Raw genomic sequence first — 45,680 nt, 5'->3', positions numbered from 1 at the left:
CCCTCCCTGCGGCCTAGATGACGGTCTTGCCTACACTGGCACCGACATTTCTATCGAACGCAGAAGCCGCCATTTCTAACGCACTCTGACAACGCTGTCGGTGAGCCAATGGCGGTGGCACTCGCGCTACATCGCGCGCCAAGCTCTGCTCAGAGCGCCAGGTCGCTGGTGCGCGTGAGTTCGACGCCCGTCACGAACGGTTCGTAGCAACCGCTAGCGCCTCCATCCACGCGCAAGCGGAACTCGTAGTTCGCGCAACCGGCGTCGCGCGGGTGGACGAAGGTCAAGCGCTCGGACCAGGCGCCACACGTGGTCACCGCCCGCGAGGCCCGGACCGCGCCGTTGGTGGTGTCGGCGATTTCGATCGTCATGTCGTCGCCCCGTCCACCGAACATCCTCAGTTCGTAGGTGGCTGGTGCCAGCGTCACCCCGCCTCCGGTGAGGCAGTAGGCGTCGGGTTGGCCCCCGGGGTGATCACAACAACGCGAGCCCCCCGGCACGGAGCTGCAATAGCCAAACACATTGCTTTGGAAGCGGGGGTCGTTCGCGGCCCAAGATACTGTCGACCCCACGCCCCCCACATTGCACACCCGCGACCACGAGCAGCCCGCTACGCACGTCTCGGTGCCGTTCATGCCACAGACGCTGCAGCCGCGTGGCTCGCCGGTGAGGCACGCAAAGCCGTTGGGCTGGCCGCGGTTGATGGGATCCCCATCGCAGTCCTCGTCAACGGGCGAGCACGCCTCCACCGACGGCGTGCCGGCAGAGCAAGTGGTCCCTGCGGCTCCCATGCAGCGCAGCGTTCCCATCGCGCAAGCGCCCATCGTGCCGGGCGCGGTGCAGGGAGCCCCGACGCCGGGGACCCCCTCGTCCACATTCGTGTCGCAGTCGTCGTCCTGACCGTTGCACTCCTCGGCGGTGGCCGAGGTACGCGCCACGCAGCGGACGCCGGTGCCCGCTGCGTCGCAGACCAGCACGCCGACGGAGCACGTTCCGCTCGCGCCCGCCACCGTGCAGTTCGCCCCGGTGCCCGCCTGATCTTCGTCGATCTCCTCGTCGCAGTCATCGTCCTGGCCGTTGCACGTCTCCACGTTGGTGGGGGCGCGGCCCATGTTCATGTCGTCGCAGTCGCTGTTGCCCAGCACGTAACCGCTCGGCGGCGTGCACGCCTCGAGCCTCGCATTGGGGTCACCAGCTCCGTCGCGGTCGAGATCGCGATAGTACACCCCAGGGGGCACCCCGTCGTCGATCACCCCGTCGCAGTCGTTGTCGCGCGTGTCGCACGCCTCGCCGTCGCCAGGGCTGACGCCTGCGCTCGTGTCGTCGCAGTCGTCTCCGCAGACGAGACCACTCGGCCCCACGTTGCAGCACGCGTCGTCCACGTAACCATCGCTGTCGCCATCGCGCCCACCAAACGTCGTGGGGTCACAATCCTCGTCGTGAGAGCCCGCATCGCACACTTCCGGGTTGCCGGGGAAGCGCTCGGGGTCGTCGTCATCGCAGTCGCTGCCACCGCAGAGGATGGACGCATGACCATCGGAGTCGAGGTCGGCTGCTGCGCCGCACAACGGGCAGCTGTCGGCCGCCTCGTCGCAAACGCCTTCACATGGGGAGAGGCCGGCCACGCAGCCACGGGCATCGGCCCGCTCATCACTCGGCAAGCAGCGCTCCTCACCGCTGCAGTAGAGCATGTCATCGCAGTCGCTGTTGGTCTCGCACGCGACTCCGCCGGCATCTCCCGTGGACGGCGATCCGCCGCAGGCCACGAGCACCAGCGCACACCCGCCCCAAGCGAGCCGCCTCATGGTCCCGTCCGCTGGTACTCGATCCACTCCACCTGGAACGAGTAGTCGTACGTATCGTGGTAGGGGACACGAAACTCGTATGTGCCGCAGTCGGTGCCGGGATGCGTGAAGTTCAGTTCGGCCTCGTTCCAGCTTGAAAAACTAGTAAAGTAGCTCGCGCTCGCGCGCACCAGGCCGGGACCGACGGTCACGTCCCAGGCCTCCAGAACCGGTCGGAAGCTGGTGGCGGATTGGCCCTGGTCGTTGAATCGGACACGGGCGCGATAGGTGCCAGGGGCCAACACCACCGCGCCGCCCGCGATGCAGTAGTCGCTCCCATTGGGGTGTCGATAGGGGACGCCGCCCAGTCCGATTCCGTCGCAGATGCGACGGGGCGGGGAGGTGTAGGCGTCCTGCCAGGGGCCCTCTCCGAAATAGCACCCGAAGGTCGGCGAACACGAGCCCGGGAAGTTGAAAACCGGGTCGGTCCCCGAGCGACGGACAGCGGTGGTCGCTGCTAGCGCGCAGCTTCCGAACGAGCAGCCAGCCGAGCAGGTCTGTGTGCCCGCCACGCCGCACTGCGAGCACGGCGCCGTGGCGCCCGGAACACACGCGAACCCGTCATAGGCACTGCCGTTGCAGTTCTCGTCCGCCGCGGAGCACAGCTCCATGCTGGCCGGAGGCCCCTGGCACCGCAGCCCGGCAGCCCCGTCGCAGATTCGAGTCCCGGCTGCGCAGACACCCTGCGCAGCCGGCACCGCGCACCCTGCGCCCACGCCAGTGACCGCCTCGTCCACCCGCGTGTCGCAGTCGTCGTCGAGAGCGTTGCAGGACTCGGAAGTGGCCGGCGGCATGCGTCGTGTGCACGTGGGCCCAGCGAGGCCCGAACAGACCACCACGCCGCGGTTGCACTCGCCCGACTCGCCGGTCGCGCAGTCCGCTCCAATCCCCGCGATGGTGCCGTCGTCCACTGTGGTGTTGCAGTCGTTGTCGACGCCGTCGCAGATCTCCGGGCGACCGGGGCGCCGCGCAGAAGAGCCGTCGTCGCAGTCCCCTCCGATCAGCACGTATCCACCGGGGGGAGTGCACGCCGTCGTCGTCATCGCGTCGTTGCCGGCGCCGTCTCCGTCGGCGTCGCGGTACCATGTGGCCGGTGCCGCGTCCTCGTCGGTGTCACCGTCACAGTCGTTGTCCACCAGGTCGCACACCTCGGGCGCGCTGGGGTTCACGAAAGCGCTCGCGTCATCACAGTCAGTGCCGCACGTCTCTTGTCCACCCCCGTCCACATTGCAGCAGCGCCGGTCGGCGAAGCCGTCCAAATCGGCGTCCAGCACGCCGAACGTCGCCGGGTCGCAGTCCTCGTCCCGGTCGATGGCGTCGCAGATCTCGAGCGCACCAGGGAACCGGATCGGATTGGCGTCGTCGCAGTCACTTCCTCCACACGCCGCATCTCGCGCGCCGTCTCCATCGAGGTCTTCGCAGCCTTGGCATCGGTCGTTGGCCTCGTCGCACCCTTCCTGGCAAGGGGGTGACCCGGCGCTGCACGAGCCAGCGACGCAGCTCTCGACCCCGTCACAGAAGAGTTCGTTGTCGCACGACTCTGAGGTGCAGGCTGCGTCGACCTGCGTCTCGGCATCAGTTGCGGACGTTGGACTGGCGCACGCGGGCACGAGGACGAGCAACGGGAGAACGAGCAAACGGAGACCTAGGGACCTCACGTGGGTTGTAGCGACACTCCCCGAGCTGCCCGCACCTGGTCGCCCCAACTGATGCACTTCCATCGTCACAGAGCCGAGGCTCCCATGAATTGATAGGGATGCGCAATGCGACCTCGGTGACGGTTGGAAACGTCGCAGCCTGGAACCGAACCGCGAGGACCATGTTGGGACGGGGCTTACGCAGTTCGGTCGCGCGATGACCGACCTCAACATCGACGTCATCTGCGCCAACAGCGCAGCCGCCAAAGGACGCGTGGAGCGCAACAACAAGACCCTGCAGGACCGGCTCGTGAAGGAGCTCCGGCTGCGTGGCATCTCGACCATGGAGGACGCCAACGCGTTCCTCCCCGAGTTCATGGTCGACTACAACGCGCGCTTCGCGACCCCGCCCTTCAGCGAGCACAACGCACACCGCCCTCTCCTACCCGGCGAGCGCCTCGACGACATCTTCCAGCTCCGCAACCGGCGCAAGGTCAGCAAGAGCCTCACGCTGAACTACAAAGGGCAGCTGTACGTGCTCGAGCCGACCACCGAGGCGAACGCTCCTCGTGGCAGCCGGGTCGACGTATTCGAGGCCGATGACGGAACGGTCCGTCTCCGCGCCCACGGCGTCGAGTTCCCCGCGAACGTCTTTCAGAAACACGGGCTCGTCTCGGTGCCGCGGCAGCAAGGCGCCGTGGTCCCCAACAAGCACCTCTCCGCAGTGCTCACCCTCATCCGCGAGCACCAGCTCATCGAGACCCAAGAGAAGCTCGACAAGGCCCGCTCCTACCGTGAGCGCACGCTCTTGAGAGGCCGCGTAGAGCACGCCGCGTCGTCCTGACCTTTGCGCTCGGGACTGGCGAGCGGACGGCCTCCACCCTCACGCACCTTCCATGGACCCGACATTTGTTCCCATGCCGGCCATTTTGTTGGTCTCATCTCGCCCCATGGGTCTCGAATGCGCTCTCGCCCACCTCGTGGGGCTTTGTCCGCCTCCCGAGCGGCCCGTCGCCGCAGACGGAAATTTTGCCGCGGTGTTCAGCGAGCTTGGGGCCACGCTTCCTTCCGATTGGGTCGCGCTCGTCTCCCGCTATGGGTATGGCACGTTCGGAGATCACGTTCACTTGTGGTCGCCGTTCTTCCTTCCGTGCACGATGATGGACCAGGCACGAGTCGCACTCGAGGCCGACCGGGCTCTTGCTCGAATGCACCCGAAGGCGGTGCCCTTTGCGCTGTTTCCAGACGCCCGGGGCGCACTTCCGTGGGCCAATACGGACAACGGAGACGTAGCCTACTGGCTCACCGAACGCGGTACTCCGGACAGGTGGCTCGTTGCGGTTTGGAATCCACGTTCGGGGCAGGAGCCCTCGCTCCACGAGGGCGCGCTGGACTGGATTTCGACGTGGCTCGAGGCATCGGACTCACGCTGGTTCGATCCATGGCGCGAGCGAACGCACCTTACGATTGCCATTGCAGACGCAGCCCATACTCCGTTCGTGCAAAGACTGGCACGCCTCCAAGATGTGTTTGGCCCCGTGGTTGCGCGGGGCGGGTATGGCGACGAGGATGGAGAGAAGCGCCAAGTGCATTTTCTTGCGTCCGCGGGGGCGTGGAGGCTGACGTACGACACGGTGTATGGGCACTCGATTCGAGTTGCCGCGCCGAAGGACGAACTCGCCAGCGCGGAGGCCGCCGTCGACCGCGCCCTTCGTTCCATGGGATGCACGCGCGCTCAGGGGGCCCGATAGGCCAGCCCATAGGAAACATGAACCCGCTCAATCTGTTGTACGGATAGTGGGCGGACCGAGGTCCCGCTCGCCGCTGCGATGCGGAGGACGAAGGGTGCGGCGCGCTGCATGCCCCGATGTCGCCAACGCCCCGGGCTTCTTTCCGGGCGATCGAGGCCGCGCCAACGCGTCACGCGGGATCTACCGATGAGGCTTCACTGTCCCGCGAGCACGTCCCGCCCATCCACGTCGTACAGCCCCGTCACGTTGTATGCGGGCATGGCGCTCATCGGCCGCAGCTGAGCGGTGATGGTGGTGTCCGCCACCTGGCAGTCGGGCCGGCTCAAGATGGATTCCGGCCGAGTCGTGCGTTGCGAATCGGGCGCAGCGCAGACCACCGCGAACATGTGGTTGGCGGTTATGGCCGCGTAGGCTTCAAGGCCGTGGGCTCGGTACAGCGAGAGCAAGAGGATGGCCTGGTCCTCGCAATCGCCCCCGGGTCGGTCCCACGTGGTCATCGCCGGCTGCACGTGGTCGCCGCCACTGCCTGATGGGTCCGAACGATAGGGCACCCGTGCTGCAACGCCTTGGGTGATGCGCTGCACTTCGCAACCGAAGTCAGCGTTCCCGCAGTCACCGACGAGGTCGTCGGCGAGCGCGAACACGGGGTCTGCGCGGGTGGCTTCCTGCACTACGTGGACGGCGTCGAGGTACACGCGGACACGCTGGCGCAGCACGTGGCCCCGCACACCCGCGCCAGCTCTTCCGAGAAAGAGGCGGGCTCCCGACATGGCGACCGCAGCCACACCCTGCTGTCGCACTTCATCCCGGTGGATCCCGACGTAGATGGCAACAACCAGCACAAACACGCCACCGAGGACACGGAGCAGTGCGATGCGCAGCGCCGGGACCACGATGGCGACCACGAGGATGACGGCCTCGACCTTCAGCGTCAGTTCAGCGTCGTGGATGAGCGCTGAGGCGCCACGCATGGCGAAGTAGATGCACGCCGCGAGGGTGAACGACGTTCCCCACTTCTGTTGAGGGGCGGGCGCCTTGGAGACGGGAGCCGCCTGCGGGCGCGAGCGGGGCGCGGAAGTGTTCACGGGGTGTACCTCTCCTCTTGCAGTCAGATGCGGCAATGGTCGCGGGGTTGATGGGCAGACGCAACCGCCCAGCGCTGTCCTCTACGACCATCCTTCGACGACCGCTCGAACGGCCTGCGGAGCTGCCCGGATGTACGCCAGCGTTCGGAGGGTTCCGTCCTGGGCCCATAGGAAACATGAACCCTCTCAATCTGTTGTGCGGATAGTTTACATGACATTCTAACGGCGCAATATGCTGTCGGTCAGTGAGGTGCTGCGGTGACCCCCCGCCACGTCCCTGCCAGTCAGCCCACGGTCAACACTGTGCCGGTCAAACGCGTACGATGAACGCTAGTCTGAGCGCAGCGGCGGGCACCGGCGGGGGTGATGCACCCGACCGTTCGTCGGGCGACGCGTGAATTCAATCGAGTGTTGCGCCGCTCTCGGAGGCGCCCGCCGGCGCCCGCCGGCGCCCGCGTGGCTCGTCGGCTGTGTCCGAGTACTCTTGGTAGAACGGCCCCCAACTTCACCACGAACCAGTCCGCCCGCAGGGGGACTTTCAGGTCGCCCAGGCCTAGTCTGCTGCCCACGACTCAAGCCGTGGGTGCCCATTGTGCCTTGCAGCAACCCGGATCGGCTTCCTAGATCTGCCTCTTCAATACCGAGCAGCTAGCAGCTCGGCGAGCGCGATCCGCCCGCTGTCCGCGTCGTACCCCCGGGCCACCAGCTTCGCCCAGGCGCTCTCCGCTGCCTGCGCATCCGCTGCCTCGAGCCGCGCTCCCTCGCCGTCCAGGACAGCCACGATGGAGCGCCCCACCCGCGCGATCTGCGCCCGATGCTGCTCGAAGTACGCGGACTCCAGCTTCGCCAGCTGGCGCGGAAACAGCGCGCGGAAGTCCACCGTGAGCGGCAGGTCGGCGCTGCGGTCCGGCTGGTCGATGGCCCACGCAGCCAGGCCGCCCAGCACCGAGGCGCGGAACTCCGCCGGGTCCGTGACCTCGAGGGTGGCTTCCACGGACTCGAGCAGCTCGGCGTCCGGCGCTTCGTAGTTCTGCGTGACGGGGTTGAGCCAGCGCTCGCCCTTCACGGCGTGCGAGACCTGCGCCACGTAGCGCGCGAAGAGGTCCATGTAGCGCTCCTCGCCCACCAGCCCCGTGGCCGCGCGCAGCTCCATGTCCACGCGGTCGAGCCAGCGCGAGCGCACCACGTCCACGAAGTGGCGCGCGTCGTGGTAGCCCTCGTCCACGTCCAGGCGCAAGAAGTCGTAGTCACCCTCGGCGCACAGCGCCTCGAGCCGCGCCAGCACCGCGGGTGGCGCCAGGCAGCGGGCGCGCTGGTCGGCCGCCACCTCCAGCAGCACGCTGCGGATCTCGCGCGCGGAGGCGCCCATCAGGCCCTCGAAGCTGCCCACCAGCGACTCGGCGTAGACCTCGCCGAGCCCTGCGCGGAGGGCCAGCTGCTCGTCGTGCTCGAGGCGCTCGGGCACCGTTCCGTCGGCGTAGAGCTCGGCCTTCTCGAGCGGGCTCAGTCCCGCGGCGATGACGCCCAGCGCGCGGTTCTCGTAGGCGCTGGCCACCGGGCGGCGCAGGCGCGTGAGCACGGCCCAGAGCGCGGCCACGTAGGTGGTGTGCGGCGCCACCTTCACGCTCACGTGCGGGGCGATTTGCGTGTCGTAGATGGCCTGCTCCTGACGATAGTCGCGCAGGTAGGGCACCACGATGGGCAGCATGCGGCCACGGAACGACGCGTAGTCGTGGTGCTCGCGGAACGCCGCCAGGTGGAACTCGTTGCTGCTCGCCACCAGCAGCGCGTTGAGCGTCATGGTGGAGAACGTGAGCGGCACCGTGCCCTCCTCGATGGCCAGCAGCAGGTAGCGCCAGGCGTCGAGCGGGCGCTTGAGCAGGTCGCTGAACTCCACGATGCCGCCGGCCGCCTCCACCAAGGGGCCGTAGCTCTCGAAGAGGGTGACCGCAGACAGCGACGCGGGCAGCGACGAGAGCGAGCGGTCGGCGGTGATCTGCCGCTCGCTGGCGTCCACGGACATGGCCGGGCCGATGGTGACCGCGCCCGAGCGGTAGCGCCGGCTGATGTCGAAGCGCTCCACCTGCACGTGCGACAGCACGCGGCCGAGGTCGCCGCGGTAGTCGGTGAGCAGCGCCTCGTAGATCTGGCGGTTCTTGTGGCTGAGCTCGCCCGAAGCGAGAAACGCGGGCAGCGCGGCGCCCGGAGGCAGCACGCGCTCCATCAGCGCCCGGCGGTCGGCGCGCGGCAGCAGGAGCAGCGGGTGGTCCTTGAGCTCGCTCGTGAGCTTCACGGCGATGCGCGCCTCCGGCAGCAGCGCGAAGGAGTCCGCGTCGCCACGGCTGCCGCCCCCGCCCGCCGAGAAGCCGATGCCGGGCTGGTCACCGGTCTTCGGGAACACCCACGAGAAGCGGTAGAGCGCGCCCTCGGCCACGCGCGAGTAGGCCTCGAGGCCGCGCATCAGGCACGCCACGAACGTGGACTTGGCGCTGCCGTTGGGGCCGTGCAGCATGATCATGCGGTTGACGCGGCCCTCGCGGATGAAGCCCTCGAGGGCGCGCCGGAAGCTCTCTTGGAGCTCCTCGTGGCCAATCAGCCGCTCGCGGTCGTCGGCGTGGCGTGCCGCTCCGGCGTCTCCCCCGAAGTCCAGGTCGAACAGCCGGTAGCGCCGTGACACCCCGGTGGGGCGCACCAGCTCGTAGCTGCCGAAGTAGTCGAGCGCGTCACGCGCATAGGAAGCCGCGTCACGCAGAGAACGCTGGGGCTCCCGCGCGCAGAGGTCGAGGTAGCCGTTGAAGCTGAGGACGCGGCGCTCTTGCTCGAAGCGCGCGCGTGTGCGCCCGTAGGTCTCGGTGAGCAGCGCGTCGATGGCCGCTGCCCGCTCGTCTGCGCGCGCGTCGTCGCTCACTGCACCGCCAGGGCGAGCGTGAGCATGCGCTCCTCGGGCACGCAGTTGCTGGGATTGCACATGGCGAACTGCACGCGCGCGGTGACGTTGCGCTCGCCTGCGGCGGCCGGCGTGAAGGGCACGTCGAAGCGCACGCGCTCTTCCGCGAACTGGGCCGCCTGCGCGCGCTCGAGGCGCGGGCTGGGGAACGAGAGCCCCTCGCCTTCCAGCTGCACCACGGTGGGGTACTCCATGTTCACGTGCCATCCGTCGCGCCCCGTGAGCTCGATGGCGAACTGCCCCACCTCGCCGGCCCGGTAGGACTCCGCGCCCGACGACACCAGCGAGAAGCTGGCGCCGGTGGCGGTGGGTCCCGCCGGCTGCGGCGGCTCGGGGGGCGCCTCGGGGGGAGTGACCGCCGTGGTGGGGGCCGTGGGGATGGGTCCGGCTCCCGTGCTGGGGCTCGGAGCGTCTTCTCCGCAGCCCAGCAGGGCGGCAGCACAGAGTCCGAGGGTTAGCCAGCTGCGCGAGCGGCGTTGGGGGGCGTGTGATCGGCTAGACATCGCCGCCACTATAGCGCGAGCGAGGGGGTGAAAGCGGTTATGCTGCGCGCGTGCCGGAGCTCGACCTCTTCGCCGTCCAGGCGCACATCAGCCCGAAGACGTATCGCAGCGCGCAGGCCTTCCGCGACGCCACGCGCGCCTCCGTGGCCAGCTGTGATGCGCTGCGCCGCCCCGGCGTCCCGGCCCTGTTGGTGTTCCCCGAGAACTACGGCGCGTTCTTGGCCCTCACGGTGTTGGGTGGGCTGTCCACGCGCATGCCATCGGTCAACGCGGCGTTCGCGCTGGGCATCGCGCGCCGGCCGCTGCCCTTCCTGCGCGCGCTGCGCCGGGTGGGGCGCGAGCACCCGCAGCGAGCCGCCCTGCTCACGCTCACGGACGAGATCTCGGGGCTCTACCATGACACCTTCGCCGAGCTGGCGCGCGCGTCGGGGGCCACCATCGTGGCGGGCAGCGCCATCCTCGAGGGCGACGACGACGAGGTCTACAACACCAGCGTCACCTTCGCCGAAGACGGGTCGGTGGCCGCTCGAACCCGCAAAGTGAACCTGGTCCCCGAGATCGAGGACAGCATTGGTCTGTCGCCCAACCACACGGGGACCGGAGAGATCTCCGACTCGGCCGTGGGGCGCGTGGGCACCTTGATTTGCTACGATGGGTTCCTGGTGCCGCACACCTCACACGAGCCCGAGTGGCAGCCGGTTGGCGGCGCGTTCGCCAACGCTTCGGTGCACATCGTGGCGCAGCCCGCGGCCAACCCCTGGCCGTGGCGCGAGGCGTGGGTGCACCGCCGCCCGGGGGAGACCACGCTGCGCTGCGATCAGTGGCGCCTCGAGGGCTTCGAGACACGCCTGAGCCAGCTCGCCGGCGTGCGCTACGGAGTGACTGCCCACCTCGTGGGCCGCGTGCTGGACCAACGCTTCGAGGGCCGCTCCGCCATCTACGAGCGCAGCGCCGATGGCCGCGTCCGGGTGCTGCGTGAGGCCGCCCGCGAAGACGCCGGCGAGGTGGTGCATGCACGCGTGGAGGCCCCGTGGCTGGCCGCGTGAGCTCTTGGTCCGGCGGGGTCCTGCTCGTGTTGGCGGCCTGCTCTCTGTGGGCCGGCTGCGGCGCCACGCGCTCGCCCTGCGCTTCCGAGAGTTGCCCCACGGCCACGGTCTGCGACCTGGACGGCACCTGCCGGCCGCTCCCCGAGCCTGCGCGGGCGGCCACGTTCAGTGAGTCGCTGGGCCTCTACGCCACGGGCTGGAGTAACCCCGACGACGGCGCGGGCGCGAGCCACGGGTCGTCCGACAGGCTGTCGCTCGGAGGCGACGCCGACGCCGTCATCGACCTGACCTTCAGCATCCCCGCGCGCCAGCGAAACGTGGTGGAGGCCGTGCTGGTGCTCTTCCCCTACCAGCACGCGCGCGCGGCCACCGAGCCGGCCACCATCGCGGTGTCACGCATGCGCCCCAGCGAGACGGACGGCGCTCGCCGGCGCACCCCGCCGTTGCCGATTGGCCGCACGCTCTCGGCCCGCGTGGAGCGCCCCACAGCACGGCAAGCCGTGCGCCTGGATGTGCTCGAGGCCGCACGCGACGTGGCCGGTGCCCCGCTTTCGCTGCGTGTTCGCATGGCGCGCGGTGGAGACGACGACCCCTGGCTGTTCGCCTCGCCCGACACGCTGGACGTCGATCGCCGCCCGCGCCTCGAGCTGCTGCTGCGGTAGGGGCAGCGCCGCTAGTACCTCGCGTCACGGATCTTGACCGATTGGCGAGGGGCCGTTGATGGGCACCCGCGGCTGAGGCCTGAGGACTCTGCAGATCTTGCTAGGGGCCCTATTCGCCTTGCAGCAAGGCACAATGGGCACCCCCGGCTGGAAGCCGGGGGCAGCAAACCTGGCTTGGATGGGCATAAAGTCCCCTAGCGGGGACTAGATGGCTGACAGCAGGGTATGCCCTACCAAGGGTACCGACACGGCGTCCGGCCATCCGTGGTCGAACGCACCCATTGTCGACCACCCAGCCTGCCCGAAGGGCGGACTGAATGTGGCCGAGTACCCTTGGTAGAACGGCCTCCAACTTCACCATCATCTAGTCCGACCCGCAGGGGCGGACTTTCAGGTCGCCGAGGCCTGGTCTGCTGCCCCCGGCTTCCAGCCGGGGGTGCCCATTGTGCCTTGCAGCAAGCCGAGTCGGCCCCTGTACCAGATGTGTTGAATCATCAGGCTTGAGCCGGGGGTGCCCATAGAGCCTTGCAGCAAGGCGAATCGGCGAGCTGCCGAGGTACTAGTTGTAGTGCACCGTGGTGCGCGGCCCGTTGGCCACGCCGTGCATGCGCTCCACCAGCTCGCGCACGCGGGCCTGCACCGTCTCGCTGGCGGGCTCGAGATGGAAGGCCGCCTCCACGGCGCCCGTCTCCTCGTTGAGCTGCCACTTCACGAACACCACGAACTGGCGCTGCAAGATGCGCGACTCCTGCCCATTGACGGACTCGAAGCCCTCGTCGCCGGGACGCGAGATGAGCTCGAGCTCGTCGGGCAGCTCGCCGTAGAGGCGCGTGTCCAGCGTGAGCGACACCCGGTAGGTGCGCTGCTGACGCGGGTTGGTGTCCTCACGGAACGTGTGCCCGGTGGCGATGGCGACGGCGTCCGAGTGCTGGACGCGCAGCTCGAGGGCCTCGGCCCACTCCGCCTCCCAGCCCCCTCCGAGCGCCGCCGGGTCCGCGATGTAGCTGACACCACGGTCGAACAGCGTTGCGTCCTGCTCGGTGAACGGGGTGGTCTCTTGGACCACGGGGGCCGCCCCGCCGCAGCCGAGCACGGCGGCCGTGGCCAGCAGGAGCAGGGAGCAGCGCGAAGCAGGGACGAAAGCAGAGCGACGAGTCATGGTTCGGACTGTAGCCGCTCTGCCGGAGAGGTCCAACGTGAGCCCACGGAACTACGCCGTCACGAGGGCGGCGAGCTCGGCGGGCAGCGGCGAACGGATGTGCAGCGGCTCTCCGCTGAACGGGTGCTCGATGGTCAGGGCGTGGGCGTGCAGCGCGTGACGCGGCAGCACCAAGCGGCGCGCGAGGGCGTCGGTCATGCCGGACTCGATGTACTCCATGAAGGGGGCCGGCCCCTCCACGCCATAGAGCTTGTCGCCCACGATGGGGAAGCCCAGGTTCGACAGGTGCACGCGCAGCTGATGCTGGCGGCCCGTCTCCGGCGTGAGCTCCAGCAGCGAGTAGTGCGGCCCGCTCGAGAGGGTGCGGAACGTGGTCACCGCCGAGAGCCCCTCCCCCTGCGGCAGGGCCTGCATCATGACGTGGAGCCCATCCGTGACGGGCGCCAGATCGAGGTCCATGCGCCCCTCGGATGGAGGCGTGCCGTGCACCACGGCCAGGTAGGTCTTCTCGGTGTGGCGGTACTGGAAGCAGTTCTTGAGCGCGCGCTCGGCGTCCCGTGACTTTCCGCAGATGACCACGCCGCTGGTCTCGCGGTCCAGGCGGTGCGCGAACTGCGGCGCGTCCACGCCATAGCGCTCCTTGAGCAGCCAGGTGAGCGTGTGCTTGTGGTAGGTGGCGGTGGGGTGCATGGGCAGCCCGGCCGGCTTGTCCAGCGCCAGCACGTGCTCGTCCTCGAAGAGCACCACGAAGTCCTGCGGCGTGCTGGGCTCGTTCATGGGGGGCCGCACCAGCAGCACCACCTCCCCCGCCCGCACGCGCTCGCTGGCCCGCCGCCGCGTGCCGTCCTGCCGGTAGGCGCAGGCCTTCACGATCTCGTTGGCGCGGGTGCGCGAGAGCCGCGGGATGCGGTTTTGGATGAAGCGGTCGAGGCGCAGCCCCGCAAACTCGCGGGGGACCGGGAAAGTCAGCAAGATGGACTCGGGATCGCAGCCCACCGGGATGAACGGAACGTCGGACACCGGGCCCGAGTATGGTGCGCCCGGGACGAATCCGCGACCCCCGCCAGTTAGACTCCTCGACACCCCACGGCAACTTGCAAGACCCACTGAAAGCACCCGCAGAACGCGTGCGCAGCAAGGCTCCCCGCGTGGGCACGTGGGTGGGCCTGCTGGCGTTGGTGCTGGTCGTGGTGCCGGGCTCGAGCGCGCTCGAGGGCACCCTTCAGCAGGGGCCCACCGAGGGCAGCGACCAGGGCGGCGAGGGCGGCGAGGGTCACGCCGGCAGCGAGGCCGCCGCGCTGGGGGACGCCGAGCTGGTGGTGCGCCTCGACGCCACGCGCTTCGCCGAGCTCCCCGAGGGCGCGTTCATGACGCTGCACGGCCCCGACGTGAACCTGCGGAGAGCGCTGCGGGGGGCGCCTCCCGTGCACCTCGCCAACCTGCCCGCCGGCACGTTCACGCTCACGCTGCACGTGCCTGGCTTCGTGGCCACGGCGCAAGAGATCACGCTCGAGTCGGGCAGCTCGGTGGACGCCAGCACCGAGCTCCAGCCCGCTGCGCGCGCGCGGATCCACGTGGGGGCGCGCGACCCCGGAGAGCGCACGGACAGCACGCTGCCGCTCGCGGACATCTCCGTGTTCGCGGTGCCGCCAGGACGCCAGCACCCGCGCTACGTGGCCCGCGTGGACGGCGACTCCCTGATCTTCGACACGCTCCCGCCCGACACCGACTTGGTGCTCTATGCCACCGCGCCCAACCACGAGCGCACCCAGCAGGAGCTGCGCACCCCCGCCGTGGGCGACGAGGTCAACGTGTCGATCACGCTGTCGCCCGCGGCGCAGCTGGCCGGCGTCGTGGTGGACCCGCAGGGCGCCCCGGTGGACCGCGCCCGCGTGGTGCTGGCCGGCAGCGGTGTGTGGCCTCCGCGCGAGGTGGAGACCGACGCTTCGGGACGCTTCTCCTGGCCCAACGTGCCGGCGGGCATCTACGAGCTGCGTGCCTCGCACGGGCAGTGGGTGGGGGCCCCGCGCGGCGGCATCGTGGTGGGCCGGCACGCGCCCACACCGTTCGTGCGCCTGCAGCTCTCGCAGGGCGCGGTGCTCACGGGCACCGTGGTGGACGAGGCGGGCGCGCCCGTGGCCGACGCCGAGATCCTGGTGCTGGAAGAGGCCATCTCCCTGCTCCCGCGGGCTGCGGGCAGCGGCGCGACGGGGACCTTCACGGTCGCCGGCCTGCTCCCGCAGGAGCACGTGGTGCGCGTCTCCGCCGAGGGCTTCGTCCCTTTCCAGGTGGAGCACGACCCGCGCGAGGGCCCGCTGAACGTGCAGCTGCAGCGCGCCGCCTCTCTGGCCGGACGCGTCATCGACCACCTCGGGCACCCGGTCGCCGGGGCCACTGTCGAGGTGGTGGACGACGCCACGCACGCCTCGCTGCGCTTCGCCGACCTCTTCGCCGTGCAGCGCGCGGGGCCGGTGCCGCTCACTTCGGACGGCGCGCTGGGCGTCACGCTGGGTGAGATCCCGCCCATCCCGCTGGACCCCAGCGGCGCGTCACGTCAGCTCACGGGCCAGGCCGTGACCGAAGCCGACGGATCGTTCCTGGTGACGGGCATCGCGCCGGGCCGCGTGCGCCTGCGGGTGAGCGCGCCGTCGTATGCGCCGCTGTCCACCGAGACGTTCACGCTTCGGCCCGGCGAAGAGCGCGCTGGCGTGGAGCTGGTGTTGCAGCCCGGCACGCTCATCGAAGGACGGGTGATCGACGCGGCCGACTTCCCGGTGGCGCACGTGCTGGTGGAGCTGCGCATCCCTGGGCAGCCGCCGGAGACCACGCTGTCCGCCACCGACGGGACGTTCGAGTTCCAGGCCGGACGGGGCAGCGTGACGCTCACCGCCACCGCACCGGCGCTGCCGGCTGTGCGCGCGCGCGTGGAGCTACAGGACGTGGAGCGGCAGGCCGTGACCCTGCGCCTGAGCGCTACGCTGCACACGTTGCGCGGTCGCATCTTCGACATGGACGAGCTGCCCGTGGCCGGGGCCACGCTGCGCCTCGAGTCCATGTCCGCGCGCTTCCCGCACCACCGCGTGGTGGTGGCTGCAGACGACGGCGCGTTCGAGATCACCGGGCTGCCCCCGCCCCCGTATCGCATCGTGGTGTCGCACGAAGAGCTAGCGGACGAGGAGCTGGACGTCACCTCCACCGAGGACGAGCTGGCCGTGGTGCTGCTGCCCGCGGGCACGCTGCGCGGCAGCGTGGTGGACGACCTGGGACCCGCCGCCGACGTGGAGGTGGTGCTGTTCCGTGACGGGCGCCCGCGCCAGCAGGCCTACTCCGACGCCGAGGGGCGCTTCGTGTTCGAGCGCATCGGGGTGGGCGACTACACCCTGCAGCTGCGCTCGGTGGCCCACCTCCTGACCGAGACCAGCGCGTCGCTCGAGCTGCGGCGCGGCGAGGTGATCGCGTACCTGGACGAGGTGACGCTGGTGCGCGGCGCCCACGTCACGGGCCTGGTGGTGGACATGGTGGGCGAGGCGGCCATCGGCGCCGAGGTGGCCGTGGGTCCCACGCCCGACTGGGCCACGGCGGCGCGCGTGGATGACCAGGGTGCGTTCGTGCTCGGGCCCGTCCCGGCTGGCGACCTGATGCTGATGGCGCGCCACCCCGCCGCAGGCACGGGCAGCACCAGCCGTCCCATCCGCGTGGACGCGGGCGAGCTGGTCCAAGACGCATACATTCGCCTGAGCGGCCGCATCCCGTTCGCGGACGGCGAAGCCGAGAGCGAGGTGCGCTCCGAAGACCCCGAGGGCGAAGCCGGTGAGGGGCAGCGCGTGACGGGCGTGGCCATCGCCGTGGCCATGGGTGACCAGGAGACCGAGATCAGCGCCGTGGTGGAGGGGTCGCGCGCCGCCCGCGCCGGCCTGCGCGTGGGCGACCAGCTCATCGAGATCGACGACATGCCCGTGAACTCACCGGGCGAGGCGCGCTCCATGCTGCGCGGCGCCGAGGGCGTGCCCGCCATCCTGCGCGTTCGCCGGGGCCGCCAAGAGCGCGTGGTGCACGTGCAGCGCGAGCGCTACACGCAGCCTTGATGCCCGGCGCGTGCAGCGTGCCCGCGGCTCAGCGCAGGCGCAGGCAGAGCGCGTCGCCGCCGTTGGTCAGCACCACCGCGAGGTCGTGCGAGACGCCGGCCGGCGCGGAGAAACCGTTGCCCCCATCGAGGCGGCCGAGCTCTTGGCCGCTCTGCATGGCCAGCGCTACGAACGAGCCCTGGCTGTCGCCCACCAGCACCAACCCCTGAGGGGTGAGCACGGGGGCGGTGACCGCGCCGCGCTCGGACGCACGCGACCAGATGACCGCGCGCGAGTCGGGCTCCATGAGCTCGAGGCCACGGTCCGCGCTGGCCACCAGCAGCCGCCCCGCGCTCGCGACCATGGACGTGATGGTGAGCTGCTCGGGCTCACGCCAGAGCACGCTGCCGTTGCTGAGAGCGAGCGCGTAGAGCCCGGCGTGGAAGGACGCGATGTAGATGGTCTCGCCGATGACGACCGGCGTGGTGTCCACGTCCGTGAAGACGGGCGCCCCACCCTCGGTGGCCTCGATGTCCACATCGGTGGCGCGCTCCCAGAGCACGCTGCCGTCGGTCATGTCCAGGGCAGCCACGGTGCCGTCGCTGAAGCCCGCCAGCAGCCGCCGCCCCACGATGGTGAGCCCCGCGTGCCCCGCGATGTGGAACTCGCCCGCCGGCTCGCGGCGATACGTCCAGAGAGACTCGCCGTCCTCGCGGGAGAGCGCCACCACCACGTCGTCCTCGGTGACGATGTAGACGGCGTCACGAGTCAGCAAGGGCTGCGTGCGCACGATGCCGGGAGCACGACCGCGCCAGATGGGCTCTGCGTCCGCGCCGCGCAGCGCGTGCACGCGGCCATCGGCGCCCGCCACGAAGACCTGATCGCGTTCGAGATCCACGGCGGGGGCGCTCTCGATGGGGGCGCCCAGGTTGTAGCGGAACAGCACGCGACCGTTGGCGTCGAACGCGCGGAAGCGGCCATCCGAGGCGCCGAGATAGATGCGGCCGCGACCCGGGTCGAAGCCCGGCGAGGCCAGCTCCACCGGGATGTAGCGGCTGTTGCTCTGGTCGATGAGCGACACCTGCCACTGCACGCGCATGGCGCCCGTGCCCTCTTCGCCGCGGTCCGGGATGGCGGAGCCCGCGCCAAGCCACGAGTAGGAGGTGGGCGTGGCGCCGACGCTCCCGCAGGCCATCAGGCCCACGGCCAACGGCCAGAGTGTGACGAGGAAGAGCCACGTGCACGCCTCGGGACGCTGCACGGGGCGTGGTTCAGTGGCGCGGGGCACGCTCAGCGCGCTCCCTGCTGCCTCAAGAGTTGCTCCAGAAGCTCGGGAGGCAGCGAGTCGAGGCCGGCCGGCGCGGCGGTGCGCTGCACCAGGGAGGCGTCCAGCGACATGAGGGTGAGCTCAGCCTGGTCCCGCACGTAGGTGAGGTCCGGGGCGTCTTCGGCGCGCAGCGCCTCGATCAGGGCCTGGAGGCGCTCGATGGCGGTCTCGCGCTCACCCTTGGCGAGCAGGATGCGCGCCTGGTGGAAGGCGGCCGACTGCTCGTAGACACCGCCGAGACCGTCCAGACGCTCGTACTGCGTGGCTGCGTCGTCCCAGTGCTCCTCGCCTTCGTGGCTGAACGCCACGCCCTCGATGGCCGCCGCACGCAGCGTCAGGTCGCCTCCCTCGGCGCCCTCGATCGCGGCCTCGAACAGCGCGCGAGCGTCGGCGAACTCGCCGGCATCCAGCTTGACGCGACCGAGCGACAGGCGCGCCCAAGCGGCTGCCGAGCTGTCCGGCTGCTCGCTGACCACTCGCTCGTACGCCGTCACCAGGGCAGCATCGCGCGCGGCTTCGTCGGCGTAGCGCTGTTCACCGGGGCGGAGGACTTCGCCCTCTTCGGCCTCACCGGTGGGCGACGCGGCCACCACGAGCGCCGAGCTCATGAGCTCACCCGATGCCCGCGCCGAGGTGCCGCTGAAGTACTGGACCCCCAGCACCACGGCCGCGACGAGCGCTGCGCCGCCGAGGACCTTGACGATGGTGGCCTGGTGGTCGTGGACCCAGGAGGTAGCCGCGACTGCGCGCGCCTGGACCTCGTCCTCCACCACTTCTTCGGGCTCGGCCGCTTCCTCGACCGGCTTGCGCGCCGCCGCCTTGGCCGACTTCTGCGTGGCCTTCGCCGCCTTGGCCGCCGCCAAGCGTTCGCCTGCGGTCAGCGCCTTGCGCGCCTCGGGGGCCAGCTTGGCTGGGGTGGCGGGGGACGCGGTGGCCTCACTGGGCGAAGGGCCGCTGTCGGTCGGCTCTGCTGCGTCGAGGTCGTTGTCTTGGTCGTTCTCGCTGGCCACGTCTGCGCTCCGGTACGGGCGGGCATGAGTCCAGAGGGACCCCCGCGCCCGAGAATGGTCGCGGCACTATACACAAGGGGGGGTGGGGGGCAAGGAGCACCTCTCGCGTAGGCGCCGCACCGCTACGCTCGCAAACGTCGACGCCGTCGCTCGCGGCGTGGGCCCATGAGCTCAGGGGCGGCGGAGCAGCGTGACCTCGATGGGCGAAAAATACGAAGTCGACGCGGGCGAGACGACCCAGGTCCCGGAGGGGGAGACGGCACCACCGAGATGTCCCAGCCGTTCCCGGGCAGCGCGGCCAGCGTCGCGCTCGCGTCCCCTACATTGAGTGGAGTCGGGCCGACCGCGGCGATCACGCGAGCATCCGTCTCGTCGGTCCACGCGACCAGCAGGCTGTCGCCATAGGGGACAACGGATTGCTGCCGCGTGTTCGGGGTGGTGTGACCGACCACTATCGGAGTCTGGGCCAGCGGCGAATCAAGAGGAATGCGGCGGACGAGCACGGCGCGCGGTGCGGTTGACTCTCGGTAAGTCAGCGCGAACTCGGTGTCGCTGATGGCGGTGACGGCAGGCGAGCTGCCCGTACCAAAGTCGGCCGTTGGGCCACGCGGGCTCGTGGACCGGAACGTTCGCCCAAACACGTGGCCCTCGTTTCCATCGAGGCTCCCCCACCACGCCACGAACCAATTTTCTCCTGAGGACGCGACCACCCCGGGGGGGCTGTACTGCCCGGCCTCCCCCGCAATGAAGCTTCCCGACGCGGGTGCCCCCGTCGCGCTGAACCGTTGCGCCCAGAGGGTGGAGCTGTAGGTCCAGACGAGGACGAACCCGGACCCGAGCGCTGCGACAGCGGGATACCCGCCGTACGTGATTATGGATCGCTCGGGACCCACGGCTCCGTTTGGAGCGACGATATGAAACCCGATGCGCCGGTTGAACGCGTCGTCGATCGCGAACGCGACCACCCAGCCCCCTCCGCGGAGCCCCGCGACCGAGGGAGACAAGCCGCGCGGACCCGCAGCGCGGATGGGAAAAGGCAGCCCGTCGGGAGCGCCGAACGCGTCGAACGCCTGCGCGTACACCGGGTCGTTCTGCGAACCCGGGTCGTCGCGCAGCCAGACGATGAGCGCTCGGCCCGCTCCATCGACTCCGACCGAGGGCGCATACGCAGCGAGTCGACCTGCCTCCGGGATGACGAAGGCCTGATCGCGGCAGCTCGTGTCGCAGAGGTCGCCGGCGTCCGCGTTCCGGTCGTCGCAGAGCTCCCGCGCGGGGGTCGGGCCGTCTTCGAGAAAACCATCCTGACAACGCCGCGTGACGCACGCGGCGTCGACGCAGATCTCCGTTCCCGCGCTCAGGCACGTCGTGCCATCGGGGAAGGGTCGCTCCATGCAGGTGTCGGAGGGCAGGTCACAATAGCCCTCGAAGCAAGGCCCCGAAGCAGGACATGTCACCCCGAGGCAGATGCAGTCGTTACTCCGGTCCGCGTCGCAAGTACCGCAACGGTCGACGGTTGCGGCGCCGCCCCACGTGCCGGAGCAGTCCTGCACGCAGTCGTTGAAGACGTTGGAATCGCAGGTGCCGCACATGTCCGCCTGGGCGGTCCCTCCCCAGGTGCTCGCGCAATCCTGGCTGCAGTCGTTGCCCGCGTCCGCGTCACACACACCGCACATGTCCAGGCGGTCGGGCCCGCCCCACACGCCCGAGCAATCGATGGCGCAGTCGTTGGACGGGTCGGCGTCGCACACCCCGCACTCATCCATATCGGCGGCACCACCAGGCACCAGGAAGCAGTCGCAGTCGTTCGCGGGGTTGTCGTCGCACACCTCGCACAGGTCCACGGTGGCCGCGCCTCCCCACGCGCCGGCGCAGTCTTCTACGCAGTCGTTGCCTGGAGCAGCGTCGCAGGTTCCACACATGTCGACTGTCGCGAGACCTCCGGGGGTTCCGGCGCAATCGCAGTCGTTGCTCGGGTTCGCGTCGCACGTCCCGCAGGCGTCACGCGTGGCGTCTCCGCCCGGGGTTCCCGCACAATCGAGGACACAGTCGTTGGTGGGGACCGCGTCGCACACGCCACACGGGTCACGCATGTGGCCCGGCGTGTCGCACTCGCAGCCGCCGTCAACGCACGACGCGCCGGCGCCGCAAGCGTTGTCGCAACCGCCACAGTGGTTGTCGTCGCGCGTCAGATCCACGCAGGTGCTCCCGCATTGCAGACGAGAGTCGGGGCAGCCGACCTCGCAACCCGTCTGGGTTTCGCACGTCGCGACGGTCAGCGCCGAACATGGAGTCGCCGTCCCGAGGCAGGAGTTGTAGTCGAAGATGCTCGTGTTGGTGGACGACCAGCGGCACGCTTCGAGCGCCTGGCAACTGGATGGGCTGGTCCGACTGCATCCGCCGCTGATTTGAGTGCAGCGCTCTCGGTAGGAATCCCACGAGCATCCGCTCTCGCACTGGTACGACTCGAACCCGATGCACGCCAGCTCCCGAAACTCGCAGCGTCCGTAGTTGCACCCGAGCACACCGTTGCACGCTGTGCGGTTGTCGTCGTACGTCGAACACGCGCTCGTCGTACCTTGGCAGACGAGCGGCGTGGGCTGATAGGGCGGGGGAGCGGGGGGGCCCGAGTCCACGCCTCGGCCAAGGTCGGAGGTGGTCATGACGCCTGCGTCCGCGTCGGGCGCTGTGTTGACCTCCCCGCTGCCGCTGCAGCCGGCGACTGCCGACACTATCCACAGCACCATCCCGCGCTGCGCCATCAACCGTCCCTCTCTCGCGCTCATCGCGGAGCAATAACAGACCGCCCCTCCCATGTCAGGTCCCCAATGCAGGACATGCGTGGGGCGGACCGCCAAGGAGCCGCCGGGCGGTCGCGTGGTCCGCCGCCCACACCACCCGAAACGCGAGGAGGCGCCCGGGAATCCCGGACGCCTCCTCCGCTCGTCAGCGGTGGGCTGACGCGTGGGACTACCAGTCGCCGCCGCGGCCGCCGCCGCCATCGCGACCACCACGGCCACCGCCGCCGCCGCCGCCGCCCGGACGACCACCGCGACCGCCACCACGGCCCGCCCGGTCGTCGCGATAGCCGCCACCACCGCCGCCGCCCTCGCGACCGCCGCCACCACCGTAGCCGCCGCCACCGCCGCCGCCGCCACCACCGCCGCCGCCGCCACCACCACCACCGTAGCCGCCGCCGCCACCACCACCGCTACGACGGGGGCCGCCAGCACCGCCACCGCCGCCGCCACCACCACCCTGACGCTCCTGGGCGATGTCCACGCGGATCTTGCGACCGTCGAGCGACGCACCGTCCATCTGATCGCGGGCGCTGCTGGCCAGCTCGGGGGTCGCGAAGGTCACGAATCCAAAGCCGCGTGAGCGACCGGTCTCTCGGTCCTGCACAACCTTAGCGTCCGTCACTTCACCAAAGGGCTCGAATGCAGACCGCAGGGTCTCATCCGTGGTGCCCCATGCGAGGCCGCCGCAGAACAACTTGCTACTCATCTCACGTATCTCACATTCCGTGGGCGAACCCACCACTCTCACGAATGACATGCGCACTTGGGTGTGCTACGGACCCGCGCTCAATTCGGGCCCGCAGCGAAGACGCTAGCAGCGGTCGAGTTTCGTTTCCAGCACCCTTTAAAGAATTTGCGGGGGGGTCCCAGGCCTCCCCCACGCACCAGGCAAGCACGATTGGCGCGTTGTGCCGGGCTCTCCACGGACCTACCCTCACCGCCAGATGCCGCCCACGCGTGCCCCGCAATTGCCGCCCCGCTCCGGCGCCGTCCACTACTGGCGGCTCCCTCGTCGGGACTGGGAGCCCGCCCTGCGGGGTCTGGTGAACCTTGGATTCGCGGCGGTGGAGACGTACGTCCCGTGGTCGGTGCACGAGGTCGAGGCCGGGCGGTACGACTTCGGCGAGCTGGACCGCCGCAAGGACGTGGGGGCCTTCCTGGACCTCGCGCACACGCTGGGACTGCGCGCCATCGTGCGGCCCGGCCCGCACATCAACGCCGAGCTCACGCACTTCGGCATTCCGGAGCGGGTGCTGCTGGACCCGCAGTGCCAGGCGCGCTCGCCGCGCGGCAACCCGGTCATGCTGTACTTCCCGCCGCGCATGTTCCCGGTGCCCTCGTACGCCAGCGAGGCCTATCTCGCCGAAGTGGGGCGCTGGTTCGACGCGGTCACCGCTCAGCTGGCACCACGGATCCGCCCGCACGGCCCGGTGGAGTGGGTGCAGATCGACAACGAGGCGGGCTACTACTTCCGCAACGGGCCCTATGGCCAAGACTTCCATCCGGACGCGCGCGCGGGGTTCCGCGCCTTCGTGCAGGCCCGCCACGGCACGCTTCCGGCCGCCGCACAGGCACACGGTCGCGCCTACGGCGGCATCATGGACATCCACCCGCCCGAGCGCTTCGAGCCGAGTGAAGCGCTGGGCCTGCACCTGGACTGGGCGGCCTTCCAGGAGCATTTGCTCACGCGCAGCCTGGTGACCATGCGGGACCGTCTGTGCACGCCCGACCTCGGCCGCGTGAAGACCTTCCACAACATCTCGCTGGGTGAGGCGGGCCTGCCCATGAGCCTGCCCGCGTTGGCGCAAGAGCTGGATGTGGTGGGGCTCGATTACTACCACCGCGCCGAGGAGTTCGAGACCATCCGGAGGCGCACGCTGTATCTGGCGGGGACCACGCCGGGAGCCTACGCGCCGGAGCTGGGCGCGGGCGGTCCGCCCTGGTTCCCACCCATGCGCGCAGACGAGTCGCTGTTCTGTGCGCTGGTGGCCTGTGCGCATGGGCTGCGCTCGTTCAACGCGTACATGGCGGTGGACCGCGACCGCTGGTACGGCGCGCCGCTGGACGAGCGCGGGCAACGCCGGCCTGGCGCGGACGAGTGGGAGCGCCTCCTGCGTGCGCTCGACGAGGTGGAGTTCGAGGCCATGCAGCGGCCCGCACGTGTGGGCATCGTGTGGCCGCGCAGCTACCTGCGGCTGTCGCGCGCCACGCACGTCTATGGGCCCTTCTCGCCTTCCATCATGGAGGTGGTCTCGGGCAGCCCGGTGCACGGGTGTCGGCAAGACGCGCTGGGTCACGCCGACGTGGTGCAGGTGGCCTGGTGGGAGCGCTGTGAGGCCGTGGCCGCGGCGCTCACGCGGCTGCGCGTGCCGTTCGTGTACGTGGACGGCGACGCTCCCGACGCCGCGTGGGAGTCGCTCGGCCTGGTGATCGCGCCCACGTACGACTTCTTCGACCGGCCGCTCGCGGTGCGGCTCGCGGCGTGTGCGGTGGGCGGCGCGCGGGTGGTGTGTGGGCCACGGCGTCCCCGGCGCGACGAGCACGGTCGGGAGCACGCGTTCGACGAGCTGGCGCAGGCGCGCCTCGAGCTGCTGCGTGACCCCGACGAGACGCTGGCCACGCACGCCACCGAGCTGCAGCTCGCGCGCGAGCCGGATCTCGGCGAGGGGCTGTGCGTCACCGCGCACGTGCACCCGCGCGGGCACCGCGTGCTGTTCATCGTGAACCCCGGCAGCGAGCCACGGCGCGCCACGCTCCCGGCCGAGATTCGGGCCTCCGCGCGGGACCTCTTGCTGCCCCCGAGTCAACGGGGGCCGCTGGGCGACTCGCTGCTGGTGGCGCGCCAATCGGTGCGCATGCTGCTCGTTCCCGCGGATCCCGCCAACGGGGCCACGCCATGATCTTCCGCGACGACATCCGCTTCGAGGGCTTCGACGCCGCTCAGTGGGCCTCGCTCCTCGACCTGCTGCGGCCCGACACGCGCGGGCGGCAGGGCACGCTGCTCATCGCCGTGGACGAAGCGCGGCGCGTGCTGAACGCAGTGGTGCTTGGCCGAGGGCCCGTCACGCTCGAGTCCCCGTTGTCCGCCGGCGTGGACCTGCGTGGGCTGTGCCGAGAGCACGGTGTGGCCCGCGCCATCCTCACCGTGGAAGGGGCCTTCGAAGAGATTGCCGAGCGGCTGGCGCTGGGCTGGCTGGCCGCGTCGCGCGAAGCCCACGCGCTGCACGCAGACCCCGGCGCGAGCCACGCGTGGAACCACGACCTGATGCAGTTCCTGGCGCTGCTGCGCGCCGTACGCGAGGTGGAGGCCGCTGGCTGGCTGTCCACGTGGCCCCCGCTGCCCGGAGCCCCGCTGCCCACCAGCAGCACGGTGCGCCGCGCGTTCGATCTGCTGCTCCCGGTGGGGCACTCGTTCGCGCTGGTGCTCTACGACGACAACGAGGTGGCAACGGGTGTGGCGCTCAGCCGGCGGCGCGACGGCATCGACCAAGTGGTGGGCCCCGAGCGGTTGCTGGCGTGGGCGGGTCCGCTCAGCGGCGACTACCACCGCGACCACCGCGCGCTCGCGCACGGCATCGGCACGCACCTCGCCCCGCTGCACCTGGGTGTCTACGGGCAACGTCGAACGCTCGAGCGTCTGCTGCGGGTGCCGGACCCGGGGGCCTGGGTGACCGCCGTGGCAGCGCGGGAGATCCTGGTGCACCCCACCCCCACCTACGTGGCGGTCGCGCTGGGCGCCGACGCGCTGCGCTCGTTCACGCGCGCCACCAGCGAGCTGCTGGGCGGGACCGAGCTGCTCACGCTCTTCCGCCCGCTCGGCCAAGCGCTGCGCGAGCGCATTCCAGAGGCGACCAGCCTGAGTGAGACGCTAGGCTGGAACCCATTGGCCACGCTGGCCCGCGCGCTGCGCCCGAGCTCGGCGGGACAGCGCGAAGAACCGAAGGGTGGCTCCTCGAGAGGCACGCCGCAGGGCAGCGAGAGTCCGTAGAAGCCCTCGCGGCGCGCCTACCTCGGAAGAAGGCGACACCGCGCGCAGTTGTGGGCGAGGTGCCGGCGCGCGTACTCTCGGGCATGCGCGCGCTCTGGCTCAGCTTCGTCCTCGGCACCTTCCTCCTCGTCGCGAGCTGCGCAGACGACGGGTCCTCATCGCAGCCAACCGTGCTGTTCGCGCTGCCGAGCGAGGACGAGCCGACCTACGGCGAGCTGCCGTTCCCCGGTGATCCGTGGCTCGATGCGAGCGGTCACATCGGCGCGCTGCCGGGCATCGAGGCGGTGACTCCCACGGGCGCTGCCGGCGTGCGTCCGCTGCTGGCCACGCTCGACGGCTTCTCCACCCGCCCGGCCGTGGAGGTCTTCGTGTCGGCGCCCATCGACCCCGCGTCGCTGCCCGCCGAGACGAGCGCGACTGGCACCGCCGTGTACGTGGTGGACGACAGCGGTGCGGCGTGGCCTTTCGACTGGCGCTGGGACGAGAGCCGCCTGCGCGTGGTCGGGTCGCCGCGGCCGGGCCACCCGCTCCCGCCTGGAGGTCGCTTTGCTGTGGTGGTGACCGATGCGCTCCGCGCGCTGGATGGCCCCTTCCGACGAGCGGCTGGCTTCGAGCGGCTGCTGGACGTGCGGCTCACAGGCGTCCCCGATCGCTTCCGCACCACGCGTGAGGCGGCCGACGCCGTGGTGAGTGCGGGGCTTCCGCGCCGCGAGCTGCTGGCCGTCATGGCGTTCCGCGTGGCTCACCACCGCGACGCGTTGCTGAGCGCGCGCACGCAGCTGGAGGCGTTGCCTGCCCCCAGCCTCACGTTCGACGACCCTTCCGTGGTGTTCGTGGGAGCCGCCGCGCTCGACGACGTGCTGGGGACGCCCACGCTGGATGCTGGTGGCGTGGACGAGGTCGCGGGCTGGGACAACCCCACGGGCATGGCGCACGCGAGCATCGCCGTGATGGCGACGGGAACGCTGACCACCACGCTCTTCCGGCGCGCAGACCTGCCCGGGCCAGCAGCGAATGGCCCCGAGAGCGGCACCTTCGAGCTGGACGACGCCGGAGAGCCCGTGGTGCAAGCTACGGCGCACACCATCCCCGTCACCATCGCGCTGCCGTCCGCGCCTGCGCCAGCCAGCGGATACCCCGTGATGCTCTACGGCCACGGCCTCGGCGCGTCACGCATGCAGATGACCATGATGATGGAGACGGCCGCCCGCGCGGGCTACGCCACCATCGCCATCGACGCGTCGAGCCACGGCAGCCGCTACGACCCGGTGGATGAGGAGCGCGACCTCGCCGAGGTGGTGAGCGGCTTCTCGGGCACGGTGGCCGGGGCCGACGGCTTCGGCGACGTGGAGGGCCTGCAGACCACCTTCCGGCTCTTCCACACCTTCACCAACATCCTGGCGATGCGACGAGATCGCGCAGACGGTGATCGACTGGGGCGAGGTGGTGCGCATGATCCGCGACCCCGCGCTGGACCTGACCCCGCTGCTGGGGGGCGGCATGGGGCCCGCGCCCGCGCTCGACCCGGACCGCATCGTCTACTTCGGCGAGTCCTTCGGCGGCGTCATCGGCGGGGTGCTGGCCGGCGTGGAACCCCACCTGCGCGCCATCGTGCTGTGCGGGCCGGGAGGCGGCATCCTCGACTTGGCGGGCGCTCACGGGCCAACGCTCGCCGGGTTCCTGTCGTTCGCGCTGACCACCATCTACCGCGCGCGCGGGACGTTCGACCGGTTCCACCCGGTGGTGGCGCTGGGGAACGCCATGCTGGACGGCGGCGACCCGATCAACTTCGCACCGCTCGCCTTCGACCGCGCTGGTCTCGGAGCGCTCGAGGGCACGCCGCGCGACGTGGTCATCCTCGAGTCCGTGGGGGACGAGGTGCTCGCCAACGCCGGGACCGAGGGGCTGGCCGTGTCGTTCGGACTCGGGCAGCTGGGCCCACGCTACGCGCCCATCATGGACCTGCCGCTGGTGGCAGGGCCTGCTTTTCGGCCAACGTGCGCGGGCGCACCGGCTGTTGCTCGCGTTCGCCCCGGCGACCCACGGTGAGGTCTGAGCAAGACCAACGTAACCCGCATCGTTGGAGCCCGCGGGCACGTATGGACCACCTTCGTCCGTCTGCCCGAGCCCATCGCCATCACCAACCCCGTCCCGGAGGTGCGCGTGTTCCTGGAAGACCTGCTGCGGCAGGCCCTGGACGATGATCCGCTGCTGCTCGAGCACCCTGCCCCGCCCGTTCAGGACTTCGACGACGACGGGGTGCTGGACGACGTGGACCCGACGCCGCTCGGGGGCTGACCCGCTCAGCCCGAGCCTAGCGGGCCGTCGCAGCTGCCTCGCACGACCACGTGCGCAGGCTGAGCTGGCTGCCGAGGAGCTCGGCCACGACGAAGACGTCCCCGGTCCAGAGCACGCGCGCACCGGCTGGCGCTACGTCGCTGGGCAAGAAGCCCTCGAGGCGGTCACGCGGCGCGGGGATCGGGACACGGAGGCCCCCCACGTGCAGCACGGGGCCTGCTGCGCTGCAGGTGGGGGCCTGCACGGGCCCCACAGGGCTGACGCTGACACCCGGCGCGGCCAGGCTCACGGCCACGCGGCCCTCCGGGCAATCCGCGGCGAACAGCGCAGCCTCCGCGCCCGTGGCATCTGCTGCGGCCAGCACGCCCAAGGGGCGGCACTCGGCCAACGCACGCTCGGCCTGCGCGTACTGCGGCTCGGGCTGCAACAGGTAGAGCGTGGAGAGCGGCGCTCCGTCCACCAGCACGCAGAGCCCGTAGTACATCCTGCCGCCGGCCATGACGAGCCCTGGCAGCGCCCACGGACAGACCACCGGAGCGGCCAGCGAGGCGCTCGAGCGACTCTCCCCCACCGGGTCAGACAGCCGACTGTGGCGGTAGGTGGCGCAGGCGGCGCTCGCCTCGCACGCCATGGGCGCGGCGCGATGCAAGAGGCGAAAGTCCCCGAGGGGAGTCGACCACAGCGCGAGATCCTGGGCCCCCACGTTGCTCGACGCCTCCTGCTCGCTGGTGGCCCAGCGCTCGAGCTCCGTGGCGGGCCCGAACACGGGGAGCCGGCCCCCTCCGAGCACCCGCTCCACGTGCGCATGCCCGTCTGCGGTTCGCAGCCAAGCCACCGCGCTGCGTCCGATCGCGACACCGGCCACCAGCGCGCGAACACGACCGGCGACGGTGGCGACGTGCTGCGGGAGAGCCAGGCGTCCCGCCTGCCGATCGAAGCGCGTGCCGGTCACCGCGCCAGCGCTCGCCGCGACCAACAGTGGCCCCTCGCGGTCGAGGCGCAGGTCGAAGGCCTCGACGGCTTCCGCGGTGAAGGCCACGCCGCCAGCGCTCGGGGAGCTGGCGAGCGCTGCCTGGCCGGGCGCCGGCTGCGCTGCGCTCTCGTGCGTGTCTCCACCGCAGCCCAAGAGCGCGACCACGCACGCGAGGCGCACACAGCATGCGAGGCGACACAGAAGAGGGCGACCTGATATATGGGGCTTCATGACTCAGCTCGACGCCGCCGACGACCTGCTCGGCTTCATCGACCGCGCGCCTTCTCCATACCATGCCGTCCGTGAGGTCGTCGCTCGCCTCGAAGGGGCGGGCTATCGCGAGCGCGACGAGCGTGACGCGCTCGAGCTCGAGCCCAACGAGAAGTTCTACGTGGTGCGCAGCGGGACCACGCTGGCCGCATTCCACACCGGCACCGCCCAGCCGGCCGACGCCGGCTTCTCGCTGATCGGCGCGCACACGGACTCGCCCAACCTGCGCGTGAAGCCCTCACCCGACCTGCACGCGGGCGGCTGCCGACAGCTGGCCGTGGAGCCCTACGGCGGCGTGCTGTACCACACGTGGCTCGACCGCGACCTCTCGCTGGCGGGGCGCGTGGCGGTGCAGACCAACGCGGGCCTGGCGCTGCACCTGGTGGACTTCGCGCGGCCGCTGCTGCGCGTGCCCTCGCTGGCCATCCACCTCAACCGCGGCGTGAACACCGACGGGCTGGTGCTCAACGCGCAGAAGCACCTGCCGCCACTGTGGGCGCTCACCAGCACCGCCACGTCGCTGCGCGAGGCGCTGGTCACCGAGCTGAACGCGCACGGCGACTTCACCCCCGAGCAGATCGTGAGCTGGGACCTCGGCTGCTACGAGGTCACGCCGGCCACCCGCTCGGGCATCAAGCGCGAGTTCCTGAACGCCGGGCGCCTGGACAACCTGGCGTGCTGCCACGCGGCCATCGAGGCCCTGGTGCGCGGCGCGACCGACAAAGCGGCGGCCACGCGGGGCGTGATCCTGTTCGACCACGAGGAGGTCGGGAGCCGCAGCGCACAAGGCGCCGCCGGCAGCTTCTTGGGCACCCTGCTGGACCGCGTCACGGTGGCGCTGTCGGCCAAGGGCGGCTCGCGTGACAACACGGCCCGCGCGCTGCGACGGTCGTTCTTGGTGTCGGCCGACATGGCCCACGCCGCGCACCCCAACCATCTGGACAAGCACGAGCCTGCGCACCGGCCCGAGCTGGGCGGTGGCGTGGTGATCAAGACCAACGTCAACCAGAGCTACACCACCGACGCCGAGAGCGCCGCGCGCTTCATGGCCTTCTGCCGCGAAGTGGGCACGCCCGTGCAGCAGTTCGTGACGCGCTCGGACCTCGGCTGCGGGAGCACCATTGGCCCCATCACCGCGGCGCAGCTGGGCATCCCGGCCATCGACGTGGGCAACCCCATGCTCTCCATGCACAGCGCGCGCGAGATGGCCGCTGCGGACGATGTGGCCCCCCTCATTCGCGCGCTAGGGCGCTTCCTGGTGCGCTGACGCACTCGGCCCGCGCACAGGCCCGCGTCAGCCCAGGTCGAACTCTTTGCAGATCAGGATGGGCGCGCTCGGGTCCAGGTAGCGCGACCGGCGGTGGCGGTGCGTGGGGAAGCCGTGCACGCAGCGCTCCTTGTCGTCGAAGAGCGCGCAGTCTTCGCAGTTCCAGCGCAGCGCGAAGCGCTCGCGCTCCTCACGGAACGTCTCGTCCTGCGGGACCTCCACTCAGCCCATCCCGAACTTCTTGAGCTTCTTGTGCAGGCCTTCGCGGGTGATCCCCAGCGTCTTGGCCGTGGCGCTCTTGTTGTTGTCGTGCTCGTCCAGTGAGGCCCGCAGGATGGCGCGCTCCACCTCGTCCATCATGTCCTTGAGCTCACCGCCGGCGGGCAGCACGCGCAGCGTGGCGCCCTCCACCTTGCCGATGCGCGAGCTCAGGTGGCGCGGCGCCACGATGCTCTCGCCCTCGTCCATCTGGATGACCAGGCGCTGCACCTCGTTCTCCAGCTCGCGCACGTTGCCAGGCCAGTTGTAGGCGCGCAGCAGCTCCGAAGCCTCTTGCGAGAACGTGGCGGAGGACCGCCCGAATTCGCGCGCGTAGCGCTCGAGGAAGTGCGCCGCCAGCAGCAGCACGTCGTCGCCGCGCTCGCGCAGCGGGGGCAGCCGCAGCGGGAACACCTGCAGGCGGTAGTAGAGGTCTTCGCGGAAGCGCCCCTCGCGCACCTCGTTCTCGAGCGTGCGGTTGGTGGCCGCCACGATGCGCACATCCACCTTGCGGGTAGTGTTGCTGCCCACGGGCCGCACCTCGCCCTCTTGCAGCACGCGCAGCAACTTGGCCTGCAGCGAGAGTGGCATCTCGCCCACCTCGTCCAGGAAGAGCGTGCCCAGGTCGGCCAGCTCGAAGAGGCCCTTCTTGTCTTCGGTGGCCCCCGTGAACGCGCCCTTCTTGTGCCCGAAGAGCTCGCTCTCCAGCAGGTTCTCGGGCATGGCCGCGCAGTTCTGCGCCACGAACAGGCGGTCTGCGCGGTTGGACCAGTAGTGCACGGCGCTGGCCACCAGCTCCTTGCCCGTGCCGGTCTCGCCCTCGATGAGCACCGTGACGCGCGTGTCCACCACCTTGCGGAGCTGGCTGGTCAGCCTCTGAATGGCCGCGCTCTCGCCGATCATGCCCTCGAAGCGGCGCGTCTTCTCACGCGACTTCAGGTACGTGTTCTCCGTGCGCTGACGCTCCTCCGCGCGCTTCAGCTTGGCCAGCATGCGCGCGCGCACCACCCCGTGGCTGGCGCTCTGGGCGATGAGCATGAGCAGGTCGAGATCCTTCTCTTTGAAGATGCCGCTGGCCGCCCGGTTGTCCACCTGCAGCACGCCCACGATGTCCTCGCCCTGCCAGAGCGGCACGCCGATGGTGGACAGGATTTGGGCCGCCATGAGCGACACCGAAGCACCGACGTCGGTCTTGGCGTCGGCCGCCAGCACCGCCGCGCGCTCCTTGACCACCTTCTTGAACACGCTGCGGGTGACCGGGATGGGATCGAGCGTGGTGCCTCCGCGCACGCGGCTGCCCACCGCCACGTACTGCGGCGTCTTGCTGCGGCCAGCGCCCACCTCGTCCTCTTCGGCGAGGGCGATGGTCATGTGCGTGGCCCGCGAGAGGAACTGGAACACCGACTCCGCCACGGCGTCGATGACGCTCTCGAGGTCGAGCGCCCCGCTGATGCGCTTCTGCGCCTGGTAGAGCGCGCGCAGCACCTCGCGGTCGAGCGCGGCGCGCTCCTCCACGGGGCCCACGTCGCCCACCTCGCGGGTCTGGACGAACTCGGTGGCGTCCTGGTCCTCGGTGAGCTGCACGCGCACCTGCACGGCCTGCTCCCGCTCGCCAAGCAAGAGCACATCGCCCGAGCGCAGCAACATCTCACGCCCGGGCTGGTTCTCCAGCGAGAAGACCTCGTTGCCCCGCCGCAGGCCCGTGCCGTTGGTGCTGTGGTGGTCCCGCACCACGTGGCCCTCTGCGCAGAAGACCACGGACGCGTGGGTACCCGAGACATGGTGCGCCGTGAGCGGGACGTGCGAGTCGGCCGCGCGACCGATGCGCAGGACGTCGACGTCGCGCTCTACGACCAGACCGGCGTCGTCGCCGGAGATGACCTCGAGGCGCACCATGCCGCGCCGTCAGCTCGGCAGGCGGGCGCGCAGGCGAGCCTGAATGGGGAGCGCGATGCCCTTGAACTGCATCCAGATGGCGCGGCCGTCTTCCTGGGTGCTGAGCTCCTCGATCTTGTCGACGCCGGCCTGGCTGCCCGCGACGGCGATGTGGTCGAGCGCGAGCAGCGCGGCGAAGCGCACCTCGAAGGTGGCGTGGCCGAGCTGCGCGGCGAGACCCGTCATGGCGTCGGCTTGGTTGTCCGGAGCCAGCAGGCCGATCATGTATGCCGCCTTCTCGGCCACCTTGGCGTTCGCGTCGCCGAGCTTGCCCACGTAGCAGGACACGTTCGTGTCGCACTCTTCGGCCAGCGTCAGGTACGCGCCGACGTACTCGTTGTAGCGCTGGGCGTTGTCGGCGTCGGCAGCGATGACGGCGCGCAGCTCGGTGGCCTGGGCGCGGTTGGCGAGCTTGCCGAGGCTGGCGATGGCCGTCTCGCGCAGGGCAGGATGCGACTCGGCGTCACGCGCCGCCGTCAGGAAGAGCGGCAGATAACCGGCGTCGAAGGTGTTGGCCATGGTGGCCAAGAGCTGGGCGCGCATCTCCACCTGGTTGGCGCTGAAGCTGGCGTAGAGGGCGGTGATCACGGTGCGCACCTGCGTGTGCTGGGCCTCGCTGAGCGAGAGGCGCGTGAGCGCGATGCAGCCGTTCAGCTTGCGGTCCACCTCTTCGGCGCGCGTCTCGGCGAGCAGCGGCTCGAAGGCGTCCGCGAAGCCGAGCATGCCCAGCGTGGTGGTGGCCTCGGGGCCCACGACCTGAGCGCGGTTGATGGTGAGGCCCGGCTGGCGCGTGCGCACTGCCGCGATGAGCGCGTCGGCCGCCGTGTTGGCCGCCGCGTGGCTGCCCGCGAGCACCTGCAGCATGGGCTGGAGCGCCGGGCGTCCGATGCGCACCAGGGCCTCGGCTGCCACGTCGTTCATGCGCATGCCGGGGTTGTTGGGGGCGAACTGGAACAGTGCACCGATCATGGGCTCGACCGCCTCCGGGTCACCGATCTCACCGAGCTCGCGCGCGGCCAGGCGGTTGATGAGGAAGTGCTGGTTCTCGGACTGGTTCTGCATGATGCGAACCAGCACCGGCGTGACCGAGTTGTGGCGCAGGGTGCCGAGCGCACGCACGAACTCGATGCGCATCTGGTTGTCCACCTCGCGCACGCCGGTGATGGCGTCGAACGCGGTGCCGAGCGCGGTGGCCACGCCGGCCTTCTCGCCGTCGGGGATGGTCATGGAGCCGATGGCCTGCGCCGCGCGCACCGCGTGGAGCTCGGTGACGCCGGTGCGCCACTCGAGGGCCTTCTTGATGGCCGGCAGACCGCGCGGGTCCTGGAGCTCCTTGAGCAGGTCCAGGATGGCCTGGCCGTTGCTGCGGTCTTCGAGGAAGTTGAGGTAGGTGTCGTTCAGCGCCGGGACGATGACGTCGGCGACGGCCACCACCTCGGGTGCCGCGCGGTTGCCCGACGCGTCCGCGAGCGCGGTGGTGTAGATGCGATGGAGGTTGTGGATGGCGTTCTGGCGACGAACGGGATCCGCGAGCTCCTCGGCCTGGCCCTCGGGGTCGTTCTCGTCGGCGTGACAGCCGAACAGCGGCGCAGCGAGAGCCGCCAACATCGTCAGGATCAGAATACGGGTAGGAATCGCGCGCAGCATGATGCGGACCTCCAGCCCCACGCAACACGTGGGGGGCAATGACAAAAGCTCCTTAGAATTCAGGAACTTAGATTGTTCGGGGCGACTATACATGCGCGACGGCGCAGGCGTCAACGACATTTGCCGCTGGATTTCCAGGCGATTTCCACGGAGCACCCGAGCGGCGCCCCTGCGCAGCCTCAGGGCTCGAGGTCCCAGCGCAGGTCGACGCGACCGCGAGCCCCCGTGAAGCGCAGGATGATGTGGTCGGCCCCCTCTGGAATCGCAGCGGTTCCGTCCTCGCGGGTGGCCGGGAACGCCAGCCGGAAGACCTCGCGGTAGGTGGTGACCGACGGGAAGTAGACCTGCTGCGCGGCGGTCGGACGCCGCACCCGCTCGAGATCGATGGGCTCGCTCTGAGAGCCATCGGGGGCGATCAGCAGCACGCGCCAGGCGCTCCCGCGGCCGGCGAGGTTCGACTCGCGGAACTGGTCGCCGGCGAGCGTGACGAAGAACCGATGGTGCGTCCCCGCGTCGTCGAGGGTGGCGCGCAGCATCTCGTCACGGGCGGCCGGCACCAGGCTGTGGTCGTCGGCGTAGCGCACCACGTAGGCCCAGCGGAACTCCCAGGACTCGAACGTGGCCGTGACGCGCAGCACGTCGGTCATCCGGCCCCAGGCGAAGTCCTCTTCCGACCGGGTCCAGCGTTCGTAGACGTCCTCGTAGTCGTTGGGGGTGTAGTCGCGCGGGCCCGTGGTGAGGGAGACCACGGCCGGGCTGGCACAGCCCAAGCAGAAGAGCAGCGCCCAGAGACCGAAGCGCTTCGTGCGCAGCGCCGTGGCTCGGGGCATGCGGGTCATCGGGCGGGCGCTTCCGGGGTCATGAAGTCGGTGCGAGAATACAACGAAACGTACGGAAGCTGAGCCTCGGCCATGGCCGCAGCGCCTCCCTCGAGGCGGTCGACCACCGAGACGACGCCTGCCACCGTGAGGCCTGCCTCGCGGATCTGAGCCACCGCTCGCAGCGTGGAACCTCCCGTGGTGACCGTGTCCTCCAGCACCACCACGCGCGCCCCCTGCGGCAGGTGAGCGGCGCCCTCCAGCAAGCGCTGGGTGCCGTGCCCCTTTTGCGTCTTGCGGACGTACACCGCGTCGAGCGGTCGGCCCTGGGTGAACGAGTGGAACGCCACGGCGCTGGCCAGCGAGCAGCCCCCGAGCTCCACCCCGGCCACGGCCGAGAGGCTGCCTGCGAGGCGGAGGGCGGCGTCCATGAGCGCGGCCCCCACCAGCACGTGACCTTCAGCGCGCAGGACGGTGGGCTTGCAGTCGATGAAGAAGTCGCTGGTCTTGCCAGAGCTGAGCGTGAACGTGCCGCGGCGAAAGCTGTGCTCGCGCAGCATCTCGAGGAGACGGTCGGTCATGAGTACTCCCACCCGCCTAGCGCCGCTCGGCGGCGACCCGCGTGAGGCGGGGCATGGACAGGGGCGGCCGCGTGAACGACGCGGGCGGCGTGACGGCCGGCGCAGCACGTACCACCGGCGCAGGTGAGCGAACGGGCGCCGCCACGGGAGCGACCACCGCCGCAACGGGCACCGCAGCCACCACGGGCGCCGCAGCCACCACGGGCGCTGGCGCCGAGAGCGACATGGCCTCCGTCAACCCAGCGGGGCGAGCACGCCGCACGCGCGGCCCAGGGGCCACCTGCTTCACTGGCGACAGGCCAGCCTCGGCGCCGATCTGCACGCGGCCCTTCAGCTGCGCGCCATCGGCCACCTTGATGCGCGGCGCGCGCAAGTCGCCCACCACTTGGGCGCCGGCTTCCACCCGCACGCTCTCCTGGCCCACCGCGTCGCCCGCCAGCGCGCCGCGGATGACCACGCTCGCGGCGCGCACCTCGCCGCGCACGGCGCCGCCCTCTTCGATGATGAGCAGCCCGTCGATGGTGATGTCGCCGAGCACGCGGCCGAGGATGACCAGATCACCGCGGCCGGTGAGCTCGCCTTCCACGGTCACGCTGCCGGGGATGAGTGAAGGACGAGTCATCGTGCCTCCAAGAGACCTGCCGGCAGGTCGAAGTCCATGTCGATGGCGCCGTCCAGCAGCCCACCGTCATCGAGCGAGACGCGCGCAGCGCGAACGTCGCCCACCACGCGGCCGGTCTCTCCCACATGGACTGCGTCGGTGGCCCACACGTCGCCCACCACGCGTCCCAGCGCCGTGAGCGAGCCGACCGTCACGGCGCCCGTGAGCTGACCTCGCTCGGTGACCCGCACGTGTCCGCGCAGGTGGATGCTGCCTTCGACTCGCCCATCGATGTCCATGTCGGTTTCTCCGCTGACGCTGCCCTTGAGCGTCAGACCTTCACCGATATAAGCCTCTAGGGGTCGCTGGGTCACGTTTCTGGACTTTCAGGGGGGGACGGCCTCGCGAGATACCATCCGCCGGCGCGCTTGTCAGCCCCTCAGGGGGCCGGGCACGGGCTGGGGATGTCCTGGCCCTCCGCCACTCCACCGAAGTTGCCCACATAGGCGTCGAACGTCACGGCCACGCTGAGCGCGTCGCACGGCAGGCTGGGATCGGGGTCCTCCGGCGGGTCCTGCAGAACGTCGATCATGCCGTTCAGGATCGTGGTCAGCGTCCGGAAGAGCGAGGTGCCCTGACAGATGCCCACGTTCGCCGACTGGGCGACCATGTCGTTGAAGCCCCAGCGCCCAGCCACGACCACCTTGGGGGGCGTGTCGGACGGCTCGATGAACATCTCGTAGATGTTGCCCGTGGCGAGCAGGTCCGTGAGGGTGACCTCGACACCGATGTCGGTGCCCACCAGCTTGATGGGCGTCCGGTCGGGCAGCCGGGCCACCAGCACGCCGTTCGTGACGTAAGCCGTGGTGACCCGCACGTTGGGCAAACCTGGATCGCCTGCCACGAACGTGTCGTCGCGGCCCCAGAAGTAGTCCGTCCCGTCCCACGCGGGAAGGGGTGCAGGTGTGGTGCCATCCGGCAGAAACGCCTCGCTGCCCACGATGGTGATGTCCGGCGCTGCTCCGCCCGGCCCGGCGGTCGTCCCGAACACGGTCTGTGTGACCGTCACGGTGACCTGCGAGTCGTTGCGCGCGCCGTTCCAGTCATCGACCAGCAGCAGGACCGCGCCGATGCCCTGCTCCTGCGTGGCGATCAGGTCGGCGTCGATGCCGTCCACCCCCAACATCAGCACCGGGAAGAAGCTGTTTCCGAACGTGTTGTCGATGCCCTCGTTGCCATCGAGCTCGACGGCGAGGCCCTCTGCAGGCGTGCACTCGCTCGTGGGCGCGTCGGCGGTCGTGCACAGCCCGTCGAGGTTGAAGCCGATGTCGCGCCACGGAGCCTGGGCCGGGTCGCTGCTCGCGTCCCCGCGCTGGTCGATGAAGATGTCGCGGAGGATCACGACGTAGCGCTCGCTGCCGGGCTCGTCCGGCTGGGTCACGCGCGCCGGGGGCACCCTACCCTCACAACCTTCTCCCTCGGGGGGAACCAGCGAGGGGTCGAACACCGAACACCCCGCCGAGCCGCCGAGGCTCATCAGACCCAAGAGCGCGAGCGCATTCGAACCCGCGCGAGATGCCATCCGCCAATCCATGCGCCGCAGTATAACCAATTGGACAATAGTCAGGTGACGGAATGCCATGAGGCCGCGTTGGCCCGCTCCTTCGAGCGCGATGGCCTACCACTCATCCCCCCTAGGGCGTTGGTCGCGGCGAGTGCCGAGGCCCGCCGGCCCTGGTAACGTCCCGGTCCTGCCGGCGACCGAGCCGCAACGAGGACCCCGTGGACACCAAAGACCCCAACGCTGCGCTCATCTCGGGCATGGACGACCTGCTCCTGCCCTTCCACCAAGCGGAGAGCCCGCGCGCAGCGTTCCGGATCGGCACGGAGGCCGAGAAGTTCGGGGTGGATGGAGACCTCCGCCCGGTCAGCTTCGACGGCCCGAACGGTGTGCTGCGCGTGCTCGAGGCCTTGGCGGCTACCTACGACTGGACGCCCAAGCGCGAGGTCCCGGGGGCGCCGGCCATCGCCCTGGTGCGCGGCGAAGCCTCCATCACGCTCGAGCCCGCGGGTCAGCTCGAGCTGTCCGGCGCCCCGCTGTTCGACATCCACGCCACGCGCGCCGAGATGGACGCGCACATCGCGGAATTGGAGACCGTCTCGAAGCCGCTGGGGCTCACCTGGCTGGGCGTCGGCTTCCACCCGTTCGCCACGGTGGACGAGCTGCCGCGCGTGCCGAAGCTGCGCTACCCCGTCATGGAGCAGTACCTGCCCACGCGCGGCGCCCGCGGGCTCGACATGATGAAGCGCACCTGCACGGTGCAGGCGAACATGGACTTCGAGTCGGAGGCCGACGCCATGCGCAAGCTGCGCGTCTCGCTGCGCCTCCAGCCCATCATCACCGCCATGTTCTCGAACAGTCCGTGGCACGAGGGGCAGCACCGCGGGCGCTTGGGTGAGCGCGCCGATGTGTGGCTGCACATGGACCCCGAGCGCACGGGGCTGCTGCCGTTCGCCTGGACGGAAGGCGCAACCTACCAGGACTACGTCACCTGGGCCCTCCAAGCGCCCATGTTCCTGGTCCTGCGGGAGGGGCGCGTGGTGCACAACACGGGGCAGCGCTTCGCCGAGTTCCTCGCGGACGGCTATGAGGGCACGCGAGCCACGCTTCTCGACTGGGAGACCCACCTGAACACGCTCTTCCCGGAGGTGCGGCTCAAGCGCACGCTGGAGTGGCGCGGCGCGGACAGTCAGCGGCGCGACCTGGTGTGCGCCCTGCCCGCGCTCGCCCGCGGTGTGCTGTACGACGACGTGGCCCTCGACCGGGCCGAGGCGCTGGCCTCGCAGCTGTCCTACGACGACGTGGTGGCGCACCGTGTGGACATCACCCAGCACGGCCTGAGAGCGCGGCTGGGGGGACGTGCCGTGGGCGAGTGGGCCGACGAGCTACTGACCATCGCGGAAGATGGCCTCGACCGACTGAACGTGCGCGACAGCTACGGCCGCACCGAGCGCCTGCACCTCACCCCGCTGCGCGCCCTGGTGGACGCGGGCGCCTGCCCCGCCGACTTCCTGTTGAGCGCCCTCCCCGAGGACCGGCCCGACCCGCGGGCCGTGGTGAAGCTGACGCGGTGTGATGAGAGCATCCGCCTTAGGCTGGGAGCCTGGGCACAACCGGGCCGCACCCCCGGCGGGAGGGGGGCGGGGGTGGGCCCCGCGCGGGGTGGGTCCGTGGGCGCGGGCGGGGGGGGGGGGGGGGGGGGGGGGGGGGGGGGGGGGGGGGGGGGGGGGGGGGGGGGGGGGGGGGGGGGGGGGGGGGGGGGGGGGGGGGGGGGGGGGGGGGGGGGGGGGGGGTGGGGGGGGGGGGGGGGGGGGGGGGGGGGGGGGGGGGGGGGGGGGGGGGGGGGGGGGGGGGGGGGGGGGGGGGGGGGTGGGGGGGGGGGGGGGGGGGGGGGGGGGGGGGGGGGGGGGGGGGGGGGGGGGGGGGGGGGGGGGGGGGGGGGGGGGGGGGGGGGGGGGGGGGGGGGGGGGGGGGGGGGGGGGGGGGGGGGGGGGGGGGGGGGGGGGGGGGGGGGGGGGGGGGGGGGGGGGGGGGGGGGGGGGGGGGGGGGGGGGGGGGGGGGGGGGGGGGGGGGGGGGGGGGGGGGGGGGGGGGGGGGGGGGGGGGGGGGGGGGGGGGGGGTGGGAGCCGTGGGCTCCCCTTCAATCCACCCGCACGCGCGCCCAGGCCCGCTTGCCCGCCTTGATCACGTAGGTGCCGCCGCTCTTAAGGCTGGCCTTCAGGTCGGACACCTTCTCTCCGTCCACCTGCACGGCGCCTTGCTCGATGCGCCGCCGACCGTCGCTGGTGCTCGGGCTCAGGCCGGCCAGCGTCATCACGCGCGGGAGCCACAGCCCGCCGTCTTCGCCGGTGAGCGTGAACTCCGGCATGTCGTCCGGGACCTCGCCCTGTGAGAACTGCGCCTGCCAGCGCGCCTCGGCCTCGCGGGCCACGGCCGCGCTGTGGAAGCGCGCCACGATCTCGCCCGCCAGCTGCAGCTTGGCCACCTTGGGGTTGAGGGCGCCGCTGTCGCAGCCCTCGCGCAGATGCTTCAGCTCCCCCGACGGGCGCTCGGACAGCAGCTCGTAGTAGCGCCACATGAGCGGGTCGCTGATGCTCATGAGCTTGCCGAACTGCTGGTCCGCCGGCTCGGCCACGCCCACGTAGTTGTCCAGAGACTTGCTCATCTTGTCGCCCACGATCTTGCCGTCCTCGAAGCGCGCGTTGAGCCCCTCCAGGATGGGCGTGGTCATGACCACCTGCGGGCGCTTACCGAACTCCTTCATCAAGTCGCGGCCGACCATGAGGTTGAACAGCTGATCCGTGCCGCCCAGCTCCACGTCGCACTCGAGGTGCACCGAGTCGAAGCCCTGGGCCAGCGGGTAGAGCAGCTCGTGGATGGAGATGCTCTCGTGCTCCTGGTAGCGCCGCTTGAAGTCGTCGCGCTCCATCATGCGCGCCAGCGTGTACTTGCCGGCCAGGCGGATGACGTCGTCGAAGCGCATGCTCGAGAGCCACTCGCTGTTGAACACCACGCGCGTCTTCTCGGTGTCCAGGATGCGGAAGGCCTGCTGCGCGTAGCTCTCCGCCCCGAGCTTGATCTCCTCCGCGCTGGGCACCGAGCGCGTGGCGCTCTTGCCCGTGGGGTCACCGATCTGGGCGGTGAAGTCGCCCACGATGAACACCACCTCGTGTCCCAGCGCCTGGAACTGCCGCATCTTGTTCATGAGCACCACGTGCCCCAGATGCAGATCCGGACGCGTGGGGTCGAAACCCGCCTTGATGCGCAGCGGGCGCCCCTCGGCAAGGCGCTTCGCGAGGTCGGCCTCGACGTGCAGGTCCACGACGCCGCGCTTGAGCTCGGTCAGCTGTTCGGCAGGGCTGAGGGTGTTCGTATCCGACATGGCTCCCGACCGTGACGCAATCGCAGCGCGCGTCAACCTTCAGCAGCGCCGCGCGAGCGGGCCCGCGGACGGGCTCAATCGTCGTCGTCGTCGTCGTCGTCGGCTGAGGCGCGCGGGTTGGTGTTGGTGCGCGGCTGGTTGACCAGCTCCTTCAGCTCCTTGCCCACCTTGAAGAAGGGCAAGCGCTTGGCGGCCACGTGAACGGGCTTGCCGGTGCGCGGGTTGCGCCCGCTGTAGGGCGGGTACTCACGCACGCTGAAGCTGCCGAAGCCACGAATCTCGATGCCCTCACTCTGCTCCATGGCCTGCGTCATGGAGTCGAACACGCAGTTCACCACCTGCTCTGCGCGGCTCTTCGTGATCTTGGTTCGCTGCGCGACAGCGTCGATGAGTTCGGACTTGGTCATCGTCATGCACCCGGCCGCGCACCTTCGAAGTGCGCGGAACCACGGCGAGAATAAGAAAGGTCGATGGTCCGGTCAACACGCTTGAACGGACCCGATCGTGTCACTCCTCGTTGGTCTCGGCGCGCAGCTCTTCGGCCAGCTGCTCGCGCGCCGCCTCGGACGCCACGCCCTCGGTGTCTCGGGCACGCAACAAGAGCCCGCGCTCCGGCAGATCACGCATGGCCCGCGCGGCCAGCTGGCGGGTGGGGGCGTCCTCGCTCTGCACGGCGTTCCACAGCTGCCCGCGGATGTAGGCGCGGCTGGCGCCGCCGGGCCCGCTCCAACCGTTGCGCATCACGTCCAGCACCTTGTTCCAGGCGTAGCTGTAGCTCTCGGCCGAGCCCGAGAGGCCGGCGCGCAGCTGGGCTGCCGTGCGCAGGCGCCGCCACAAGGCCCCTTGGGCCATGTCCTCGGTGATCAGGCTGAACCAGCCGCGCTCCTCGCTGAGCACGGCCTCTTGGAGGATCTGCGCCAGCTCGCGGTTCTCCACCAGCTTCTCCATGAGGTGAGTGACCGCCGCGGGCCCGCCGCCCAGCGCGATGGCCATGGCCGCGCCGCGCTCGCTCTCGCGGTTGTCCAGCATGGCGATGAGGGCCGCGTCGGACTCGGGGTTGGCGGCATAGCCCACGGCCAGCGAGGCCGCGCGGCGGATCTCGTACGAGACCTCCTGGTTGCCCGCCAGCTCCAGCATGCGCGCGTTGAGCGCCGGCCGGGAACGCTGCCAGAGGGCCGCCGCGTAGTTCTTGCGTGACGGGAGCGAGAGCGAGGCGTCCAGGATCTTGGTGAAGATCGCCGCCATCTGCTCGTCCGTGGCCACCATGCCGATGTTGGCGGCGGCGATCTCACGGAGCTCGTAGTCGTCTTGTCCGTCCTCCACGATGACGATCATGTCGTCCACGATCTCGGAGCGACCGTAGGCGCCGAGGCCCATGAGCGCCGAGCGCCGAGCGTCCAGCACGCTCTGCGTGGCCAGCGAGCGGTCGCTCGGGCCGGTGGTGCCCATGTTCAGGTTGCCGGGCCGCCGCGAGAGGCGACGCAGCTGCACGAAGCCCGGCGTGTAGTCGAGGTCGGCCAGGGCCAGGGCCGCGGCGCCCGCGTCGGTCTCCTCCAGCTGCTCGATCAAGAAAGAACCGAAGGACGCGTCACCAGAGCGACCCATGGCGCGCAGGATGTCGGCGCGGCGGGCCGGGCGGTGCTCCAGCAGCTCGCGGAGCGGGGCCGCGACCTCGGCCGAGGCCACGTAGCGCAGGGCGCCGAACGCGTCGTCGGCGCGACCCACGCCCGTGCGGGCGACGGCCACCAGCACGCCAGCCGCGCGCGGGTCTTCGAGCTCGGCCAGGCCGAAGGCGGCCTCGGTGCGGATCTCTTCGTCGGCGTGCGCGAGGAAGCCCGCCAGGTTGTCGGCCACGCGCGGGTCGTGCGTGCGCGCCATCATCTTCACGAGGTCCAGCAACAGGTCGCGGTCACTGGCTTCGCGGGCGAGCACCGCCAGCTGGGTGCCGGACGCGCTCTGGCGCAGCGACTCGAGCACGCTGGCGCGCAGGTCGCGGTGCGCGTTGAGCACGTTGAAGAGCGGGCGAGCCGCGCGCGCGTCCCCGGTGCGGCCGAGGCCTGCCGTGACGGCACGGATGACTTCGGGCGAGCGTGAGCCCTCGGTGGAGTCGCGCGTGGGCGCCGGGCGCTCCAGCTCGGCCGACAGCATGCGCGTCAGCGGCTCGACCACCTCCGTGCCACGGCCCTCGGCCAGCGCGTGGGCCGTGAGGACGCGCACGCTCTCGCTGTCGTGGCGGATCAGCGCGTCGGTGCCCAGGCGCTCGGTGCCCAGCACCGCCACGACCACGTCGGGCGAGAAGTCATCGAGCGCCTGGAGGCGGCCCGACATGAACATCTCGAGCACGGCGTCGGCGGCGCGCTCTTCGCGCAGCAGCGCCAGCGTCCACACCACCTGCGCGCGGTCGCGCTCGTCGGTGTCGGCCAGCACGTCGAACAGCGGCCCCTTCGCGCTCTCGGCGGCGGGCAAGCCGATCTGCGCCAGCGCGCGCGCCGCTGCACGGCGGACCACGCCGCCGTTGTGCAGCTCACCGATGATGGCGGGCACGGCTTCGGCATCTCGGAAGTGACCGAGGTTCGCGAGCACGCGCTCCTTCACGTCGTCGTAGGGCGCCTCGGGCAAGTAGGCGCGCAGCGCGGCGAGCATGGCCTCGCGGTCCTCCATGCGGCCGATCTCCTCGAGGCGCTCGAAGCGGTCCTCGTGGTGCTGGCGGCTGACGAACGCCCACCCGCCGATGGCGATGAGCGCAACGACCATGGCGCCCACGATCATCCGCCCCGACTTGGTCGTGCGCGTGCCGATCTTCTCGATGGAGCGATCATCTTCTTCGCCCAGCGTCATGCCTCCGCCGAGCGGCGAACCACCGAGCGGCGAGGGCGAGCGCTGCACCGCCAGCAGCGGGTTGGGCGGCGGCTCCCCCGGGAGCGCGGGCGCAGCGAGCGCAGCCGCACCGAACGGATCGAGCGACGAGTCCACTTCGTCCGGCGCAGGCGGCACGGGCGGAAGACTGTCCAGCATCTCGAGGCCGAGCTCCTCGACGTCATCGGATTCGGGGAGGGGAGGAGGCACTGGCGGGATGTCTTGGCTCATGGCGGCGCAACGATACCGGTCCGTGATGCGCGCATCAACCATCACCACATACCAAACGAAAACCCCCGCATCGATTGCTCGAGGCGGGGGTTCACATTTCTAGTCGGCGACTCGGCGCGGGGCCGAGTCGCCCGGGGCAAACTCAGAAGCCCGAGGAGACGGTGACGGAGCCCGACGTGTAGTCGATGAAGAACCACCAGCCGTTGCCGAGCGTCGGGTGAGGCGCACGACCCGGCGCCACGCCGTCATCGAAGCCATCGCGTTGCGTCCCGAAGCCGCCACCACCACAGGCGTTCCCCTGGTTCACGCCATCCGGCAGGACGTTGTCCCGCAGGTTGACCGTGATGTTGACCGGGTCCGTGACGTTCACGTTGATGTTGGAGTCCGCCAGGCGCAGGAAGCCGGTCAGGACACCGTTGGTGATGCCCGTCGCCGGCTCACCCGTGAAGGTGCCCGAGAACGCGGCGTCGGAGAGCGGGATGGCGACGTTCTGGCCCTGAAGCACGAGCTCCAAGGTGAAGGTGCGACCGTTTCCGCCGGCGACGCTGTTGGTGGAGATGAAGCACCCGCTCGCGCCCGAGACCGAGGTGTTCACGACCGATGTGGTGTCCGTGGGCCGGAGCCACGTCTGCGGATCGACCTGCGCATCGCCGAGGGTGCAGTTTCCGGTGCGCCGAACTTTGAGTTGAAGCTCAGGTTCGTGCCGGAGGTCGGCACACAGTTCGTCGATGCCGTGCGGTTGGCCTCCGACCGCGTTCGACGCCCGTCGCCAGGTTCGTCTGAACCAGGTTGTCGAAGTCGAAGACGTAGCTGAAGTCGAGGAAGGCATCCGGGTCGACGCCATCGGTGGTCACCAGGGTGGTGAACGTCGGGTTCAGCGCGGGGATCTGACCACCGACGACCGGGATCGTCAGAGGGTCATTGGTGATGTCGCCACAGAGGCGGACGATTCCGAGGGCGCGGATGTCGAGGTGCATGTGCGGATCCTCGATGCGTGCCGTGTTCAGGCGGAAGAGACGCGGGTTCACCGTCTGGCACGTGCCGTTGGAGCAGGTTCCGCCCGTGCAGGGGAGCCCGTTCATGACGGGCGTGGAGTTGCAGCCCGTGCCCGAGCTCGAGGAGCAGATGTCGGCCGTGCACTCGTTCGAGTCGTTGCACGTGCCGTTGTTGGGAGCGAAGC

35 protein-coding genes and 1 pseudogene are annotated in these 45,680 nt (G+C 70.6%); 9 read left to right on the top strand and 27 right to left on the bottom strand.

The features are described 5' to 3' along the window. Positions 1-149 precede the first annotated feature (149 nt). On the bottom strand, positions 150-1,805 hold the full coding sequence (locus tag IPI43_29220) for a putative metal-binding motif-containing protein (GenBank protein MBK7778149.1): 1,656 nt from the start codon (positions 1,803-1,805) through the stop codon (positions 150-152). Beyond that, the gene (locus IPI43_29215; GenBank protein MBK7778148.1) at positions 1,802-3,481 is read right to left on the bottom strand and encodes a putative metal-binding motif-containing protein; all 1,680 of its coding nucleotides are present in this window, start codon (positions 3,479-3,481) and stop codon (positions 1,802-1,804) included. The genes IPI43_29220 and IPI43_29215 overlap by 4 nt, the downstream gene beginning before the upstream one ends. Before the next feature lie 217 nt (positions 3,482-3,698). Between IPI43_29215 and IPI43_29210 the strand changes: the two genes are divergently transcribed. After that, positions 3,699-4,325, top strand: a complete 627-nt coding sequence (locus tag IPI43_29210) for a hypothetical protein (protein ID MBK7778147.1) — start codon at positions 3,699-3,701, stop codon at positions 4,323-4,325. A gap of 1,101 nt (positions 4,326-5,426) precedes the next feature. Here the strand turns inward: IPI43_29210 and IPI43_29205 are convergent. From IPI43_29205 to IPI43_29195, 3 genes are all read right to left on the bottom strand, one after another. Then, entirely contained in the window at positions 5,427-6,317 is an 891-nt protein-coding gene (locus tag IPI43_29205) for a transglutaminase domain-containing protein (GenBank protein MBK7778146.1), read from the bottom strand. A 634-nt stretch (positions 6,318-6,951) separates the two neighbouring features. Next, on the bottom strand, positions 6,952-9,225 hold the full coding sequence (locus tag IPI43_29200) for a serine protein kinase PrkA (protein MBK7778145.1): 2,274 nt from the start codon (positions 9,223-9,225) through the stop codon (positions 6,952-6,954). Then, positions 9,222-9,767: a hypothetical protein gene (locus tag IPI43_29195; protein MBK7778144.1), complete on the bottom strand. Its 546-nt coding sequence runs from the start codon at positions 9,765-9,767 to the stop codon at positions 9,222-9,224. The genes IPI43_29200 and IPI43_29195 overlap by 4 nt, the downstream gene beginning before the upstream one ends. Before the next feature lie 50 nt (positions 9,768-9,817). Between IPI43_29195 and IPI43_29190 the strand changes: the two genes are divergently transcribed. Together IPI43_29190 and IPI43_29185 are read left to right on the top strand one after the other, a co-directional pair. Next, complete coding sequence (locus tag IPI43_29190) at positions 9,818-10,813, top strand: hypothetical protein (protein ID MBK7778143.1); 996 nt, start codon at positions 9,818-9,820, stop codon at positions 10,811-10,813. Continuing rightward, a complete protein-coding gene (locus tag IPI43_29185; protein ID MBK7778142.1) occupies positions 10,810-11,475 on the top strand; it encodes a hypothetical protein in 666 nt (221 codons plus the stop codon). The genes IPI43_29190 and IPI43_29185 overlap by 4 nt, the downstream gene beginning before the upstream one ends. A gap of 559 nt (positions 11,476-12,034) precedes the next feature. On the opposite strand, the gene IPI43_29180 is transcribed toward IPI43_29185, so the two are convergent. After that, complete coding sequence (locus IPI43_29180) at positions 12,035-12,634, bottom strand: hypothetical protein (protein ID MBK7778141.1); 600 nt, start codon at positions 12,632-12,634, stop codon at positions 12,035-12,037. A gap of 51 nt (positions 12,635-12,685) precedes the next feature. After that, positions 12,686-13,654: an RluA family pseudouridine synthase gene (locus IPI43_29175; protein ID MBK7778140.1), complete on the bottom strand. Its 969-nt coding sequence runs from the start codon at positions 13,652-13,654 to the stop codon at positions 12,686-12,688. Positions 13,655-13,761: 107 nt separating this feature from the next. Between IPI43_29175 and IPI43_29170 the strand changes: the two genes are divergently transcribed. Beyond that, a complete protein-coding gene (locus IPI43_29170; protein MBK7778139.1) occupies positions 13,762-16,719 on the top strand; it encodes a carboxypeptidase regulatory-like domain-containing protein in 2,958 nt (985 codons plus the stop codon). Positions 16,720-16,747: 28 nt separating this feature from the next. Here the strand turns inward: IPI43_29170 and IPI43_29165 are convergent, their stop codons facing one another. From IPI43_29165 to IPI43_29150, 4 genes are all read right to left on the bottom strand, one after another. Further along, on the bottom strand, positions 16,748-17,959 hold the full coding sequence (locus tag IPI43_29165) for a PQQ-binding-like beta-propeller repeat protein (GenBank protein MBK7778138.1): 1,212 nt from the start codon (positions 17,957-17,959) through the stop codon (positions 16,748-16,750). Between the two features lie 29 nt (positions 17,960-17,988). Then, positions 17,989-19,035 carry a hypothetical protein gene (locus IPI43_29160; protein MBK7778137.1) on the bottom strand — a complete coding sequence of 349 codons (1,047 nt, stop codon included), beginning with the start codon at positions 19,033-19,035 and terminating at the stop codon, positions 17,989-17,991. Between the two features lie 122 nt (positions 19,036-19,157). Further along, the gene (locus IPI43_29155; GenBank protein MBK7778136.1) at positions 19,158-21,230 is read right to left on the bottom strand and encodes a hypothetical protein; all 2,073 of its coding nucleotides are present in this window, start codon (positions 21,228-21,230) and stop codon (positions 19,158-19,160) included. 772 nt (positions 21,231-22,002) lie between these two features. Further along, entirely contained in the window at positions 22,003-22,539 is a 537-nt protein-coding gene (locus tag IPI43_29150) for an RNA-binding protein (protein ID MBK7778135.1), read from the bottom strand. Between the two features lie 337 nt (positions 22,540-22,876). Here IPI43_29150 and IPI43_29145 point away from each other — a divergent pair, with 337 nt between their 5' ends. Both IPI43_29145 and IPI43_29140 read left to right on the top strand, forming a co-directional pair. Next, complete coding sequence (locus IPI43_29145; protein ID MBK7778134.1) at positions 22,877-24,733, top strand: beta-galactosidase; 1,857 nt, start codon at positions 22,877-22,879, stop codon at positions 24,731-24,733. Beyond that, complete coding sequence (locus IPI43_29140) at positions 24,730-25,821, top strand: hypothetical protein (protein MBK7778133.1); 1,092 nt, start codon at positions 24,730-24,732, stop codon at positions 25,819-25,821. The genes IPI43_29145 and IPI43_29140 overlap by 4 nt, the downstream gene beginning before the upstream one ends. 253 nt (positions 25,822-26,074) lie before the next feature. Here the strand turns inward: IPI43_29140 and IPI43_29135 are convergent, their stop codons facing one another. Together IPI43_29135 and IPI43_29130 are read right to left on the bottom strand one after the other, a co-directional pair. Next, positions 26,075-26,245: a hypothetical protein gene (locus IPI43_29135; protein MBK7778132.1), complete on the bottom strand. Its 171-nt coding sequence runs from the start codon at positions 26,243-26,245 to the stop codon at positions 26,075-26,077. A 745-nt stretch (positions 26,246-26,990) separates the two neighbouring features. Then, positions 26,991-27,275 (bottom strand): hypothetical protein, encoded by a 285-nt coding sequence (locus IPI43_29130; protein ID MBK7778131.1) that lies wholly within the window; start codon positions 27,273-27,275, stop codon positions 26,991-26,993. Here IPI43_29130 and IPI43_29125 point away from each other — a divergent pair. Next, entirely contained in the window at positions 27,274-27,870 is a 597-nt protein-coding gene (locus IPI43_29125) for a hypothetical protein (GenBank protein MBK7778130.1), read from the top strand. The genes IPI43_29130 and IPI43_29125 overlap by 2 nt on opposite strands. Before the next feature lie 265 nt (positions 27,871-28,135). On the opposite strand, the gene IPI43_29120 is transcribed toward IPI43_29125, so the two are convergent. Continuing rightward, complete coding sequence (locus tag IPI43_29120) at positions 28,136-29,257, bottom strand: hypothetical protein (protein ID MBK7778129.1); 1,122 nt, start codon at positions 29,255-29,257, stop codon at positions 28,136-28,138. 64 nt (positions 29,258-29,321) lie between these two features. Between IPI43_29120 and IPI43_29115 the strand changes: the two genes are divergently transcribed. After that, a complete protein-coding gene (locus tag IPI43_29115) occupies positions 29,322-30,629 on the top strand; it encodes a M18 family aminopeptidase (GenBank protein MBK7778128.1) in 1,308 nt (435 codons plus the stop codon). A gap of 27 nt (positions 30,630-30,656) precedes the next feature. Here IPI43_29115 and IPI43_29110 read toward each other — a convergent pair whose 3' ends face one another. The 8 genes from IPI43_29110 to IPI43_29075 form a co-directional block, all read right to left on the bottom strand. Beyond that, positions 30,657-30,851, bottom strand: coding sequence for a hypothetical protein (locus IPI43_29110; GenBank protein MBK7778127.1), 195 nt, complete (start codon positions 30,849-30,851; stop codon positions 30,657-30,659). Next, positions 30,852-32,783 (bottom strand): sigma 54-interacting transcriptional regulator, encoded by a 1,932-nt coding sequence (locus IPI43_29105; GenBank protein ID MBK7778126.1) that lies wholly within the window; start codon positions 32,781-32,783, stop codon positions 30,852-30,854. A gap of 9 nt (positions 32,784-32,792) precedes the next feature. Continuing rightward, positions 32,793-34,469 (bottom strand): HEAT repeat domain-containing protein, encoded by a 1,677-nt coding sequence (locus tag IPI43_29100; GenBank protein MBK7778125.1) that lies wholly within the window; start codon positions 34,467-34,469, stop codon positions 32,793-32,795. Positions 34,470-34,648: 179 nt separating this feature from the next. Beyond that, positions 34,649-35,308: a hypothetical protein gene (locus tag IPI43_29095; protein ID MBK7778124.1), complete on the bottom strand. Its 660-nt coding sequence runs from the start codon at positions 35,306-35,308 to the stop codon at positions 34,649-34,651. Then, complete coding sequence (pyrE, locus tag IPI43_29090; protein ID MBK7778123.1) at positions 35,305-35,868, bottom strand: orotate phosphoribosyltransferase; 564 nt, start codon at positions 35,866-35,868, stop codon at positions 35,305-35,307. Before pyrE ends, IPI43_29095 begins: the two co-directional genes overlap by 4 nt. A 16-nt stretch (positions 35,869-35,884) precedes the next feature. After that, a complete protein-coding gene (locus tag IPI43_29085) occupies positions 35,885-36,490 on the bottom strand; it encodes a polymer-forming cytoskeletal protein (GenBank protein ID MBK7778122.1) in 606 nt (201 codons plus the stop codon). After that, positions 36,487-36,843: a polymer-forming cytoskeletal protein gene (locus tag IPI43_29080; GenBank protein ID MBK7778121.1), complete on the bottom strand. Its 357-nt coding sequence runs from the start codon at positions 36,841-36,843 to the stop codon at positions 36,487-36,489. The genes IPI43_29085 and IPI43_29080 overlap by 4 nt, the downstream gene beginning before the upstream one ends. 65 nt (positions 36,844-36,908) lie before the next feature. Further along, complete coding sequence (locus tag IPI43_29075; protein MBK7778120.1) at positions 36,909-38,051, bottom strand: hypothetical protein; 1,143 nt, start codon at positions 38,049-38,051, stop codon at positions 36,909-36,911. A gap of 239 nt (positions 38,052-38,290) precedes the next feature. On the opposite strand from IPI43_29075, the pseudogene IPI43_29070 reads away from it, so the two are divergent. Beyond that, positions 38,291-39,583 (top strand): annotated as a pseudogene (locus tag IPI43_29070) (glutamate--cysteine ligase). A 588-nt stretch (positions 39,584-40,171) separates the two neighbouring features. On the opposite strand, the gene IPI43_29065 reads toward IPI43_29070, so the two are convergent. The 5 genes from IPI43_29065 to IPI43_29045 all read right to left on the bottom strand — a co-directional run. Continuing rightward, entirely contained in the window at positions 40,172-41,413 is a 1,242-nt protein-coding gene (locus IPI43_29065) for a tyrosine--tRNA ligase (GenBank protein MBK7778119.1), read from the bottom strand. Between the two features lie 74 nt (positions 41,414-41,487). Then, positions 41,488-41,820 carry an integration host factor subunit beta gene (locus IPI43_29060; GenBank protein MBK7778118.1) on the bottom strand — a complete coding sequence of 111 codons (333 nt, stop codon included), beginning with the start codon at positions 41,818-41,820 and terminating at the stop codon, positions 41,488-41,490. Positions 41,821-41,920: 100 nt separating this feature from the next. Continuing rightward, a complete protein-coding gene (locus IPI43_29055; GenBank protein ID MBK7778117.1) occupies positions 41,921-44,500 on the bottom strand; it encodes a HEAT repeat domain-containing protein in 2,580 nt (859 codons plus the stop codon). Positions 44,501-44,642: 142 nt separating this feature from the next. Further along, positions 44,643-45,095 (bottom strand): hypothetical protein, encoded by a 453-nt coding sequence (locus IPI43_29050; protein MBK7778116.1) that lies wholly within the window; start codon positions 45,093-45,095, stop codon positions 44,643-44,645. 97 nt (positions 45,096-45,192) lie between these two features. Beyond that, positions 45,193-45,680: hypothetical protein (locus tag IPI43_29045; GenBank protein ID MBK7778115.1), on the bottom strand; the 488-nt coding region annotated here is incomplete at its 5' end.

Source organism: Sandaracinaceae bacterium (assembly GCA_016706685.1).
In the GTDB taxonomy this organism is placed as follows: domain Bacteria; phylum Myxococcota_A; class Polyangia; order Polyangiales; family Houyiibacteriaceae; genus JADJJE01.
The sequence above is the reverse complement of the archived record's forward strand: the minus strand, read 5'-3'. Positions and strand labels throughout refer to the sequence as shown.

Excerpts from the sequence above, each read along its gene's own strand:
- IPI43_29100 (MBK7778125.1), bottom strand. The coding sequence starts at position 34,469 with ATGCTGCGCGCGATTCCTACCCGTATTCTGATCCTGACGATGTTGGCG.
- IPI43_29195 (MBK7778144.1), bottom strand. The coding sequence starts at position 9,767 with ATGTCTAGCCGATCACACGCCCCCCAACGCCGCTCGCGCAGCTGGCTA.
- IPI43_29210 (MBK7778147.1), top strand. The coding sequence starts at position 3,699 with ATGACCGACCTCAACATCGACGTCATCTGCGCCAACAGCGCAGCCGCC.
- IPI43_29065 (MBK7778119.1), bottom strand. The coding sequence starts at position 41,413 with ATGTCGGATACGAACACCCTCAGCCCTGCCGAACAGCTGACCGAGCTC.
- IPI43_29075 (MBK7778120.1), bottom strand. The coding sequence starts at position 38,051 with ATGGCATCTCGCGCGGGTTCGAATGCGCTCGCGCTCTTGGGTCTGATG.
- IPI43_29115 (MBK7778128.1), top strand. The coding sequence starts at position 29,322 with ATGACTCAGCTCGACGCCGCCGACGACCTGCTCGGCTTCATCGACCGC.
- IPI43_29150 (MBK7778135.1), bottom strand. The coding sequence starts at position 22,539 with ATGAGTAGCAAGTTGTTCTGCGGCGGCCTCGCATGGGGCACCACGGAT.
- IPI43_29220 (MBK7778149.1), bottom strand. The coding sequence starts at position 1,805 with ATGAGGCGGCTCGCTTGGGGCGGGTGTGCGCTGGTGCTCGTGGCCTGC.
- IPI43_29060 (MBK7778118.1), bottom strand. The coding sequence starts at position 41,820 with ATGACCAAGTCCGAACTCATCGACGCTGTCGCGCAGCGAACCAAGATC.
- IPI43_29095 (MBK7778124.1), bottom strand. The coding sequence starts at position 35,308 with ATGACCCGCATGCCCCGAGCCACGGCGCTGCGCACGAAGCGCTTCGGT.
- IPI43_29055 (MBK7778117.1), bottom strand. The coding sequence starts at position 44,500 with ATGAGCCAAGACATCCCGCCAGTGCCTCCTCCCCTCCCCGAATCCGAT.
- IPI43_29180 (MBK7778141.1), bottom strand. The coding sequence starts at position 12,634 with ATGACTCGTCGCTCTGCTTTCGTCCCTGCTTCGCGCTGCTCCCTGCTC.
- pyrE (MBK7778123.1), bottom strand. The coding sequence starts at position 35,868 with ATGACCGACCGTCTCCTCGAGATGCTGCGCGAGCACAGCTTTCGCCGC.
- IPI43_29105 (MBK7778126.1), bottom strand. The coding sequence starts at position 32,783 with ATGGTGCGCCTCGAGGTCATCTCCGGCGACGACGCCGGTCTGGTCGTA.
- IPI43_29125 (MBK7778130.1), top strand. The coding sequence starts at position 27,274 with ATGATCCGCGACCCCGCGCTGGACCTGACCCCGCTGCTGGGGGGCGGC.
- IPI43_29130 (MBK7778131.1), bottom strand. The coding sequence starts at position 27,275 with ATGCGCACCACCTCGCCCCAGTCGATCACCGTCTGCGCGATCTCGTCG.
- IPI43_29140 (MBK7778133.1), top strand. The coding sequence starts at position 24,730 with ATGATCTTCCGCGACGACATCCGCTTCGAGGGCTTCGACGCCGCTCAG.
- IPI43_29085 (MBK7778122.1), bottom strand. The coding sequence starts at position 36,490 with ATGACTCGTCCTTCACTCATCCCCGGCAGCGTGACCGTGGAAGGCGAG.